This is a genomic window from Streptomyces sp. NPDC044719 (genome assembly GCF_056433405.1).
This window is the reverse complement of record NZ_JBWKHE010000009.1, coordinates 453,301-510,771: the sequence shown is the minus strand read 5'-3', so window position 1 is coordinate 510,771 and position 57,471 is coordinate 453,301. Positions and strand designations below refer to the sequence as shown.

48 protein-coding genes and 6 pseudogenes (1 of these 54 only partly in view) are annotated in these 57,471 nt (G+C 69.4%); 40 read left to right on the top strand and 14 right to left on the bottom strand.

Annotated features, from left to right (window positions below):
• On the top strand, positions 1 to 236 hold a 236-nt coding region (locus AC07DF_RS34275), incomplete at its 5' end, for an adenosylhomocysteinase (RefSeq protein WP_478980175.1).
• A gap of 18 nt (positions 237 to 254) precedes the next feature.
• Positions 255 to 935, top strand: coding sequence for a maleylpyruvate isomerase family mycothiol-dependent enzyme (locus AC07DF_RS34270; RefSeq protein WP_478980222.1), 681 nt, complete (start codon positions 255 to 257; stop codon positions 933 to 935).
• A gap of 11 nt (positions 936 to 946) precedes the next feature.
• Here the strand turns inward: AC07DF_RS34270 and AC07DF_RS34265 are convergent, their stop codons facing one another.
• Entirely contained in the window at positions 947 to 1,687 is a 741-nt protein-coding gene (locus tag AC07DF_RS34265; RefSeq protein ID WP_478980173.1) for a PIG-L deacetylase family protein, read from the bottom strand.
• Between the two features lie 136 nt (positions 1,688 to 1,823).
• Here AC07DF_RS34265 and asnB point away from each other — a divergent pair, with 136 nt between their 5' ends.
• The 6 genes from asnB to AC07DF_RS34235 all read left to right on the top strand — a co-directional run bounded on the left by asnB (position 1,824) and on the right by AC07DF_RS34235 (position 8,976).
• The gene (gene asnB / locus AC07DF_RS34260; RefSeq protein ID WP_478980171.1) at positions 1,824 to 3,599 is read left to right on the top strand and encodes an asparagine synthase (glutamine-hydrolyzing); all 1,776 of its coding nucleotides are present in this window, start codon (positions 1,824 to 1,826) and stop codon (positions 3,597 to 3,599) included.
• Positions 3,596 to 4,555, top strand: coding sequence for a PrpF domain-containing protein (locus AC07DF_RS34255; protein WP_478980169.1), 960 nt, complete (start codon positions 3,596 to 3,598; stop codon positions 4,553 to 4,555). The genes asnB and AC07DF_RS34255 overlap by 4 nt, the downstream gene beginning before the upstream one ends.
• A gap of 140 nt (positions 4,556 to 4,695) precedes the next feature.
• Positions 4,696 to 5,433, top strand: coding sequence for an SDR family oxidoreductase (locus AC07DF_RS34250; protein WP_478980167.1), 738 nt, complete (start codon positions 4,696 to 4,698; stop codon positions 5,431 to 5,433).
• Positions 5,434 to 5,481: 48 nt separating this feature from the next.
• Entirely contained in the window at positions 5,482 to 7,062 is a 1,581-nt protein-coding gene (locus tag AC07DF_RS34245; RefSeq protein ID WP_478980165.1) for a class I tRNA ligase family protein, read from the top strand.
• A gap of 109 nt (positions 7,063 to 7,171) precedes the next feature.
• Complete coding sequence (gene mshA, locus AC07DF_RS34240; RefSeq protein WP_478980220.1) at positions 7,172 to 8,473, top strand: D-inositol-3-phosphate glycosyltransferase; 1,302 nt, start codon at positions 7,172 to 7,174, stop codon at positions 8,471 to 8,473.
• A gap of 281 nt (positions 8,474 to 8,754) precedes the next feature.
• Complete coding sequence (locus AC07DF_RS34235; protein WP_478980163.1) at positions 8,755 to 8,976, top strand: hypothetical protein; 222 nt, start codon at positions 8,755 to 8,757, stop codon at positions 8,974 to 8,976.
• A gap of 90 nt (positions 8,977 to 9,066) precedes the next feature.
• On the opposite strand, the gene AC07DF_RS34230 is transcribed toward AC07DF_RS34235, so the two are convergent.
• The 9 genes from AC07DF_RS34230 to AC07DF_RS34190 all read right to left on the bottom strand — a co-directional run bounded on the left by AC07DF_RS34230 (position 9,067) and on the right by AC07DF_RS34190 (position 17,050).
• Entirely contained in the window at positions 9,067 to 9,495 is a 429-nt protein-coding gene (locus AC07DF_RS34230; protein ID WP_478980161.1) for a Fur family transcriptional regulator, read from the bottom strand.
• Positions 9,496 to 9,602: 107 nt separating this feature from the next.
• Positions 9,603 to 10,550: a helix-turn-helix transcriptional regulator gene (locus AC07DF_RS34225; RefSeq protein ID WP_478980159.1), complete on the bottom strand. Its 948-nt coding sequence runs from the start codon at positions 10,548 to 10,550 to the stop codon at positions 9,603 to 9,605.
• Positions 10,551 to 10,759: 209 nt separating this feature from the next.
• Entirely contained in the window at positions 10,760 to 11,620 is an 861-nt protein-coding gene (locus AC07DF_RS34220; protein WP_478980157.1) for a class I SAM-dependent methyltransferase, read from the bottom strand.
• A gap of 190 nt (positions 11,621 to 11,810) precedes the next feature.
• Complete coding sequence (locus tag AC07DF_RS34215; RefSeq protein ID WP_478980155.1) at positions 11,811 to 12,287, bottom strand: GNAT family N-acetyltransferase; 477 nt, start codon at positions 12,285 to 12,287, stop codon at positions 11,811 to 11,813.
• Positions 12,288 to 12,386: 99 nt separating this feature from the next.
• On the bottom strand, positions 12,387 to 13,295 hold the full coding sequence (locus AC07DF_RS34210) for a M56 family metallopeptidase (RefSeq protein ID WP_478980153.1): 909 nt from the start codon (positions 13,293 to 13,295) through the stop codon (positions 12,387 to 12,389).
• 74 nt (positions 13,296 to 13,369) lie between these two features.
• Positions 13,370 to 13,762 (bottom strand): BlaI/MecI/CopY family transcriptional regulator, encoded by a 393-nt coding sequence (locus AC07DF_RS34205; RefSeq protein WP_478980151.1) that lies wholly within the window; start codon positions 13,760 to 13,762, stop codon positions 13,370 to 13,372.
• Between the two features lie 338 nt (positions 13,763 to 14,100).
• Entirely contained in the window at positions 14,101 to 14,382 is a 282-nt protein-coding gene (locus AC07DF_RS34200; RefSeq protein ID WP_020275595.1) for a metal-sensitive transcriptional regulator, read from the bottom strand.
• 31 nt (positions 14,383 to 14,413) lie between these two features.
• Positions 14,414 to 16,684 carry a heavy metal translocating P-type ATPase gene (locus AC07DF_RS34195; protein WP_478980148.1) on the bottom strand — a complete coding sequence of 757 codons (2,271 nt, stop codon included), beginning with the start codon at positions 16,682 to 16,684 and terminating at the stop codon, positions 14,414 to 14,416.
• A gap of 93 nt (positions 16,685 to 16,777) precedes the next feature.
• Entirely contained in the window at positions 16,778 to 17,050 is a 273-nt protein-coding gene (locus AC07DF_RS34190; RefSeq protein ID WP_478980145.1) for a heavy-metal-associated domain-containing protein, read from the bottom strand.
• A gap of 173 nt (positions 17,051 to 17,223) precedes the next feature.
• Between AC07DF_RS34190 and AC07DF_RS34185 the strand changes: the two genes are divergently transcribed.
• The 4 genes from AC07DF_RS34185 to AC07DF_RS34170 all read left to right on the top strand — a co-directional run bounded on the left by AC07DF_RS34185 (position 17,224) and on the right by AC07DF_RS34170 (position 20,812).
• On the top strand, positions 17,224 to 18,213 hold the full coding sequence (locus AC07DF_RS34185) for a hypothetical protein (RefSeq protein WP_478980143.1): 990 nt from the start codon (positions 17,224 to 17,226) through the stop codon (positions 18,211 to 18,213).
• Positions 18,214 to 18,574: 361 nt separating this feature from the next.
• Positions 18,575 to 19,042, top strand: a complete 468-nt coding sequence (locus AC07DF_RS34180) for a DUF6153 family protein (protein WP_478980141.1) — start codon at positions 18,575 to 18,577, stop codon at positions 19,040 to 19,042.
• A gap of 86 nt (positions 19,043 to 19,128) precedes the next feature.
• Entirely contained in the window at positions 19,129 to 19,815 is a 687-nt protein-coding gene (locus AC07DF_RS34175) for a DUF305 domain-containing protein (RefSeq protein WP_478980139.1), read from the top strand.
• A gap of 130 nt (positions 19,816 to 19,945) precedes the next feature.
• Positions 19,946 to 20,812, top strand: coding sequence for a F510_1955 family glycosylhydrolase (locus AC07DF_RS34170; protein ID WP_478980137.1), 867 nt, complete (start codon positions 19,946 to 19,948; stop codon positions 20,810 to 20,812).
• Between the two features lie 14 nt (positions 20,813 to 20,826).
• Here the strand turns inward: AC07DF_RS34170 and AC07DF_RS34165 are convergent, their stop codons facing one another.
• The gene (locus tag AC07DF_RS34165; RefSeq protein WP_478980135.1) at positions 20,827 to 21,723 is read right to left on the bottom strand and encodes a DUF5134 domain-containing protein; all 897 of its coding nucleotides are present in this window, start codon (positions 21,721 to 21,723) and stop codon (positions 20,827 to 20,829) included.
• 437 nt (positions 21,724 to 22,160) lie between these two features.
• On the opposite strand from AC07DF_RS34165, the gene AC07DF_RS34160 reads away from it, so the two are divergent.
• The 19 genes and pseudogenes from AC07DF_RS34160 to AC07DF_RS34070 all read left to right on the top strand — a co-directional run bounded on the left by AC07DF_RS34160 (position 22,161) and on the right by AC07DF_RS34070 (position 43,416).
• Positions 22,161 to 23,342 carry an ROK family transcriptional regulator gene (locus tag AC07DF_RS34160; protein WP_478980133.1) on the top strand — a complete coding sequence of 394 codons (1,182 nt, stop codon included), beginning with the start codon at positions 22,161 to 22,163 and terminating at the stop codon, positions 23,340 to 23,342.
• Between the two features lie 372 nt (positions 23,343 to 23,714).
• Positions 23,715 to 25,238: a sugar ABC transporter ATP-binding protein gene (locus tag AC07DF_RS34155; protein ID WP_478980131.1), complete on the top strand. Its 1,524-nt coding sequence runs from the start codon at positions 23,715 to 23,717 to the stop codon at positions 25,236 to 25,238.
• Positions 25,235 to 26,266 (top strand): ABC transporter permease, encoded by a 1,032-nt coding sequence (locus AC07DF_RS34150; RefSeq protein ID WP_478980128.1) that lies wholly within the window; start codon positions 25,235 to 25,237, stop codon positions 26,264 to 26,266. Before AC07DF_RS34155 ends, AC07DF_RS34150 begins: the two co-directional genes overlap by 4 nt.
• 99 nt (positions 26,267 to 26,365) lie before the next feature.
• The gene (locus tag AC07DF_RS34145; RefSeq protein WP_478980126.1) at positions 26,366 to 27,415 is read left to right on the top strand and encodes a substrate-binding domain-containing protein; all 1,050 of its coding nucleotides are present in this window, start codon (positions 26,366 to 26,368) and stop codon (positions 27,413 to 27,415) included.
• A 69-nt stretch (positions 27,416 to 27,484) separates the two neighbouring features.
• On the top strand, positions 27,485 to 28,699 hold the full coding sequence (locus AC07DF_RS34140; protein WP_478980124.1) for a Gfo/Idh/MocA family protein: 1,215 nt from the start codon (positions 27,485 to 27,487) through the stop codon (positions 28,697 to 28,699).
• Positions 28,700 to 28,749: 50 nt separating this feature from the next.
• Positions 28,750 to 29,756, top strand: a pseudogene (locus AC07DF_RS34135) (sugar phosphate isomerase/epimerase family protein).
• A gap of 458 nt (positions 29,757 to 30,214) precedes the next feature.
• Complete coding sequence (locus AC07DF_RS34130) at positions 30,215 to 31,384, top strand: inositol-3-phosphate synthase (protein WP_478980122.1); 1,170 nt, start codon at positions 30,215 to 30,217, stop codon at positions 31,382 to 31,384.
• A 186-nt stretch (positions 31,385 to 31,570) separates the two neighbouring features.
• A pseudogene (locus AC07DF_RS34125) lies at positions 31,571 to 31,855 on the top strand (TatD family hydrolase); the annotation flags it as partial.
• A gap of 3 nt (positions 31,856 to 31,858) precedes the next feature.
• Positions 31,859 to 32,110, top strand: a pseudogene (locus tag AC07DF_RS34120) (metabolite traffic protein EboE); the annotation flags it as partial.
• 160 nt (positions 32,111 to 32,270) lie between these two features.
• A pseudogene (locus AC07DF_RS34115) lies at positions 32,271 to 32,474 on the top strand (alkaline phosphatase family protein); the annotation flags it as partial.
• A gap of 52 nt (positions 32,475 to 32,526) precedes the next feature.
• Positions 32,527 to 33,690, top strand: coding sequence for a sugar phosphate isomerase/epimerase family protein (locus AC07DF_RS34110; protein WP_478980120.1), 1,164 nt, complete (start codon positions 32,527 to 32,529; stop codon positions 33,688 to 33,690).
• 201 nt (positions 33,691 to 33,891) lie between these two features.
• Positions 33,892 to 36,012, top strand: coding sequence for a PQQ-dependent sugar dehydrogenase (locus AC07DF_RS34105; protein ID WP_478980118.1), 2,121 nt, complete (start codon positions 33,892 to 33,894; stop codon positions 36,010 to 36,012).
• Between the two features lie 413 nt (positions 36,013 to 36,425).
• Entirely contained in the window at positions 36,426 to 37,217 is a 792-nt protein-coding gene (locus tag AC07DF_RS34100) for a GNAT family N-acetyltransferase (RefSeq protein WP_478980116.1), read from the top strand.
• Positions 37,214 to 37,438 carry a translation initiation factor IF-1 gene (gene infA / locus AC07DF_RS34095; RefSeq protein WP_093909198.1) on the top strand — a complete coding sequence of 75 codons (225 nt, stop codon included), beginning with the start codon at positions 37,214 to 37,216 and terminating at the stop codon, positions 37,436 to 37,438. The genes AC07DF_RS34100 and infA overlap by 4 nt, the downstream gene beginning before the upstream one ends.
• 259 nt (positions 37,439 to 37,697) lie before the next feature.
• The gene (locus AC07DF_RS34090; RefSeq protein WP_478980114.1) at positions 37,698 to 39,335 is read left to right on the top strand and encodes a BCCT family transporter; all 1,638 of its coding nucleotides are present in this window, start codon (positions 37,698 to 37,700) and stop codon (positions 39,333 to 39,335) included.
• A 158-nt stretch (positions 39,336 to 39,493) separates the two neighbouring features.
• On the top strand, positions 39,494 to 40,579 hold the full coding sequence (locus tag AC07DF_RS34085) for an S-(hydroxymethyl)mycothiol dehydrogenase (protein ID WP_478980112.1): 1,086 nt from the start codon (positions 39,494 to 39,496) through the stop codon (positions 40,577 to 40,579).
• A complete protein-coding gene (locus AC07DF_RS34080; RefSeq protein WP_478980110.1) occupies positions 40,579 to 41,214 on the top strand; it encodes an MBL fold metallo-hydrolase in 636 nt (211 codons plus the stop codon). Before AC07DF_RS34085 ends, AC07DF_RS34080 begins: the two co-directional genes overlap by 1 nt.
• 679 nt (positions 41,215 to 41,893) lie before the next feature.
• Positions 41,894 to 42,256, top strand: a complete 363-nt coding sequence (locus tag AC07DF_RS34075; protein WP_382488334.1) for a bifunctional 3-phenylpropionate/cinnamic acid dioxygenase ferredoxin subunit — start codon at positions 41,894 to 41,896, stop codon at positions 42,254 to 42,256.
• Positions 42,253 to 43,416, top strand: coding sequence for an NAD(P)/FAD-dependent oxidoreductase (locus AC07DF_RS34070; protein WP_478980107.1), 1,164 nt, complete (start codon positions 42,253 to 42,255; stop codon positions 43,414 to 43,416). The genes AC07DF_RS34075 and AC07DF_RS34070 overlap by 4 nt, the downstream gene beginning before the upstream one ends.
• 408 nt (positions 43,417 to 43,824) lie before the next feature.
• Here AC07DF_RS34070 and AC07DF_RS34065 read toward each other — a convergent pair whose 3' ends face one another.
• Entirely contained in the window at positions 43,825 to 44,571 is a 747-nt protein-coding gene (locus AC07DF_RS34065) for an IclR family transcriptional regulator (RefSeq protein ID WP_478980218.1), read from the bottom strand.
• 207 nt (positions 44,572 to 44,778) lie between these two features.
• Between AC07DF_RS34065 and betA the strand changes: the two genes are divergently transcribed.
• The 9 genes and pseudogenes from betA to AC07DF_RS34020 form a co-directional block, all read left to right on the top strand.
• Positions 44,779 to 46,440: a choline dehydrogenase gene (gene betA / locus AC07DF_RS34060; RefSeq protein WP_478980105.1), complete on the top strand. Its 1,662-nt coding sequence runs from the start codon at positions 44,779 to 44,781 to the stop codon at positions 46,438 to 46,440.
• Positions 46,441 to 46,637: 197 nt separating this feature from the next.
• Positions 46,638 to 48,107: an aldehyde dehydrogenase family protein gene (locus AC07DF_RS34055; protein WP_478980103.1), complete on the top strand. Its 1,470-nt coding sequence runs from the start codon at positions 46,638 to 46,640 to the stop codon at positions 48,105 to 48,107.
• 20 nt (positions 48,108 to 48,127) lie between these two features.
• On the top strand, positions 48,128 to 49,216 hold the full coding sequence (locus tag AC07DF_RS34050) for a quaternary amine ABC transporter ATP-binding protein (protein WP_478980101.1): 1,089 nt from the start codon (positions 48,128 to 48,130) through the stop codon (positions 49,214 to 49,216).
• Positions 49,216 to 51,216, top strand: a complete 2,001-nt coding sequence (locus AC07DF_RS34045; RefSeq protein WP_478980099.1) for an ABC transporter permease subunit — start codon at positions 49,216 to 49,218, stop codon at positions 51,214 to 51,216. Before AC07DF_RS34050 ends, AC07DF_RS34045 begins: the two co-directional genes overlap by 1 nt.
• A 13-nt stretch (positions 51,217 to 51,229) precedes the next feature.
• Positions 51,230 to 52,192, top strand: coding sequence for an ABC transporter substrate-binding protein (locus tag AC07DF_RS34040; RefSeq protein ID WP_478980097.1), 963 nt, complete (start codon positions 51,230 to 51,232; stop codon positions 52,190 to 52,192).
• 226 nt (positions 52,193 to 52,418) lie between these two features.
• Positions 52,419 to 54,857: a GcvT family protein gene (locus AC07DF_RS34035; protein ID WP_478980095.1), complete on the top strand. Its 2,439-nt coding sequence runs from the start codon at positions 52,419 to 52,421 to the stop codon at positions 54,855 to 54,857.
• A 93-nt stretch (positions 54,858 to 54,950) separates the two neighbouring features.
• Positions 54,951 to 55,811: a bifunctional methylenetetrahydrofolate dehydrogenase/methenyltetrahydrofolate cyclohydrolase gene (locus tag AC07DF_RS34030; RefSeq protein WP_478980093.1), complete on the top strand. Its 861-nt coding sequence runs from the start codon at positions 54,951 to 54,953 to the stop codon at positions 55,809 to 55,811.
• Between the two features lie 20 nt (positions 55,812 to 55,831).
• Positions 55,832 to 55,981 (top strand): annotated as a pseudogene (locus tag AC07DF_RS34025) (serine hydroxymethyltransferase); the annotation flags it as partial.
• Between the two features lie 30 nt (positions 55,982 to 56,011).
• Positions 56,012 to 56,278 (top strand): annotated as a pseudogene (locus tag AC07DF_RS34020) (hypothetical protein); the annotation flags it as partial.
• On the opposite strand, the gene AC07DF_RS34015 reads toward AC07DF_RS34020, so the two are convergent.
• Both AC07DF_RS34015 and purU read right to left on the bottom strand, forming a co-directional pair.
• Positions 56,250 to 57,041, bottom strand: a complete 792-nt coding sequence (locus tag AC07DF_RS34015; protein ID WP_478980091.1) for an IclR family transcriptional regulator — start codon at positions 57,039 to 57,041, stop codon at positions 56,250 to 56,252. The pseudogene AC07DF_RS34020 and the gene AC07DF_RS34015 sit on opposite strands and share 29 nt — an antisense overlap.
• Before the next feature lie 55 nt (positions 57,042 to 57,096).
• Positions 57,097 to 57,471: the 3' portion of a formyltetrahydrofolate deformylase gene (gene purU / locus AC07DF_RS34010; protein ID WP_478980089.1), read on the bottom strand. The gene runs 498 nt beyond the window's last position; 375 of the gene's 873 nt are visible here — the last part of the coding sequence; its start codon lies off the right edge, out of view; the stop codon is at positions 57,097 to 57,099.

Here is a 57,471-nt window from a genome sequence, read left to right as displayed (position 1 = left end):
CGTTCGTGATGTCCAACTCCTTCGCGGACCAGACCCTGGCCCAGATCGAGCTGTTCACCAAGCCCGACGAGTACCCGACCGGCGTCTATGTGCTGTCCAAGCACCTCGACGAGAAGGTCGCCCGCCTGCACCTCGACGCGCTCGGCGTGAAGCTGACCAGGCTCCGTCCCGAGCAGGCCGAGTACATCGGCGTGCAGGTCGAGGGCCCGTTCAAGCCGGACCACTACCGCTACTGAGCAGGCGGAGAAGACATGATGTCCGAGTACTCCGCATACGAGGAGTCCGAGCGGGACCCGGAGCTGCCCGGTCGGCTGCTCCGCACCGAGCGCGACGCCCTCATGCCCCTGCTCCGCGCCTCTGACAAGGAGCGGTTCGAACTGCGCACGGCCTGCCCCGGCTGGACCGTGCGACAGCTCCTCGCGCACTGCGGTGCCGCACTGGTCCGTATCGTCGAGGGCCGCCTCGAAGAAGGCGTGTTCCTGCCGGAGTCGAACGCCGCCGATGTCGCGGAGCGCGAGGACTGGCCGCTGAACCGCGTCCTCGACGAGCTGGAGCGGGGCTTCACCGAGGCGGGGGACGTCATCGCCGGTCACAAGGACGGTCTGCTGGACGCGGTCGCGCTGGGGGAGTGGGTGCACGCCGGCGACGTACGTGAGGCGTTCGGCGAGCCGGGAGCGTACGGCGGCGAGAGCACCGAGCACGCGCTGCCGCTCCTCGAAGTGACCAGTCGCAGACGGAAGACCCCGCGCCTGCACGCCTTCCTGAGCTGCAGCACGCCGCCGCTGGTCCTCGGTGACGAGACCGAGGGTCGCCCGGTCGCGCAGTTCTGGGGCGACGTGGCGACACTGATCCGCATCTACACGGGCCGCCCGCTCGTCGGGACGCGCTACGACCTGTACGGGGCGACGGAGTCCGAGTTGTGCATCTACCGGTGAAGCCGGTCAGCTCATTCCGTTTTCACGATCTGGAAGGCCTCGGCGAGGCGGCCTGGCGGCAGGCCGCCCGCCCTGGCGTGTTCGGTGAGCCAGTCGCGCAACAGGCTGGCCAGGTCGTCGAAGTGGGCGGTCTGTGAGGTGTGGATCCGCAGGGCGTCGACCTTCCGGTCGAAGACGGCCGTGACGTCGACGTACTGATTGGGCCTCGGCCCGGTCATGAGCCACAGTTCGGGGACGATCCAGGGTTCCAGGCCCTCGTCCTTGAGAAGTGCGGGGTGCGCGAACGGGTTGCGCGCTTCGGGGTAGACCGCTCGCAGAGCGGCGTCACCGACGGCACGGTGGTCGGGGTGCAGGTCCGCGACCCGCGCCCAGTTGATCTCCGGGCTGGGGATGATCGTGCGCGTGGGCCGCACCTGGCGGATCACGCGGCACAGGTCGCGGCGCAGTTCGACGCCCGGCTCGACGAAGCTGTCGGGGTAGCCGAGGAAGCGGACATCGTGCACTCCGCTGAGCTTGGCCGAGTGGACCTGTTCCGCGCGGCGCAGATCCGCCATCGCCTGGCGCGGGAGCCGCTCGTCATACCCTCCCGCGTCGCCGTCCGTGACGATGCAGTACGTCGCGCGGGTTCCGCGCGCGATCCACTGCATCACTGTGCCGCTCACGCAGAACTCGATGTCGTCCGGGTGCGCGGCCACCACGAGCAGGGTCTCGGGTGCGCTGCGGTCGGGGGAGTCGGCCTTGAACTCGTCCATGAGGCAAGCCTGTTCACCGGGTGGCGGGGCGACAAGGCGTTGCCCGTGGCGTGTCTGCGACATGGCACTTACGTGCCAGCCAAAGAATTGGTAGATTCAAAACATTGGTGGATACAAGACCCCGGAGGCGACCGGCATGTGCAGGATCTTCGGCTCCTTCGCCGTGGCGGCCACAGGCCCCGAGCTGGCCACGGTGTCGGCCCGGCAGCGCCACGGCGGCCCCGACGAGCGCGGTGTACGCGCCGGACGCGGCTGGTCGCTCGGTTGCGACCGGCTCGCCGTCACCGACCCGACGGGCGGCTCCCAGCCCTTCCGGCTGCCGACCGCACCAGGTATCACCGCCGTGCTCAACGGCGAGATCTACAACCACCATGAGCTTCGCCGGCACCTCACCGGGCGCGGCCACCGCTTCCCCGACGCCTGCGACGGCAGCCTCCTGCCCGCGCTGTACGCCGAATACGGCCCGGCCTTCGCGGACCACCTGGACGGCATGTTCGCGATCGCCGTCCTCGACCTGCGGGCGCAGCTGCCCCAACTCTTCCTCGCGGTCGACGAGATGGGCATGAAGCCCCTGCACTACCACCAGGGGCCCGATGGCGCGGTGCGGTTCGCCTCCGAGATCCCGGCGCTGCTCGCCTTCGACGGGGTGCCGGCCGATCCGCGCGAGGAGACCCTCGACACCGTACTGGCCACCAAGACCCCCTTCGGCACCGAAACCGCCCTGCGCGGTATCCGTGCCCTGCCACCCGGCGCCACCGCCGTGGCCCGCGGCACCGAAGGCCTGCGCGTCCTGCGCCGTCAGCCACGAGAGGCCAGACCGGCACCGGGCACCGGAGTGCTGGACACGCTGCGTCATGAGGTGCACCGGCTGGCCGACGCCGACGCCCCGATCTGCGCCATCACGAGCGGCGGCCTCGACTCCGGGCTCGTGACCGCGCTCGCCGCGGAGCACGTCGCGCCGCTGCACACTTTCCATCTCGGCTACCGCGGCCGCTGGCCGGACGCCGAACACACCCACGCCAAGGCCGTCGCCAGGCGTGCCCGCACCGTCCACCACCAGGTGGACGTCGACCCCGCCGAATTCGCCTCCCTGCTCACGCGGACCATCCGGCACCTGGGCCAGCCCAACGCCGACCCCATCACACTGAGCACCTACGCGCTCTTCCGGGCCGTGCGCGGAGCGGGCTTCACCGTGGCCCTCACCGGAGACGGCGCCGACGAACTCTTCGGCGGATACGACCGCGTGCGCGCCGCCGTGACCGCGCCCGAGGGCACCGACTGGACCGCAGCGTACGTCGACGCACTCGGCGCCGCTCCGCGCCTGATGCGCGAGTGGCTGTACACCCCCGACTACCGGGCCTTCATCGCCGGGCACGGCTCGGTCGCAGACCGCATCACGACCGAGCTGCGTGCCACTCGCGCCGACCGCGTCAGCACCCTCACCGGCTTCGAGACGCGCTGGCGGCTGCCGGCCTACCATCTGCGCCGCGTCGACCACCTCAGCATGGCCTGGGCGGTGGAAGCCAGGATGCCGTTCTGTCAACCGGCCGTCACGGCGGTGGCCCGTGGACTGCCCGCCGAACAGCGGCACGGCAAACGCGCGCTGTACGAGGCAGGGCGTGGGCTGTTGCCGCAGGCCGTGCTGAACAGGCCCAAGCAGCCCTTCACCCTGCCCCTCGCCGCCATGCTCGTGCCCGGAGGCCCCCTGTTCGAGCCAGTGCGTGAACTGCTCACGCCGTCCAGGCTGCTGCGGAGCGGGCAGCTGCGGCCGGAGCGAGTGCAGGCGTTGCTGGCCCGGCACGCGGAACGCCCGTCGCACCAGGACGCCCTCACCCTGTGGGCGCTGGCCGTGCACGAGCTGTGGACCGAAGTCGTCCAGGGACTGCGGGTCTCGGTCGGCTGCGCGGCGTGACCGGCGACGTCGTCCGGGCCGACGGCGCGCCCGGGCCGACACTCGTGCTGCACAAGGACCGGCTCCCGGCCGGCGCCCTGGCATCGTGCGCGGAACTCACCGTCGTACGGCGGTGGCTGGAGCGTACGGGGCGCGGCCACATCCGCAAGCTGGCCCTGATCGGGACATCCGCCGATCCGTCGTACGACCTGGACTACCGCTTCGTGCAGTGCCTGCCGGACGGCTTCGACTTCCGGACCGGGTGCGGCCACTCGCTGCTCGCGGCCGTCGTCGGCACCGGACGGCTCGGGGCGGTGCGGGTGCGGGCGGTGACCACCGGGGACACGGTGGTGTGCGTGCCGGAGCCGCACGGGACGTACACGGTACGGCTGGAGCGAGTAGCCGCGGCCGCGGACCTGCTGCCCACCGGCCGCCCCGCCGACCGGTTCCGCGGGCTCAGCGTGTCGATCGTCAGGTACGGCAACCCCTACGTCTTCGTCGACGCCCGCGACCTCGGGCTGGACTCGGATCACGCGCTCTTCACCGCGGGGCCCGCCGTGCTCGGGCGGCTGATGGCTGTGCGGGCGGCGGCTGCCCGGCTCCTGGGAATGCCGCCACAGGGCGCACTCCCCAAGGTCGCGGCGGTGGGCTCGTACCGCCCTGGGCGGTTGTCGGTACGTGCGGTGACGGTCTCCGGCTGGCACCCGGCCCTGGCGCTGACAGGGAGCGTGTGTCTGGCGGCGGGGACAACCGTTCCGGGGACGCTGCCCTCGCGTCTGGCCCACGACAGCGACCCGGCGTACCAGGAGTGCTCCCGAGCGGCTCGCTCCTTGCGTCTCGACACCCCCTCCGGCCCGGTCCACGTCTCCACCGAGGCGACGGCAAAGCGGCTTCAGCATGTCGCCATCCACCACAAGCGTGCCCGGGTGCTCGAACGCGCCGTGCCCCTTCCCTGGCGTATCCGCGTCACGGCGTGAACGCGCACCTGCTCAGGGGCTGGATACGGGGCGTCCCTCTGCCACCCTGGTGATCGGTCAGCAATTCCCGCCAGGCATTCCCGCCAGGTCAAGGGGAATTCTTCTCTGCTGTGTCCCGACCGGGGGGAGCGATCTCCAGGATGAAATTCGAGAATCTGCGCGTCGTGGTGACCGGGGCGTCCCGGTATTTCGGGCGTGCGATCGCCATTGGGTTCGCGCACCTGGGTGCCGAGGTCTTCGTCTCGGCCCGCACGGTCGAGGCCGCGGAACACACCCGTACAGAAGTGCTGGGTGAGGCGAAAAACCGTATTCATGCGTTCGGCTGCGATCTGAGCCGGCCCGCCGAGATCAGGGATTTCGCCCGGCAGGTCGGTGAGCACACGGACCGAGTGGATTTGCTCGTCAACAACGGCGCCCGCTGGCTGGACGGCTTCGAACTGGAGGGCGCCTCGGACGACTCCATCGTCGAGACCATCGAGTCCACGGCAGGCGGCACGGTGCTCATGGTCAAGCACTTCCTGCCGCTGCTGCGGGCCTCCAAGCGCCCCGACATCGTCAACATGGTCGCTGTCTGCAGCCTCGGTGGAGCGGCCGATTCCCCAGCGCACGAAGCTTTTTACGCCGCCAAGGGTGCCCAGGCCGGATTCGCCGACATTCTCGCGCGCCGACTGCATCCTTCCGGTGTACGCGTCTTCTCCCTCTATCCGCCCGACTTCTCCACCTCTGATCCGCGCTCCGCAGAATGGGAGGGCATCGGCAGGGATGCTCAGTATCCAGACGAGAAGCTCACGACCCAGGCCCTCTTCGAATGCATCGTCTACGCCGTCGAGCAGCCACGTGACTGCTTCATCCGCTCGTTCCATTTCGAGCCCCGGTGAGTGCCCGCCGTACAGCAGCGCTCACCTGACCGCCAAGGAGCCTCGTCCATGAGCACCCCACTCTGGATCACCGCAACCCCGCCCGACAGCGACGGCGAGCTGCACATCGGGCACCTCGCCGGCCCCTACGTCGCCGCGGACGTGCTCAGCCGGCATCTGCGTGCCGACGGGCAGTCCGTGCTGTTCACCACCGGCACCGCCGATCACGCCGACTCGGTCGAGTTACGGGCGCTGCGCGGTGGACGCAAGCCGGAGGAGGTCGCGGAGGGCTTCCGTACCGCGATCACCGCCGACTGGCTGCGCTCCGGCGTCGAGTTCGACCACATCGTCCAGCCACGCCGTGACCGTGGCTACCAGAGCTGGCTCCAGGACCTGTTCCGGGACCTGTACGCGCAGGACGTCATCGCACCCCGCACCCGGTTGCTGCCGTACTGCGAACCCTGTGACCGCTGGCTGTACGGCGCCCATGTCACCGGTGTCTGCCCGCACTGCGGCACGCGCGGGGACGGCGGCCTGTGCCACACGTGTGCCAGGCCGAAGGACGGCGACCTCATCGACCCGGTGTGCTCCCTGTGCGGCTCGCCGGGGCGGCCGCGCCGCTGCCGTCGCCTCTACCTTCCCCTGGAGCCGCTGCGCGAACTGCTCGCCGACTACTGGAGCTCCGCCGGGCTGCCGCCGCGCCTGGCCGTGCTGTGCGAGAGCCTCATCGAGGACGGCCTGCCGGACGTGGCCGTCGGGCATCCGGGGGACTGGGGTGTTCCGATCCCCGTCGACGGCTTCACCGGGCACCGCATCGACGCCTGTTTCGAAGCCGCCGCGATGCACCTGTTCGGCTACGGCTACGACAAGAAGCCCCTGCCCGAACGCACCATCCACTTCTGCGGATTCGGGCACTCCTTCTGCCACGTCGTCCTTCTGCCCGCGATCCTCGTGGCCCGCGGCGTCAAACTGCCGCAGGAGATCTACGTCAACGAGACGTACCGCATCGACGTCGAGGACGCGAGGGGGCCCGACGGCAAGCCCATGGTGTGGGCCCTCGACCTGCTCACCGAATTCGGCTCGGACACACTGCGCCGGCACGTCCTTCAGGCCAGGCCGCTGGGCCGCCGCACCGACTTCCGCCGCGACGAGCTCGACCGCACCCGGCAGCTCCTGGACGACACCTGGAACAACTGGCTCAACCGGTTGTTCGCCGCGGTACGCGAGGAATGCGCGGGGCGGGTGCCCGACGCGGAGCCGGGGGGCGACGGATGGGAGGCGCTGCGGCGTCGGCTGCACCGGGCAGCGGAGGACGTACGCGAAGCGTACGGACCCGAGGCCTTCGATCCTCGCCGCGCGGTCGCGATCCTGGACGAAGTGGTGTGCTGTGCCACGGACTTCGGCTACGTCAACGTGTTCGAACGGCGCCGTCCGAGTGGAACCGGACGTCATCTGGCTCCGCTCATGGCCCAGTTGGCGGTGGCTGCGGCACTGACATCCTGGGCTTGGCCCGTCATGCCCGAAGGTGCGAGGCGGCTGGCGCAGGCCCTCCGGCTGTCACCCGGAGGGCCGGTGGTGCCGGAAGCGCTTGTCCCACCGGCTCCGGGTACGCGGCTGGCTCCGCCGTCCGGACCCGTCTTCGGCTTCTGAACCCGGTAAGCCCTTGTGCCCACCAGCTCCGCCCGACGGAGTGGGTGGGCACAACGGCTTACCGGGCATCCCAGCTGAAGGAGCTCCCCTCGTGTCTCTGCGCGTCGCCATGCTCAGCGTCCACACCTCGCCGCTCCACCAGCCCGGCACGGGCGATGCGGGCGGTATGAACGTCTACATGGTCGAACTCTCCCGGTCCCTGGCCGAACAGGGCATCCGGGTCGACCTGTTCACCCGCTGCCGAGGTGAGGGGCACCCACCCCGCGTCGAGATCGGTCCGGGCATCCAGGTACGCCATCTGCACGCGGGTCCGTGCTGTGCCCTTCCCAAGGAAGCCATGCCCGGGCTGGTGCTGGAGTTCGCCCTCGCCCTGCTGAAGGCAGGTGCCCGCACCCCGTACGACCTGGTGCACTCGCATTACTGGCTGTCGGGCCAGGCGGGCAGCCTTGCCGCCGACCGGTGGCAGGTCCCGCTGGTTCACACGATGCATACGATGGCGCGCGTCAAGAACGCCTCCCTCGCGCCCGGCGACAAGCCCGAGCCGGAACTGCGCGTCCATGGAGAGAACAGGCTCGTCGCCACCGCTGACCGGCTCATCGCCAACACACCCGAGGAAGCGATCGCGCTGCGGAACCTCTACGGAGCAGCGCCGCACCGCACCGATGTCGTGATGCCCGGAGTCGACACCCGGACGTTCCACCCCGCCGACGGCAGGAGAGCGGCGCGCGCCCGGCTGGGCCTGCCGCAGGAGGCGTTCGTACCCCTCTTCGCCGGCCGTATACAACCGCTCAAAGGCCCTGACGTCCTGGTCCGAGCAGTAGCGGAACTGCTCCAGGAGGCACCGGATCTGCGCCGAAGGCTGTTCGTGCCCGTGGTCGGCGGACTCAGCGGCTCGGGCACGCGGGTGCCCGGCGAACTGCATGAGCTGTGCGGGCGGCTCGGCCTGCTGGACGTGTTTCGTTTTGAACGGGCAGTGCCGCAAGGGGAGTTGGCGGACTGGTACCGGGCGGCCGATGTCCTGGTGATGCCCTCGCGCAGCGAATCCTTCGGCCTGGTTGCCCTGGAAGCGCAGGCCTGTGGCACGCCGGTGCTGGCCGCGGCCGTTGGCGGACTGCCGACGGCGGTGCGGGACGGAGAATCGGGACTGCTGGTGGGCGGACACGAGCCGGGCGACTACGCGCGCAGGCTGATGTGGTTCGCACGGCATGCGGCGGCGGCAGAGGCCATGGGGGTGGCGGCCGAACGGCACGCTCAGGCAATGAGCTGGTGCGCCGCGGCTCAACGGACACTTCAGGTGTACGAGCGTGCGCTGGAGAGCCGAGGCGGAAGGATGGGGCAGAGGCGGCGGCACGCCCCTGCCCCGGCGGTCACTCCCTCCTGGAGGAATAGAAGGACCGCAGTGTCAGTCTAACATTCTCTTTGGTGCGACCAAAAGTATGGTTCGTTCCAAATAAGGTTCTGCGACCGGATTCTGGCCGGATTCCTTCCGATTGGCCGAAGCGAATCCGTGTGGATGCTTCAATTCGCTACTACCTCCCCGCAGGAGATGTCCTATCTGCGCCATGACATCTCCACGACTTGTGGAATCGTAGATTCCCGCTCATGGGCGGGCGATGATGGAAATGTCTTCGACGGAAACCCGGCGGCACGGGCCGCGAAGGCGGAGTTTCCATTCATATCCTGGAGGAAAAAGTGTCTGCAGCTGTGCGCGCCACCGGATCCCGTATTGCTCGCCAGTTCGCCCTCGCTGTGACTCTCTGCGCGGCCGTCGCGGGAGGCGCTGCCGCGACCGCCATGCCGGTCGACACTTCGCTCTCGCGGCAGGTGGTGGCCGGCAGCACGGACAACAACTGGCCGGCTGTCCCGACGACCCCGCAGGACAACAACTGGCCGAGCAGTTCCTCTGCCCTGTAGCGGAGTTCACAGCAAAGGGCCCCGGAGGAGCCGCGTGCAGCGGCTCACCGGGGCCCTTTCCTTCGGCCACCCGTGCTGTCCGACGGCCTCTCAGGCGGCTCGGCAGTCGGGGCACAGGCCCTTGAAGACGACATCGGCGTCATTCACCTGCCAGTCTTTCAGGCCTTTGCTAGGAGGGGGTGGCGCCTCGTGAACGACATTCTCCACGCGTCCACATGTGACGCACAGGGCATGCTGGTGTGGTGGGCCGGAGAGTTCGAAGACGGCCGGCCATCCGGGGCGCTCGAATTTCGTCACCAGGCCGGTGTCCAGGAAATGCCGAAGCATCTCGTAAACGGCCTGAGAGGTCAGCGTTCCGAGACGCTCTCGGGCCGCGGCGGTCAATTCCTCCACCTCGAGATGGCCGCCGGCCGTCAGCACCTGGAGCACCTCCAGGCGGGGGCTGGTCACGCGCAGACCGACGTCGCGGAGCTGCTGGATCGCCACTTCGCGCTCGTTCGCCACTGCCTCGCGTGTCATCTCTCCGCCGCCTGGTGAGACCAAAAGTTTGAATGAATCGTACCTCTTGTTCCCACCGGACTGCAGAGAGCCGACAGCCTGCACCGGGCCGGCCGCTTGAAGGGCAGTCAGTCGAGCCAGCCCAGCCGGGTGGCGCGCACTCCTGCTTCAAAACGGCTGGACGCGCCCAGGTCCTGCATCAGCTCGGAGATCATCCTGCTGACGGTACGCAGGGATACGCCGAGGCTGCGGGCGACCTTCTCGTCCTTCATGCCCGAGGCGAGCATGCGCAGGGCCGCGCGCTGCTGTTCTGTGAGTCCGTCGCCCCCTCGTGCGGGCTGGACCTGCTCGCCGTACGGGGTCGCGGTGTGCCAGCAGTGCTCGAACAGAGTCAGGTAGGACCGTACAAGGGCAGGGCCGCGGGCCAGGATGGCCCCCGCAGAGCCGTCCTCGGGATCGACCGGGAGGAGGGCGAACTGCTCATCGGCGATGATCATGTTCATGGGTACGACAGGGGAGAGGCGGACCTCCACCCCCAACTTGGCTTTCATCCTCAGGTGGTCGGCGTCTTCGGGAACCGATGTGAGGCGCTGATTGAAGATCGAACGAACCTGAACGCCGTTCTCGATCTGACGCCGGTCGCGGTCGAGCGCTCGCTCGGGGATCTCCCTGCCGCGCGCGATGGGATGCATCGAGGCGAGGCGGTGCTGCACGGTGTCCGTGATGTCCTCGAGCACCTGCTGGATGCGGCGGTAGTCGCTGATGATCTCGATCTCTACGCCGGCTGCCTGAGCCAGTGTCTCGGTGCGCAGGAAGTTGCCGGCCAGGGTCTGCAGAGTGTGATGGGCCTGGTCCGCCTGATCGAGGTGGTTGCGCAGCCGGGTGCGCTCCCGCTCCAGCAGTCTGATCAGAGCGATCTCGGGTGCTATGACGGTGACCGAGTCGCTTTCCGCCTCCGGCGCCTTGCCCGCGTCCAGCTCCAGGCGGTTGTCGTGGAGTCGCCCCGTCGGGACGGCCAGGCCCAGGCCGAGCAGCTCGTTGCGACATCGATCACGTTCGTCGTCCGATAAGTCCATCTCGGACGCGACTTCTCGGAAGCTGGACGCCCCTCGTGCCCGCAGTCTCCGGTAGAAGGCGAGAGCCAGGTCGGTGGATTGAGCCCCTGTTCTGCCGCTGCCGTAGACCATGGCGAAGCGCCCCCTCGTGATTCTCCGAAATGCCCCGATCACACCTTGTCACACAAGGCGCTCAGCATCTCCGAGTCATCTTAGTAATGTGGCGGGCGTCACTCGGTGGGGCGGCATACCAGGAGGACGCTGTGAGTCCGCTCGTCGAGCCACTGCTGCCGCTGGTCTGCGACGCGCAGGCCGGCAGTCCGCAGTTCCCGCAGTAGGTCTCCCTGATTCACGATCCACTTGTCGGTGGTGGTGACCGACCGGCGGACCCGGGTCTTCTCCGAGCGCTCGATGAAGTAGGTGATCTGCTCGCTCATGGTGGCGAGGTCGAAGACCTGACGGGCCACGACCCACTCGGTGACCCCGTCGAACCGCGGCACCTGGAACGCCCAGGTGCGGTGGGGGTGTTCGGCGAGACCCGCCGCGTCATGGGCCGTGTAGTCCAAGGCGAGTGCGCCGTCCCCGCCCAGGTGGGCGGCGATCTCTCGAAGTACCCCGGGGCGGGCGTACGGGGGGATCGCCGCGATCATCGCACCGGCCAGCAGGGTGAGTTGGTAGCGCCGGCGCAGGCGCAGGTGGGCGAGATCGGCGTGGGTGGTGGTGATCCGGCCGCGTACCCGCGGGCCGATGCGATCGGCCCAGGCGCGCAGTCTCGCCAAGCTCGGGCCGTCCCGGTCCACCGCCTCGACGGTGAAGCCATGGCGGGCGAAGGGGACGGTGAGCCGTCCTGCGCCCGAGCCCAGGTCGAGCACGGGACCGCCGGCGGCCCGGGCCAACGTCAGATACTCCACGATGTCGCCGCTGAAAGGCCCCAGCAGTGCGTCGTGCAGCCACAGCTCGTCCTCGGTGTGGGGTGCGAGGGACTCAAGACCGGGGAGCCCGGCGCACAGGGCGGGGGAGGCGGTGGTGATTCGGGACGGCGGGACCGGGCCGAGCGCAGGCGCTACCGGTGTGCCGGTCTGTGTGTACATCGCTCCTCCAGGTGGCTCGACCGGTCCTGCCGTCCGGGCGGGCCCCGTGCCGCCGGGACCGCGCCGCGGCACCATCGTGTCCGGAACCCTTTGCGCTGGGCCAGCGTCGACGGATGCGCGTTCACGCCAACGCGCGTCTACGCCAAGGGGGTCGGACTCGTGAGCGATGTACAGGTCGAATACGCGACTCTCACATTGCCCGGCTCAATCGCCGTCCCGCGCCTTTGAAGCCATGGGCCGTGTAGAAAGAGAGCGAGGGGTCGGCCTCCGACGGCAGGCTGACCGACTGACTCCGGGCGTCATGTCTTCGCATGCGCTCGGTGAGAACGGACAACAGCGCACTGCCGATCCCGTCACGTCGGCGGTGCGGTGCGGTGCACAGCGCGTACAACTCCCCCTCACCCGGCGCGGGTACGCCTCCTGCGGCTGCGCCGACGATCTGCCCGTCGGCCTCGGTGGCCACCAGCCAACCCAACCAGCTCGGCGCGCCACCAGGAATCCCTATTTCCGCGCTGATGCGGGGGAGTGAACAATTCGCGCTCACCAGGCGTTCGACGGCGTGCTTTTCGAGAGTTCCGGCATAGCTCTCGCGTATCACAGCGGCGAGCAGCTGGGATACGGCCGCCGCCTCGGCGGGGGCGGCGGATCGCAGTTCGACCGCGTGCATCAGGTCTGCACCTTCCCCGGGGTTGTCCCTCGCGCCCAGCGCCCAACGATAGCGGTGAATCAAGTGGGCGAGCCGGGGGAAGCGTATCTACGTATTCGATTAGTTAATCGTGATACCCGGAACGGAACAGCAAGCCAGGATAAGCGGAGTCAGGGCTGCCGCTGCGGTAAGTGCCACAAACATCGTCCGCAGTGTCGGAGAGCATGCGGCGTGCGGTGTGAGGATCCGGCGCATGCGCAACACCGCTGATGGTCCGCCCGCCGCGAAGGCCATGTCGGGTGTCTGACCGGATGCCACGGCGTACAAGGCGGTGGCGAGTGCGTCCCGCGAACACCGGCGTAGCGCCCGGTCGTCGGCTGCCATCTCGAGCAACAGCGGTACTTCGGTGCGAGCGAGCCGGGCCGATGGCAGTCCACGGAAAACGGCAGCGAAGGCCCCGGCTGCGGCGACCAGCAGATGGTGGCGGCCGGCGATGTGCGCCCGCTCGTGTTCCAGCACCGCTGTCACTTGCTGTCCGGTCAGGACCTGAAGCGCTCCCGAACTGACCACGACTTGAGGTGCACGACCCGGCAGGCAGTACACGGCCGGGGTGTCATGCTCCAGCACCGTGGCCCCCAACTCGGGGCGCCTGCTGCCGACGAGGCGCAGTAGGTCGGCGTGCCGTACCCGTCGGCGCCTCGCGCTCAGGAGTTCACGTACGAGGGCGACAGCGAAAACCGCGGGCACGGCGGCCGCCGCCGAAAGGGCCGCCCACACGCGGGCGTCCACGCCCGCCAGGCCGTTCGCGAGGAGAGGCCCGCACTGTGCGCCGCCGGAAACGATGCAGCCCTCGGTGAAGCGGGACAGGTGGTGGCTGCCTGCTGCCGGAAGCAGGAGTTGCAGGGCCGCCAGGGACACGGAGACGATGAGGGTCAGCCCGAGCAGGGTCCACACCATGAGAGCCAGCCGGGGTGCACGGTGGACCCAGTGGCCGCGGGCAAGCGCCCTCGGCAGCAGCACCCCGACCATCAGGGCGACGGTCAGCGGCGGCAGTACGTGATGGCCGGGGACGAGCAATCCGCCGGAGTTACCAAGGAGTTCGGTCACGAGGGTGCTCCGGGCTCACCAGCGCTGCCGGGAACGCGGCCCATCGTGCTCAGTGCGGCAGCCAGCGCGGACACGTCCTCCGGCGACATGTGCTCCACGAATCGCTGCAGCGCGGCCTGGCGATCCTCGGTGTTGCCGAGCGCGTCCTGCATGAGGGCGGCGGTGTATTCCTCACGGCTGCGCTCCGGTTCATAAAGCCAGGCCCGCCCGGCCTTCTCGCGGCGCAGCAGGCCCTTGCGGTGGAGAATGTCCGCGACCGTCATCACCGTCGTGTAGGCGACGGGACGCGTGTGATTGATGTCGTTGACTATCTCCCGGACCGTGGCAGGCCGGCCCCAGCGCCAGAGCCTGTCCATGATTTCGGCTTCCAGGTCACCCAGCCGTCGCACCCTTCCCCCTCTTCTTCCCCGTCACCGAGGCGCTTCACATCGTATGGCACCCACCGTCTCCGCAGGAGGGGGCACACAGGCGTCGTGTATACGGGTAGGGGGTATGTTGCATTCATGTTCTCACTCAGCAGGGAAATCACCCTCGGAGCCCCGAAGAGCCCGTGCGCAAAGGTCTGCGGAAGCGACCTGGGCGGAGCCGATCTGGTGCTGTTGCGCCAGGTACTCGGCCTGTGTCTGCGCCTCAGCCTCAGGTTGAGCGCCGGCTGCCCCGCGGGCAAAGGAGTCTGAACAGCTCCGGGCCCGGGCGGTTGTACCGCCCGGGCCCGGAATCCTGGAGATCACGCCCGTACGAGCCGGGCGATGGCCTTGGACGCCTCGTTGACCTTGGTTCTGGCCTGCTCGCCGCCCTCCACGATGGCCTCCGTGACGCAGCAGTTGAGGTGCTCGTCCAGCAGGGCCAGTGCGCAGGACTGGAGCGCGGCGTTGGTGGCGGCGACCTGGGTCAGGACATCGATGCAGTAGGTCTCTTCCTCGACCATGCGCTGCAAGCCCCTCACCTGGCCCTCGATCCGGCGGAGCCGTCGGAGAATGACGTCCCGGTGGGTCTGCTCTCCGGCCACGGCGGCCTCCTTCCCGTCCTGGTCGGCCGCTTCACCGGTCGGCGGGCTGGAAGCCGCGCAGCCGCAGGCTGTTGCCGACCACGAAGACCGAGGAGAAGGCCATGGCCGCTCCGGCGATCATCGGGTTGAGCAGGCCGGCGGCGGCGAGTGGCAGGGCGGCGACGTTGTAGGCGAAGGCCCAGAAGAGGTTGGACTTGATGGTGCCCAGCGTCTTGCGGGACAGGCGGATGGCGTCCGCCGCGACCCTCAGGTCGCCCCGCACGAGCGTCAGGTCGCCCGCCTCGATCGCGGCGTCCGTACCCGTACCCATCGCCAGGCCCAGGTCGGCCTGGGCCAGTGCGGCGGCGTCGTTGACGCCGTCGCCGACCATGGCGACCGAACGGCCCGCGTCCTGCAGGCGCTTGACGGCGTCGACCTTGTCCTGAGGCATGACCTCGGCGATCACGTGCTCGGGGGCGATGCCCACCTCCGCGGCGACCGCTTCGGCGACCGCCTTGTTGTCACCGGTCAGCAGGATGGGCGTCAGGCCCAGGGCGCGCAGGCGCTCGATGGCCTGCGGGCTGGTCTCCTTGATGGCGTCGGCGACCTCCAGGACGGCGCGTGCCTCGCCGTCCCAGGCGACCGCGATGGCGGTACGCCCGGCCGCCTCGGCGTCGGCCTTGGAGCGTTGCAGCTCCTCCGGCAGCGACATGGCCCATTCGGCGAGCAGCTTCTCGCGTCCGACCAGGACCGCGTGGCCTTCGACCATGCCCTGGACGCCGAGGCCGGCGATGTTGGCGAAGTCCTCCGGGGTGGGGAGCGTGCCGACGCGGGCGGCGGCACCGGCGGCGACGGCCTGGGCGATGGGGTGCTCGGAGGAGTGCTCCAAGGCGCCGGCGAGGCGCAGGACGTCGTCCTCGTCGGTGCCGTCGGCGGTGTGCACGGCGAGCAGGGTCATCCTGCCGGTGGTGACGGTGCCGGTCTTGTCCAGGACGATGGTGTCGACCTTGCGCGTCGTCTCCAGGACCTCTGGGCCCTTGATGAGGATGCCGAGCTGGGCGCCGCGACCCGTGCCGACCATGAGGGCGGTCGGCGTGGCGAGGCCCAGGGCGCACGGGCAGGCGATGATCAGGACGGCGACCGCGGCGGTGAAGGCGGCGGTCAGTCCGGCGCCGTTGCCGAGCCAGAAGCCCAGAGTGCCGAGCGCCAGGGCGATCACGACCGGGACGAAGACAGCGGAGATCTTGTCGGCGAGCCGCTGTGCGGCGGCCTTGCCGTTCTGCGCGTCCTCCACCAGCTTGGCCATGCGGGCGAGCTGGGTGTCGGCGCCGACGCGGGTGGCCTCGACGACCAGGCGGCCGCCGGCGTTGAGCGTGGCGCCGGTGACGGCGTCCCCGGTGCCGACCTCCACGGGTACGGACTCGCCGGTGAGCATGGAGGCGTCAATGGCGGACGATCCCTCGACGACCACACCGTCGGTGGCGATCTTCTCACCGGGCCGCACCAGGAACCGGTCGCCGACCTTCAGATCGCCGACCGCGATGAGCTCTTCCCGGCCGCCACGCAGGACCGTGACTTCCTTGGCGCCGAGCTCCAGCAGGGCCTTCAGCGCCGCCCCCGCCTTCCGCTTGGAGCGCGCCTCGAAGTAGCGCCCGGCCAGGATGAAGGCGGTGACGCCGGCCGCGGCCTCCAGATAGATGTTCCCGGCGCCGTCGGTGCGGGCGATGGAGAGCTCGAAGGGGTGGGTCATGCCGGGGGTGCCGGCCGTGCCGAAGAACAGCGCCCACAGGGACCACAGGAACGCCGCCGTGGTGCCGACGGAGATCAGCGTGTCCATCGTGGCGGCACCGTGCTTGGCGTTCGTCCAGGCGGCCTTGTGGAAGGGCCAGGCGGCGTACGTCACCACGGGCGCCGCCAGCGTGAGCGAGAGCCACTGCCAGTACTCGAACTGCAGCGCCGGGACCATGGCCATGGCGATCACCGGGACGGCGAGCGCCACGGCGGCGGTCAGCCGCTGGCGCAGCGGCCGCAGCTCGTCGCTCTCCTCCTGCGCGGAGCCACCGGACGTGGGGTCGCCGGAGCGGGCGGTCTCGGGCTGGGGCTCCCGAGCGGTGTAGCCGGTGGCCTCGACCGTCGCGATCAGGTCCGAGACGGTCACGTCCTCGCGGAAGGTGACCTTCGCCTTCTCGGTGGCGTAGTTGACGGTGGCCTCGACCCCGTCCAGGCGGTTCAGCTTCTTCTCGATCCGGGCGGCGCACGAGGCGCAGGTCATGCCGCCGATGGCGAGTTCGACCTCGGCGGCGCCGGGCGTGGTGGTGGTCATGTCTGCTCCTCGGAGCTCACGAACGCGAAGTGCGAAAGAAGACAGGGAGGACGGGGGCCGCCAAGATGTTGCGGCCCCCGCACGGTTCGCCGGTCAGGCGGCCACGCGGCCGGCGAAGTCGTAGCCGGCCTCGTCGACGGTCTTGGCGATCAGCGCGTCGAGCGCCTCGTCGGGCTCGGCCGCGGTCGTCACCGTGACCAGGCCGGTGCCGATCTCGACCTCGACCGCGGCGACCTCGTCCAGACCGCCTACCGCCTTGGCGACGACACCCTGGCAGTGTGCGCTGCCGACGCCGTCGACCTTGTAAGTGGTCTTGGACTCCGCCGGGGTGTGGCAGCTTCCGTCGGTGGTGCAGCAGTTCGACACGGGTCCTCCGCAACTAGTGGTTCATACCCCTAGGGGGTATCTGCAACGGCTCCATGTATACCCCCCACCCGTATTTGATGGCAAGCCTCGATCCAACTTGACTTGGTACCCCCCGGGGGTATTTTGAAGGTGTCGGCCGCACGCACGAGCGGCCGGGAGATGAGGAGTTGTCGATGAACACCGGACTGCGGGTCACCGTCTTCGCCGCCGCACTCGCCGCGACCTTCGGCGCCGCCTTCGGCGTGGGCGGCGCGGTCGGCCCGATCTCGCCCGAGCCGGAGAGCGGCACGCACAGTGGCTCCGAAGGCCACGCGGTCGCCGGGCACAAGGAGAAAGCGGCCGGGCATCACGAGGCGAAGGACGGCGGTCACGAAGCGGAACCGCCAGGCGGCCTCGAGATCTCCAGGAGCGGCTACACGCTCGACCTGAAGACCCCGCGCATCGAGGCCGGCGAGAAGACCGAGCTGCGCTTCGCCGTCGTTCAGGACGGCACCGGACGCAAGGTCACCGCGTACCAGCGTGAGCACGGCAAGGATCTGCACCTGATCGTCGCCTCACGTGACCTGACCGTCTACCGCCACCTGCACCCCGCCCGGGCCGCGGACGGCACCTGGTCGACGCCCGTGAACCTGCCGAGGGCCGGCGGTTATCGCGTCTTCGCCGACTTCAAGCCGAAGGGCGGTGAAGCGCTCACCCTCGGTGCCGACCTCGCCGCGTCCGGCCGGTACGAGCCCGGTGAGCTGCCCGAGCACAACACCGCAGCGAAGGTCGACGGCTACGAGGTGAAGCTGCGCGGCGCGTTGACCCCCGGCAAGGCCGGCGAACTCACGCTGACGGTGGCAAAGGACGGTAAGCCGGTCCGGAACCTCCAGCCCTACCTGGGCGCGTACGGCCACCTGGTTGCCCTGCGCTCCGGCGACCTCGCGTATCTGCACGTCCACCCGAACGGCGAGCCCGGCGACGGCAAGACCAAGCCCGGCCCGGAGGTCTCCTTCACGGCGACCGCACCCAGCGCCGGCGCGTACCGCCTGTTCCTGGACTTCCAGCACGAGGGCAAGGTCCGTACGGCGGCCTTCACGGTGCATGCCGGCGGTGCGGTGGACGAGGCCGCGAAGCCCTCGCAGGCCGGCCCTGAAGAGGGAGACACCGGACACGCACACTGAGTCGCGCGGCCCGCACAGGCCTGCGGGGTGCGGGCCACGGCCGATTCGAGATCCTGCGCCGCTGGGAACTGTTCAATGACGCCCGCACGCTCACCGCCGTCGCCGCCTTCGTGATCCTTGCCGTCCTCGCCCTCGGGCCGACCGCCTCCGGGCGACGACGGGTCTGAGAACTGGCCTCCGGGGCCGGGCCGGCCAAGGCATGTCCGGCCTTTCAGGTACGCAACCAGATCGGTGAGGGGTGCGGCGATGGCGGTGCCGAGGTGGGCGCGGCCGCGTGTCGTACTGGGCAGCCGGTGCCCGGTGCCCGTCCAGTCCCAAGTGACTTAGTAGTATCCCGGTAGGTCGAGTACGGAGGGCAGGCTTGAGCATGAGCGGGCGGCTGCGCGCAGGTGGGGCCTTCGGGTACCTCCTGCTTGTCGTCATGCTCACCTTGGGCGTGTTCGCCATGCACACGATGGGCCACCCCGAAGATTCCTCCGGGCACGGTATGAGCGGCGCGATCCCTGCTGCCGCAGGTGTGCACCAGGACGGTATGGCCCAGAAGGCCGCAGCCTCCGAGCACGCGTACGAGCCGGAGGTGACGGCCGGGCACGGGACCGTGGCGTCGCCCACCGAGTCGCCGGTTCACGAGCTCCCGAGTGGCATGGATCCGATGTCCGTGTGCTTGGCGGTTCTCACCGTGTGGCTGCTCGGGCTGTTCCTGCATGCGCTGGTGCTCCGCCGACATGAGCGGCTGACCGCCCTCCTCGCCCGATCGATGGCCTTGGCGCGCCCCGGCACTACACCGCCAAGACCGCTCCTCTCCCAGTTGTCAGTTCTGCGGATATAGGCCGAACCGCCGCGCGGCCGTCCAGTGCTGCCCGCGCAGACGCCTAGTCCGCACAGAGAGAACTGACGACAAGAGGTACCTCGCACATGACTGCCTACAAGCACGCCCTCAACCGCCGCCTGAGCCGCCGTCTCGCGTTGGTGGGAGCCGTCACGGCGGGCGGGCTGCTGCTCGCCGCCTGCGGCGGGAACGACATGGAGGGCATGGACCACGGGAGCGGCAGCTCTGCTTCCGCCTCCGCCTCGCCGACCCAGGCGACGGGGGAGAACCCGGCGCCCGGCGCGTTCAACGACACGGACGTCACGTTCGCGCAGATGATGATCCCGCACCACGAGCAGGCCCTGGAGATGTCCAAGCTCGCGGACGGCCGGGCCTCCGACGCGGAGATCAAGACCCTGGCCGGGGAGATCGAGAAGGCCCAGGACCCGGAGATCCAGACCATGAAGTCCTGGCTGAAGGCCTGGGGCAAGCCGGAGTCTGCCGAGGAGAGCATGCCCGGCATGGACCACGGATCCGGCGGCATGGACCACGGGTCCGGGATGTCCGGGATGATGTCCGACGAGGACATGAAGAAGCTCGGGGCTGTCAAGGGCACCGAGTTCGACCGGATGTTCGCGGAGTTGATGATCGAGCACCACAAGGGCGCGATCACCATGGCGGAGGACGAGCAGAAGAAGGGCCGTAACGCCACGGCCAAGAAGCTCGCCGCCGACGTCGTGAAGACCCAGTCCGCCGAGGTCGAGAAGTTCGAGAAGATCCTCGATCGGCTCTGATCCGCATCACCCACTGACCGCCCAGGGCTCCGAGGCGCGCACCCGAGGAGCCCGGGCGGTCACCTTTCCATGCCGGCATGACCGCGATCGCGGTCGCCGCTCCCGTGCACCAGTACGCCCCCGAGGAATCATGGACAAGCGCCCTGCCGCCGTGACAGCCACCGCCCTGGCTCTCACCCTCACCCTGGCCGCATGCTCCGGCAACGGAGACAGCGCAGAATCGAACGGCTCGTCCGCCGCTTCAGGGACGACCGTGAGCCACATCCACGGTCTCGGTCTCGACCCCGCCGACCAGCGCCTCTACGTCGCCACCCACGAAGGCGTCTACACCCCCGACGCCAAGGGAGAACCTGAGCTGGTGGGCGACAGCAAGGACGACTTCATGGGCTTCACCGTGGCCGGCGCCAAGACGTTCTACGCCAGCGGCCACCCCACTTCCGGCGGCAACAAGGGGCTCATCAAGAGCACCGACGCGGGCGAGACCTGGAAGTCGCTGTCTCTGGCAGGCGAGTTCGACTTCCACGCCCTGGAATCCGCCCACAGCACCGTCTACGGCTACGACTCCACCGACGGCCTGGTGCGCACGACCAAGGACGGCGTCTCCTGGCAGGACGGGGCCCGGCTGGAAGCTCTGGACATAGCAGTCAGCCCTGGCGACCCCGGCATCGTCCTGGCCACCACCGCCGAGGGCGTCGCCCGCAGCAGCGACGGCGGACAGACCTTCGCCCCGGGGAAGGGGCCGGTGACGGCCCTCCTCTCCTGGGCCGCGAAGGACGGCCTCTACGGCATCGCCACCTCCGGCGGCCTGAATCGCAGCACGGACGGCGGCACCACATGGAAGAAGGTCTCCACCGTGCCGGGCGGCCGGCCACAGGCGCTCACCGCCGTCAGCGCCGAGCATGTCCTCGCCGCCACTCAGACCGGGGTGTTCGAGTCGAAGGACGGCGGCAGGACGTTCAAGAAGCGCCTGGCGGTTACGTCGAGCGGCGGTCACTGATCCGCTACGGGCGGTCAGGCAGCCATCATGACGAGCATGGCGCACATCGTGCCGCCCATGCCGATGTGGGCCGTCAGCGCCGCTCCCGGTGACGTGCCCGGTGGGCGACGGCGGCTGCGGCTGCCCGCTGCCGCGTGGGCCCGGCGCCTGTCGCCCCCCGGTCGGGTTCTGTCCCAGACGGAGATGGCCAGGGACGCGGCGAACACCACGATCGCGTCGGGCAGGGCGAGGAGCCGCCGCGCCCAGCGGCCCTTGCCCGCGGCGCGGCCCGCACCCGCTCGTCGGTCGGTGCCGCGGAGCCGCGCCCACACGGCCGAGACGATCGAGAGCAGGAAGTACACGGCAAGGGTGAGCAGGACGGCCCGCCACACAGAGGTGGAGTCTCCCGATGCGGAGCTGTGGGCGGCACCGGCCGTCATGTCGTGGGCGGTCATCCCCGCGGAGTGGTCCATACCCTCCATCCCGGTCATGCCCGCCATCCCCACGGTGTCGGATCCGTGCCCATGCCCGTGCTCCATGCCGGCCATCGAGTGTCCGCCCAACGCGAGGACCGGCGCGGAGTCGGTACCCGGCATGGCGAGCGTCATGAGCACCATGGCGGCACTGCCGATGATGTGATGCGCCCAGCGGCGGCCGTGTCGCCAGCCGTGCAGCCGACCCTGGCGTACGGACAAGGCCACGCCGCCCAGGCCGACAGTGGTGAACGCCGCCACCCACCACCGACCGTGGTCCCCGAAGCCGGCCGCCGTCGCGGGCAGGAACATCGCGGCCATGCCGCCGGCCATGACGAGATCGCCTCCAGCCGCGAAACGGGCCTCTCTGCCGTCGGAGGCTGCCAGCCGGGCCGCGCTCACGACGGCCACGAATGCGGCGACCGCCGCCAGCGTCCAGTTCAGGGCCGGACTTCCCATCGCTGCCCTCCACCTCGACCATCGTCGTCGGCGCCCTGTTTCCGGCCCGTCGACTTCCGTCGTCCTCTGTCTGTTATCTACGGATGTCCTTAGTACGTAGTGGTGCCAAGAGGTGTTCAGCGGAAGAGAGTTCGTTCCCCGGCGACGTCAGTCCTGTGGAGGGCGCACGCCCGCCAGGGTGACCGTGACCAGGCGCCGCACGGCGGCCCCGGACGGCAGGGTTCGGTGAGCCAGGTGGTTCCCGGCCCTGAGCTCTCGGAGGTCACTCGCCTCACTTTGTCCTGCGTGTGGAAAAAGTAGTCCGCAATCATGCGTAAGTACTTCCCAGTCTGGAAAATCGTTGTTACGTTCCTCTCCGACAGCCTGACGACGTAGTCGACGGAGACAGGCATCGGGCCCCAGCCGTGGGCGAGAGGAGGGGAGGAATCGTGAGGCGGATGACTGCTCGACCTGAGAACGCGCATCAGGCGCGGCTGCTTCGTCTGCTGCGCGACAACGGCTCCAACTCTCGTGCCCAGCTGGGTGATCTGGTGGACCTGTCCCGTTCGAAGCTGGCAGTCGAAGTGGACCGGCTGCTGGAGACGGGGCTGGTTGTCGCGGACGGGCTGGCTCCGTCCCGGGGTGGCCGGCGGTCGCACAACATCCGGCTCTCACCGACCCTGCGTTTCCTCGGTGTCGATATCGGTGCCACATCGGTCGATGTCGCCGTGACGAACGCGGAGTTGGAGGTCCTGGGCCATCTGAATCAGCCCATGGATGTCCGGGAGGGCCCGGTGGCGGTCTTCGAGCAGGCGCTGTCCATGGCCGACAAGCTCAAGGCCTCCGGTGTCGCGGAGGGGTTCGACGGCGCCGGTATCGGCGTCCCGGGCCCGGTCCGCTTCCCCGAGGGCGTACCGGTCGCGCCGCCGATCATGCCCGGCTGGGACGGCTTTCCCGTGCGGGAGGCGCTCAGCCAGGAACTCGGCTGCCCGGTCATGGTCGACAACGACGTGAACCTGATGGCGATGGGGGAGCAGCACGCGGGCGTCGCCCGCTCCGTGGGCGACTTCCTGTGCGTCAAGATCGGCACCGGCATCGGCTGCGGCATCGTCGTCGGCGGTGAGGTCCACCGGGGGACGACGGGCAGTGCTGGCGACATCGGTCATATTCAGGTGGAACCGGGAGGCCGCGCGTGTGCGTGCGGCAACCGGGGCTGCCTGGAGGCCCACTTCAGCGGTGCCGCGTTGGCCGGTGACGCGGAGCAGGCCGCACGTGAGGGCAAGTCGGTACAGCTCGCTGCCCGGTTGGAGACGGCGGGGCGGCTGACGGCCGAGGACGTGTCGGCTGCCGCGGCGGCAGGGGATGTGGTGGCTCTGGAGCTGATCCGGGAGGGCGGGAGGCGTCTGGGCCAGGTCATCGCCGGTCTTGTCAGTTTCTTCAATCCGGGAATGGTGGTGATCGGTGGTGGTGTGACCGGGCTCGGGCACACGTTGCTGGCCAGCGTCCGGACCCAGGTGTACCGGCAGTCGTTGCCGCTGGCCACGGGCAACCTGCCGATTGTGCTGGGTGAGTTGGGACCGGTCGCCGGAGCCATCGGCGCGGCCCGGCTCATCAGCGACCACGTCTTCTCACCCGCCTGACCGCTGCCGCCTTCGTCGGCGACGGACCGCCACTCGGGCTACTGCAACCCTGTGGCGCCGTACAACCAGGCGCCACTACAACCGAGCGTCAGTGCAACGGCATTGGCGATCCGGCACCCATGACGCCTCGGCAACCCCATGGCGCCCTTGCAACACCGGTAGAGCCCTCGCAACACCCACGTCATCGCCGTTACCACCGCATGAAGCGTCGGCGGCCGCCACCACCGCACGGTTGTCGGGCCGTCAGCCCCGCCCTGCCCTTCTCAGGGCCTACGCCCCAGCGCACACGACGCCAGGGGCTCCCCAGAGCCGCCTCTCTGAACCACCCCAGCCCTGCCCGCTCACGGCCCGCATCCGCCGAGGGGATTCCTCATGGCACCACAACCACCCCTGCTCACCATGTCCGGTATCACCAAGTCGTTCCCGGGTGTTCGCGCCCTGGACGGCGTGGATCTCGAGGTCCAGGCCGGCGAGGTCCATTGCCTGCTCGGCCAGAACGGGGCCGGCAAGTCCACTCTGATCAAAGTGCTCGCCGGGGCTCACCAGCCGGACAGCGGCGAGATCACCTGGCGCGGTGAGCGCGTGACCCTGGGGTCGCCGGTCGCCGCCATGCGTCTCGGCATCGCCACCATCTACCAGGAACTCGACCTGATCGAGGGGCTGTCCGTCGCGGAGAACGTCTTCCTCGGGCACGAACCCACCTCCGCAGGATTCGTCGTGCGCGGCTCTGCCGCCCGCACGGCGACCGCGGAGCTGCTGAAACGGCTGGGGCACTCGGAGATCGATCCGACGACGCTCGTAGGCGACCTGTCCGCGGCGCAGCAGCAGATCGTCTCGATGGCCCGCGCGCTGTCCCACGAGGTTCGGTTGATCGTGATGGACGAGCCGTCGGCGGCGCTCGACCCCGAAGAGGTGGACAACCTCTTCAGGATCGTGGGTGATCTGACGGCGGATGGCGTCGCCGTCATCTACATCTCCCACCGCCTTGAGGAGATCCGGCGCATCGGCGACCGGGTCACGGTCCTGAAGGAGGGCCGGTCGGTCGCGGGCGGTCTGCCTGCCGAGTCGACGCCGACCGATGAGGTCGTGGCCCTGATGACCGGGCGGACTGTGGAGTACGTCTTCCCCGAGCGCCCCAAGGCCGGGTTCGCCGCCGACAGAGAGCCAGTGCTGAAGGTCGAAGGGCTGACCAGGCGAGGGGAGTTCACGCCCGTCGATCTGGAACTGCGGCCCGGTGAGATCGTCGGTCTGGCCGGACTCGTCGGGTCCGGGCGCAGCGAGATCCTGGAGACCATCTACGGGGCTCGCAAGCCCGACGACGGCCGTGTCCTCGTCGAGGGCACACCGCTGCGCCCCGGAAGTGTCCGCGCCGCCGTCCGCGCCGGCATCGGCCTCGCGCCCGAGGAACGCAAGGCGCAGGGCCTGCTGATGCTGGAGTCCGTCAGCAGCAACGTCTCGGTCTCCACCCTGTCCCGGTTCGCTCGCGCGGGCTGGATCGACCGGCGTGCCGAGCGAGCAGCGGCGCACCAGGCGGTTCGGGAACTGTCCCTCCGGCCGGACAATCCCGATGCCGCGATCAGGACCCTGTCCGGTGGCAACCAGCAGAAGGCGGTGCTCGCACGTTGGCTGTTGCGAGGCTGCAAGGTGCTGTTGCTGGACGAGCCGACCAGGGGTGTCGACATCGGCGCCCGGGCGGAGCTTTACGCAGTGATTCGCCGGCTGGCCGACGAGGGCCTGGCCGTACTTCTCGTGTCCAGTGAGGTGCCCGAAGTCCTGGGGCTCGCCGACCGGGTGCTGGTGCTCCGTGAAGGCAGCGTCGTGCACACGGCGGACGCCCGGGAGCTCGACGAGCACCGTGTACTTGATCTTGTGATGGAAGGGAGCCTGACGCCATGACGCAGCCGGCCGCTGCGGCGCAGCAGGAAGCGCCGACGTCCGCCGCCAAGTCCGCGGAGAACCAGGAGAGTTCGCGCCGACCCGGTCTGCGGTGGGACGTGCGCAGTCTGTCCTTGCTCGGAGTCCTCGCCGTCCTTGTCGCGGTCGGCGGGATCACCGCACCGGACCAGTTCCTGGCGACGAGCAATCTGCAGCTCGTCCTCACTCAGGCGTCCGTGATCGGCGTCGTCACCGTCGGCATGACGTTCGTCATCACCAGCGGCGGGATAGACCTGTCGGTCGGCGCGATGGTGGCGCTCGCCTCGGTGTGGGCGACGACCGTGGCCACGCAGGAGTTCGGCTTCGCGGGCATCCTCTTCACCGCGGTGATCGTCGGTGTGGGCTGTGGTCTCGTCAACGGTCTGCTGATCGCCTACGGCAGGATGGTGCCGTTCATCGCGACGCTGGCCATGCTCGCCTCCGCCCGTGGCCTGGCGTTGCAGATCACGGACGGCAGCACCCAGGTCGTGACCGTCGGATCGGTGCTCGATCTCGGTGCCAGGGACGCCTACATCCTCGGCATCCCGCCCCTCGTTCTGATCTTCGCCGCTGTCACCGTCATCGGCTGGCTGCTGCTCAACCGCACCACGTTCGGCCGGCGCACCGTCGCGGTCGGCGGCAACGCGGAAGCGGCACGCCTCGCCGGCATCGACGTCCGGCGCCAGCGTCTGTACCTGTACCTGCTGTCCGGACTGTGCTGCGGTATCGCCGCGTTCATGCTGATCGTCCTCTCCGGTTCGGGTCAGAACACCAACGGCAACCTCTACGAGCTGGACGCCATCGCCGCGGCGATCATCGGCGGCACCCTGCTCAGCGGCGGTCGCGGCACCATCATCGGCTCCGTCCTCGGTGTCCTGGTCTTCACCACGATCACCAACATCTTCGCCCTGAACAACCTCGAGACCGCTGTCCAGCAGATCGCGAAGGGCGCCATCATCGTCGCCGCCGTCCTGGTCCAGCGCCGCTCGATGCGCGGCGGCGACGCCTGACGCCGTGCATCGCCGCCGGACGGCGGCCCCTGACACCGCCGTCCGGCCCCCCACATCCACCATCTGCCGCACCCCGCCCAGTCGAAGGGTCCATCCGCCATGGCACGAACCCCCGCCACCAGCCGCAGATCACTCCTGTTCGGCACCGCAGCCGTTTCCGCCGGCGCGCTGCTGACGGCCTGCACCAGCAATGAGCCCACGAACCAGGAGGGGGCCGCGGACAATGCCGCCCCGGTCGCGGACGACAAGCCGGGCAAGCCTGTCACCATCGGCTTCGCCGGCCCCCAGGCCGACCACGGCTGGCTCAACGCCATCAACGACAACGCCAAGTCGCGAGCGAAGAAATACTCCGACGTCAAGCTGGAGATCACCGAGGGGTCCAACGACACCGCCCAGCAGATCGGCCAGATCCAGACGCTGATCAACAAGAAGGTCGACGTCCTGGTGGTCCTGCCGGCCGACGGCAAGGCGCTCACCCAGGTCGGTCTGCAGGCCATGAGGGCGGGTATCCCCGTCGTCAACCTGGATCGTGTGTTCGCCTCCCCGCAGGCGTACCGCTGCTGGATCGGCGGCGACAACTACGGCATGGGACTCAACGCCGGCCACTACATCGGGGAACAGCTCAAGGGCAAGAAGAACGCCAAGGTCGTCGAACTGGCCGGCCTCGACAACCTCGAGCTGACCCAGCAGCGCACCAAGGGCTTCAACGACGCTTTGAAGAACTACCCGAACATCAAGAAAGTGGCCCGCCAGGCGGCCGACTTCACCGTCGAGTCCGGCCAGGCCAAGATGGCGCAACTGCTGCAGGCCCAGTCGAGCTTCGACGCGCTGTGGAACCACGACGACGACCAGGGCGTGGGCGCGCTGCGCGCCATCGACCAGGCCGGGCGCGACGACTTCCTGATGGTCGGCGGCGCGGGTGCCAAGTCCGCGATGGACGCCATCAAGGCAGGCAACAGCGTGCTCAAGGCGACCGTCCTGTACCCGCCGACGATGGCCGCCTCCGCCATCGACCTCGCCCGGGCGCTCGGACAGGGCAAGGGCGTCGGCGGCCTCGCCGAGTTCGAGATCCCGTCCTCGCTGACCCTCTACTCCGCCGTGGTCACCAAGGACAACGTCGACCAGTACCTGCCGACCGGCTTCATCTGACCGGTCCGGGCCGTGTGCCCCGCGAACACAGCGATGAGTCAGTTGACACTCCGACGAGGAGGAATCCGTATGGAACAGAGGGACAGTCGGACCGCACCGCCGGCACTCGGCGTGGGCATGGTCGGCTACGCGTTCATGGGCGCCGCGCACTCACAAGGGTGGCGCACCGTAGGGCACGTGTTCGACCTGCCGCTGCGGCCGGCCCTGGCCGCGATCGCCGGCCGCGACGCGCACGCCGTGCGGGCGGCGGCCGACAAGCACGGCTGGGCCGCGGCGGAGACCGACTGGCGCGCCCTCATAGTTCGCGACGACGTGCAACTCGTCGACATCTGCACACCGGGCGACAGCCATGCGGAGATCGCCATCGCGGCGCTGGAGGCGGGCAAGCACGTGCTGTGCGAGAAGCCCCTGGCCAATTCGGTCGCCGAGGCGGAGGCCATGGTCACGGCCGCCGAAGCGGCCCGCTCGCGCGGCCAGCTGGCCATGGTGGGCTTCAACTACCGGCGCGTGCCCGCCCTCACCTACGCTCGCCGGCTCATCGCCGACGGCAGGCTCGGCACGCTGCGCCACGTACGCGTCAGCTACCTCCAGGACTGGCTGGTCGACCCCGACTTCCCGCTGACGTGGCGGCTGCAGCGGGAACACGCGGGGTCGGGAGCGCTCGGCGACCTCGGCGCGCACATCGTCGACCTCGCCCAGTACCTGGCGGGGGAGGCGCTGGTCGGGGTCTCCGCCCAGATGGAGACCTTCGTCAAGGAACGCCCCCGCCTCGACGGTGCCTCCTCCGGCCTGACCGCCTCCGGCGGCACCCGGCGTGAGCCGGTGACGGTCGACGACGCGGCCGTCTTCACCGGCCGGCTTGCCTCGGGGGCGCTCGCCACGTTCGAGGCGACGCGGACGGCGTCGGGGCGCAAGAACGCCCTGAGGCTGGAGGTGAACGGCGAGTTCGGTTCGCTCGCGTTCGACCTGGAGCGGCTCAACGAGCTGTCCTTCCACGACCATCGGGAGCCCGCCGCCACAGCGGGGTTCCGCAGGATCGACGTCACCGAGGCCGAGCACCCGTATCTGGAGGGCTGGTGGCCGCCGGGCCACGCGCTCGGCTACGAGCACACCTTCGCCCACCAGGCCCGCGACCTGGTCGAGGCCATCGCGTCCGGCACCGACCCGAGGCCGTCGTTCGCCGACGGCCTGCAGGTGCAGCGGGTGCTCGCCGCGGTGGAGGAGAGCGCGCAGAAGAACTCCGTCTACACCCCTGTCCAGGCCGTCGAGGCCGAAGTCCGGTAGAGACCCGGCGTCCGGTAGAGACCCGGCAAGGAACCCCGCTCGGAGGCACCATGCCACGCCCGTTCACCCTGTTCACCGGTCAGTGGGCCGATCTGCCGCTGGAGGAGGTCTGCCGGCTGGCCGCCGACTTCGGCTACGACGGCCTCGAACTCGCCTGCTGGGGCGACCACTTCGAGGTCGACAAAGCCCTGACCGATCCGGCCTACCTGGTCGGTCGGCACGCCCTGCTGGAGAAGTACGGCCTGAAGTGCTGGGCGATCTCCAACCACCTTGTCGGCCAAGCCGTCTGTGACAACCCCATCGACGAACGGCACCAGGGCATCCTGCCCGCCCGGCTCTGGGGCGACGGGGAGCCGGAGGTGTACGCAGGCGTGCCGCGGCCGAGATCACGAACACGGCGCGGGCCGCGGCCGCCTTCGGCGTCGACACGGTCGTCGGATTCACCGGTTCGTCGATCTGGCATCTGGTGGCGATGTTCCCGCCGGTGCCGGAGCGGATGATCGAGCGCGGTTACGAGGACTTCGCGGAGCGCTGGAACCCGATCCTGGACGTGTTCGACGCCGAGGGCGTCCGCTTCGCCCATGAGGTCCATCCGAGCGAGATCGCCTACGACTACTGGACCACCAAACAGGCCCTGGAGGCGGTGGACAACCGGCCGGCCTTCGGACTCAACTTCGACCCCAGCCACTTCGTCTGGCAGGACCTGGACCCGGTCGGTTTTCTCTACGACTTCCGGGACCGTATCTACCACGTCGACTGCAAGGAGGCCCGTAAGCGGCTGGACGGGCGCAACGGGCGGCTCGGCTCCCATCTGCCCTGGGGTGACCCGCGGCGCGGTTGGGACTTCGTCTCCGCCGGACACGGTGACGTTCCCTGGGAGGACGTGTTCCGGATGCTGCGTTCGATCCGCTACGACGGACCGATCTCCGTGGAGTGGGAGGACGCCGGCATGGACCGCCTCGTAGGTGCGCCGGAAGCACTCGCCCATCTGAAGCGATTCGACTTCGACCCGCCTTCGGCGTCCTTCGACGCCGCCTTCGGAGGCGGCGACAACTAGGAGCTGCGCCGTAAGGGGGCCTTGCCCGGGGGCGGAGAGCCGCCGGGCTGGTCCGGGCTGCCCTGAAACGGCTTTGTCCTGACCCGGGAAGAAGTTCGCCGTCCTCGTGCGCAAGGGGTTCCGGCCAAGGACGAACGGGGCTACGGTCCCTTCGTGCACAGGCACCACACAGTGGTTCGAGATTGACGGCGTGTTCAGGTCGCACGGCGCGCCGCTCGCTTGACCGGCCTACGGAGGAAGGCCCTCCGCAGCGCAGGGCCAAGTCCCCTCAGGTAGCCCGCATTTCTCACCGGCGGTCTTTTGCCGCCCCTCGCACGCCGTAACCGCGCCCACCACGGAGCAGCTCTCCTGGTCGCGGCCAAAGCCGCCCACATGCCGACGGAGGGCGGGAGGCACTCGCGCCCCCGCCCACCGTCCTCCAACCACATCGGAACATCGACATGGCAGGGAGGCAGCCCGTGAACAACGACGGGAACGCATCGGAGCCCCAGACGGCACCGGAGCCCCAGATCGGCGGGCGGACCGCACGCACAGGTGTCTGGTTCGTCGGAGCCCGCGGATCGGTTGCCGCCACCGCCGTCGCCGGATGCGCGGCGATCACCGCCGGATTGCAGCCGCCGACCGGCATGGTCACCGAGACTCCGCCGTTCGACGGCACAGGCCTGCCGCCCCTGCCCTCACTCGTCTTCGGTGGCCACGACACCGCCCACTGCCCGCTGCCCAAGCGGGCCGAACAGCTCACCGAGGCGGGCGTCCTGCCGCACGGGCTCGCCTCCGCCGTGCGGGCCGAACTTCAAGCCGCGGACGAGGAGATACGGCTCGGCGGCCCGGTCCCGGGCGACACTCGCAGCGACGAGGAACTCATCGCGGACTTCGCCGCCGACCTCACCGCGTTCCGCGTGCGGGGCGCACTGGCACGGGTGGTCGTCGTCAACGTCTCCTCCACGGAGCCGCTGCCCACACCCGACGCCGTACGGCTGCCGCCCAGCTCCCTCTACGCGGCCGCCGCCCTGCGAGCCGGCTGCCCCTACGTCAACTTCACGCCGTCCACCGGGCTGCGCACCCCGGCTCTCACGGACGCCGCCGCGGCCGGCGGACTTCCCCACGCGGGTCGTGACGGCAAGACCGGCCAGACGCTGCTGCGGGCCGTGCTCGCCCCGATGTTCGTCCAGCGCGCCATGGAGGTAAGGGCCTGGTCCGGCACCAATCTGCTGGGTGGAGGCGACGGGGCGGCACTGGCCGACCCGGGCGCGGCCGCGGCGAAGAACGCCGGCAAGGAGCGTGTCCTGACCGACACCCTCGGGCACACGCCGCAGGGCGAGGTGCACATCGACGACGTACCGGTGCTCGGCGACTGGAAGACCGCCTGGGACCACATCGCCTTCGAAGGCTTCCTCGGCTCGCGCATGATCCTCCAGACCATCTGGCAGGGCTGCGACTCGGCCCTGGCCGCACCGCTCGTCCTGGACCTGGCCCGTCTGGTCGCCCGCGCCCACGAGGCGGGCCTGTCCGGCCCGCTCGCGGAACTGGGCTTCTACTTCAAGGACCCCGACGCGGGCCCGTCGGGTCTCTCGGACCAGTTCACCGCGCTGCTGTCCTTCGCCGACCGCCTGCGGGAGGCGCAGTGATCCGCTCCCTTCTGACCCGCCTCGCCCCTTCCCCGGTGCGTGTCCCGCAGCCCGCCCGACCAGGGAACGGCAAGGCCCCCTTGGGCGCCGGACCAGGACCAGGGCGCGGGCGACGGGCGCGGCTGCGGGACTGGGCCGAACTGCTCCGTGTCTCCGCGCTGTTCACCGTGCCCGGTGACGCCCTCGCCGGACACCAAGATGGACGAGGACCGCATGGTCGAGATCCTGAGGACGTACGGAACGGAGAAGGTCCTCGTCAACTCGGCCGCCGACTGGGGCAAGAGCGACCCGCTGAAGACCCGCGAGGTCGCCGACGCCATGCTCGCGGCCGGCTTCGGCGAGGACGACGTCGACCAGGTGCTGTGGCGCAACCCGGCCGCCTTCTACGGACTCAGCGGCCGTCTGCGGCTCGACGTCCCGGAGGCGGAGGGCCTGCACGAGGGCAACTCCATCCTGCGCGGGGGCGAGTAGGGCATGCGCTTCCGCCACCCCGACGGCTCCACCGTCCATCTCGCCTACTGCACCAACGTCCACCCCGCCGAAACCCTCGACGGCATCCTCGCCCAGCTCCGCGACCACTGCGAGCCGGTCCGCAAAAGCCTGGGACGCGACCGCCTGGGCATCGGCCTGTGGCTCGCCAAGGACGCCGCACGCGCACCGCCCCGAGCTGCGCCCCCGCACCAGGACCCAGCTCGTCGAGGGCATCGCCGCCTAACTGACCCTCGCCCGTGACCTGTTGACGGGTCTCGGCCTGAAGGAGCTGCCATGAGCCCCCGCCCCACGCCGCTCCTGGTCCTCGACGTGGTCGGCCTCACCCCCCGTCTCCTGGACCACATGCCCCGCCTCAAGGCGTTGGCGGCCTCCGGCTGGCAGGCGAACCTGTCCAGTGGCCCGCAAGAAGCTCGGCATGCGCTATCGGCTCGCCGTCGTACCCCTGGACGCCTCACCCGTACGCGGCAGCCACGGCCGCCTTCCCATGAGCGACGAAGAAGGTCCGCTCGTCCTGGTCTCCACCCCCCGCGCCGTATCCGGCCGTGTAGCGGCCACCGAAGTGAAGTCCCAGCTTCTGCGGCTCGCCGGCCTCTCCTGAGGCGGTAGCCGTCGGGCACCCGCAGCACCGCGACAACGAAAGAGAGTTCACTGTGACCGCGTTCAACGACGAAGCCGTCACCGGCGACGCACTGCGCCGCGCACTCGGCGTCAGCCGCCGCCGTTTCCTCAGCACCTGCACGGCCGCCACCGCCGCGGCTGTGGCCGCCCCGGTCTTCGGCGCCGCGCCCGCCCTGGCGCAGGACACAGCGGAAGCCGCCGGCCATGACGGTGGGCGTTCCGCTCTGGTCCCGCCGCACAAGCGCGGCATCATCCTCTACACCGTGCGTGACGCGGTCGGCCGCGACCCGTTGGCCTCCGATCTGCCCTCCGGTTTCCGCGAGGTGTTCAAGCAGCTGGCGCGCTTCGGCTACCGCCAGGTGGAGTTCGCCGGCTACGGCCAGCACGCAGGCGCGCCGGGAGGCGCCGATCTGGGCACCGTCCAGGGCGCGAAGCTGCTGCGCTCCTGGCTCGACGCGTACGGCCTGCGGGCGCAGGGCAGCCACGGCTTCATCCCCCCGTCCTGGCCGCTGACTCCGTCCGACCGTGACGCCTTCAAGCGGTACCTGGAGATCGCCAACATCCTTGGCATGGAGCACATGGGGACCGGCGGCGACCCCACCGGCACCCCCTACCGGGCCGACTGGGACGTCGCCGCGCAGAAGTGGAACACGCTGGGCGCCATCGCCCGCCGTGAAGGCATCAAGCTCTACACCCATAACCACGACAGCGCCTACGACTTCCTGCTCGACGGCGGCCCGCTCGACGCCCAGGGCCGGCCGACCCGCAGCTCCGGTATCCGGAAGCTGGAGTACTTCCTGAAGGTGACGGACCCCAAGAGCGTCTATCTGGAGCTGGACGTCTTCTGGGCGCACGTGGCCCAGTACAAGTTCCACACGTACACCGCCCACGACGGCTCGCAGCGTGAGCGCGTTTTTGACCCGGCCGGACTCGTGGTCCGCAACACCAACCGCTTCCCGCTCTTCCACGCGAAGGACGGCGTGGTCAACCCGCAGAGCGGCCTGGGCTACGACATGGTGCCGTTCGGCACGGGCGACATCGACTACCGGAAGTTCTTCACCCGGGTGGGTGCGAAGAACTACCACAACCCGATGGTCGAGCAGGACACCGCGCCGAGCGCGAGCGTTCCCGGTCAGTCCCTGGAGTTCGCCCGGGTCGGCTACGACAACCTCGCGGCCCTGCGCGCCCGTAACTGACAGAGCGTCATGTGTAGCGCCCGCCCGGCGTCCTGGCGCGGGGCGGGCCTCTCAGGGGTGCCCGAAAAGGCACCACAGGCAAGGGCGAACTTTCCTTGAGGAGATTGGAACTTTGTCCTTGACGAGTTGAAAGTGGGCGCCCTAGCGTCCAACTCACGCATTTCGCCTGGCATTCCGCTGGCCGGACCAAAGGAGTTCTGAGTGCGCAACAGACGGATCGTCACCCTCGTGGGGGCGGCTGCGTTGGCCGGAGCCGTAGGGCTCCTGCCTCTCCCCGCAGCCCAAGCCGCCAAGTCAGATCCCATGCCGCCGGCTTCGTCGGACTTCCAGAAGGTCACCCTCAACGACCGCCCGGGCGAGCCCATGGCCCTGGCCGTCCTGCCCGACCGGCGGGTGCTGCACACGGCGCGCACCGGAGAGGTCCGCATCCACGACCCCAAGAGCGGCGTGAACTTCCTTGCCGCCGACATGAAGAAGAGCCCCGCCGGGCTCTACCAGCACGACGAAGAGGGCGTGCAGGGCATCGCCGTCGATCCCGGCTTCGCCAAGAACCACTGGGTCTACCTCTACTACTCGCCGCGCCTCGACACCCCCATGGACGACCCGGCCACCCCGGGTGTCAACGAAGGGGACGCACCGCAGTCCGGCAAGGCCGAGGACTTCGCCAAGTACAAGGGCGTCACACGGCTGTCGCGGTTCAAGCTCGAGGGCAACAAGCTCGACTACGCCACCGAGCAGAAGATCCTCGACGTGCCGGCCGACCGTGGCCTTTGCTGCCATGTCGGCGGAAAGATCGACTTCGACCACAAGGGCAACCTGTTCCTGTCGACCGGCGACGACTCCAACCCGTTCTCCTCCGACGGCTACGCCCCCCTCGACGACCGACCCGACCGCAACCCGGCCTACGACGCGAGGCGCACCTCGGGCAACACCAACGACCTGCGCGGCAAGGTCCTGCGCGTCAAGGTCAAGCGCGACGGCGGCTACGCGATACCGGACGGCAACCTCTTCGCGCCGGGCACCCCGAAGACCCGCCCGGAGATCTACGCCATGGGTCTGCGCAACCCGTTCCGCTTCGGGGTGGACGACAAGACGGGCGAGGTCTACGTCGGCGACTACTCACCCGACGCCAACACCGCCAAACCCGACCGCGGGCCCGCCGGCCAGGGGCGCTGGATGGTCATCGACCGCCCCGCCAACTACGGCTGGCCGTTCTGCGTGACTCAGGACCAGCCGTACCAGGACTACGACTTCGCCACCAAGACCTCCAGCGGCGCGTTCAACTGCGCCAAGCCGGTCAACGACTCGCGCCACAACACCGGCCGCAGCACGCTGCCACCGGTCACGGACGCGGAGATCGTCTACGGATACGGGGCCACCCCGGAGTTCCCCGAACTCGGCACGGGCGGCATCGGCCCCATGGGCGGCCCGGCGTACCGCTACGACCAGCGGAACAAGGCCCAGAACCGCTGGCCCCAGTACTTCGACGGCAAGCCGCTCTTCTACGAGTGGACCCGCGACCAGATGAAGGCCATCACCCTCGGAAAGAAGAACGAGGTCCAGAAGATCGAGGACGCGATCCCCTCGATCAAGACGGATGGCCCGATCGACGCCGAATTCGGCCCGGACGGCGCGCTGTACGTCCTCGAGTACGGCACCGGGTACTTCGCGGAACTGCCCGAGGCCCAGCTCTCCCGCATCGACTTCACCCGGGGCAACCGCACCCCGGAGCCCAAGGTCGCCGCGGACGTGGTCAACGGCACCAGCCCGCTGACGGTCCAGCTCTCCAGCGCAGGCACTAAGGACGCCGACGGTGACGCCCTCCGCTACGCCTGGGACTTCGACGCCGACGGCACCGTGGACTCCAGGGAGCCGAACCCGAGGCACACGTTCACCAAGAACGGCGTCTACGACGCCACGCTGAAGGTCACCGACAGCACCGGGCGCTCGGCCTCCGCGTCCGTTCCCGTCGTCGTCGGCAACAAGGCGCCGGTCGTCTCACTCACCACCGACCCGGCTCCGCACGGCGGCACGCCGTTCCACTGGGGTGACACGGTCACCTGGCAGGTCGCCGTCACCGATGACCAGCCGGTGGACTGCTCGAAGGTCAGCGTCTCGTTCATCCTCGGCCACGACTCGCACGGCCACCCGCTGTCGACGAGCAACGGCTGCTCCGGATCGTTCAAGACGTTCGTGGACGGCGGTCACTCCGGTTCGGACAACCTCAAGGCGGTCTTCAACGCCACCTACACGGACACGCCCCCGGACGGCCTGCCGTCCCTCTCGGGCAGCGCCGAGGTCGCACTGACCCCGGCCGACTGACCGGCATCGACACCGCGGCGGGGCGCCCACCTGGGCAGCCCCGCTGCCGTGGCACTGCGACCCGGGGTCCCCAGACATCCCTGCGGTTCTCGGCGGCGGCGAATCGCACAGGGCAGTGGAACAGTTCGGTGAACAAGGAAGGGTCAGCGTGACTGGAGAGGGCTGCCTTGGCTCGGCGCATCCACAGCAGGCACGTGTCCCACATGAGCCGCACTGTCAGCGCACGGGAAATGATTGGAGCGAGTCGGCACCCCGCTGCTAATTTCGTGGTGGACCGTGAAGTCGTCGTATGGAGGTGAGCCCCGTGAACACAGTTACCCGTGGGTGCTCCCTCAACCCGTCACGGTCCGGCGGCTGACGTTCGGTGTCGCCAGGAGCGCCTGAGATCGAGGCTCTCCTGGAAGGGGACTCCGATGAACACAAAGCCTTTCACATCCGGCCTGGGCGAGAACGCGGTGGTGATCACGCGTGTCGCGGACAGGCAATGGCATGCACTGGATGACGACCTGGTGGTCGGCCGCGGGCATGCGGTACACCGGCCCGACGGCCGCTTGTTCGTCAGCATCGACGCCTGGCGCGACGCCACCTTCGCCCGGCTCGCCGAGGCGATGCTGGCGGAACTGCCGACACCGCTGTACACGGTGGTCGACGAAGCCGACGCCGAGCTGACGGCCGGCTGGCGGCGGGCCGGGTTCACGGTCCGGCGCCGTGAGTGGGAGTACGTCGTGCCGACCGATCCGGGGGTCACAGGGCTCGAAGCGGTCCTTCCGCCTTCGGGCGTGACGATCGTGCCGGAAGGCCGGGCGGACGAGAGTCTGCTGCGGGCGGTGGACCGCGCGATCCGTGACGAAGTCGAGGCGACCGTCGGGTGGCAGTCGATGCCCGCCGAGGTGATTGCCCGCACCGAAGACGACACCATCGTCGACCCGTCCCAGTACGCGGTGGCCGCGGCGCCGGACCGTTACCTGGGTTTGATCCGGGTGGTGTCGGTGAAGCGGCCGCGCATCGGGCTGGTCGCGGTCCGGGCCGGCGAGCAGCGCCGTGGCATCGCGCGGGCGCTGCTGGCCCACGCGCTGGGGACGCTGCACCGCTCTGGGTCGGCCGCGGCCTGGACCGAAGTCGACGAGTCCAACCAAGCTGCCTCGGCGCTGTTCGAGGGCATCGGGGCCCGGCCGATGAGCAGCAACCTGGAGCTGGTGCGATGACGAAGAACAAGAACGTCATCGAAGTCGAGGGCAAGGTCGTCGAGTGCCTGCGCAGCGCCATGTTCACCGTGGAGCTCGAGAACGGCCACCAGGTGCTCGCGCACATCAGCGGGAAGATCCGCAAGAACTACATCAAGATCGTGCTGGAGGACCGTGTGCTGGTGGAGCTCCCGCCGTACGACCTGACGCGCGGCCGGATCGTGTTCCGCTACCGGAACTAGCGGCGGGCCGGCGGCTTCCGCGATAGCTGATCCCGGGGCCCCGGTCACGGTGTTTCCGTGGCCGGGGTCGTAGCCGCTGGTCCGACGTGGACACCCGGCGAGAACGGTCGGTGTATGGGGGGGGTTGACGCACCGGTGCGCGGCGGGAACTGTGTTGCACATCGAGCGCCCGGTTGCGTGGTGTGCACCGCCGGGCGTGTGCCGTCGCAGGGATGCTGACGCAGACCCGCCGCCCCCGTTCCCCGTCGGAATGCTTCGGATGAGTACCGCGACGACGAAGAAAACGACATCCGCCCTCGCACGGGTTGATCCGGCTGTCCTCTATGTGTCCGTCACGCTGTCCGCCCTCTTCGTGGCCTGGGGAGTGTTCTTCACCGACAATCTCACCTCCGTCGCCGAGACGACGCTGAACCTGATCATCGACAGCTTCGGCTGGCTCTTCATCCTGACGAGTTCCGGCTTCGTGCTGCTGGCGGCGGTCCTCGCGTTCAGCCGGTTCGGCTCCATCCGGCTCGGACGGGACGGCGAGCGACCGGAGTTCAGCACCGCCTCATGGGTGGCGATGATGTTCAGCGCCGGTATGGGCATCGGCCTGATGTTCTACGGGGCGAGCGAACCGATCATGCATATGTCCAGCCCGCCGCCGGGTTCAGCGAAGGCGGGCAGCCAGGACGCGGCCCGTCTGGCGCTGGAGTACTCGTACTTCCACTGGGCCATCCACCCCTGGGCGATGTACGCGGTGGCCGGCCTCGCGCTCGCCTACTTCGGATTCCGCAAGAGCGGCAACAGCCTGATCAGCTCCGCCTTCCGCCCGCTGCTCGGTGATCTGGTGGACGGGCCGCTGGGCAAGTCCATCGACATTCTGGCGATCTTCGCCACCCTCTTCGGTTCCGCCGTCTCCCTCGGGCTGGGTGCCCTGCAGGTCAACAGGGGGCTGAAGGAACTCTGGGGCGTGCCCGACTCCACGGCACTGGCCGTCTCGATCATCGCGATCCTCACTGTCCTTTTCGTGCTCTCCGCCCTCTCCGGAGTGCACCGCGGCATCCAGTGGCTGGGCAACGGCAACATGATCCTTGCCGCGGCACTCCTGCTGTTCGTCTTCGTCGTGGGCCCCACGGTGTTCATCCTGGAGAGCCAGACCGAGGCGCTGGGCGGCTATCTGGCCTCGCTTCCGAAGATGAGCTTCACGACGGGTGCCTTCGGCGGCGGCGAGTGGCTCTCCGGCTGGACGGTCTTCTACTGGGCGTGGTGGATCTCCTGGACGCCGTTCGTCGGGACTTTCATCGCGCGCATCTCCCGCGGCCGGACCATCCGGGAGTTCATCGTCGGTGTGATCATCGCGCCGAGCCTGGTGAGTGTCGTATGGTTCGCCATCCTCGGCGGTACCGCGCTGAACCAGCAGATGCACGGCGCCGATCTGGCCTCGGCGGTCGCCCAGGGCGAGGAAGCGGGTCTGTTCGCCACCCTGCGGCACCTTCCCTGGTTCTCCATCACCTCGGTCCTGGTCATCGTGCTGGTCGGTCTGTTCTTCGTCAGCGGCGCCGACGCCGCCTCCGTGGTGCTGGGCATGCTCTCCTGCCGGGGCAGTATGAGCCCCGGACGCCCCGTCGTGATCCTCTGGGGCGCGCTGACCGGTCTGGTCGCGGCTGTGCTGCTGATGGCGGGCGGTCTGGAGGCGGTCAAACAGGTGGCGATCATCGCCGCGTTCCCGTTCCTCTTCGTGATGATCGGTCTGTGCGTCTCCCTGGTGAAGGCGCTGCGTGCCGAGCCGGCTGAAGAGCCGAAGCCGGTGCGTGAACAGGAGAGCGCCGCCGACGCCGACGGCGAGCCGGAGCCGCGGCCGGGTCCCGGTGTGCGGCAGGCCGAGGTCGTGTCGGACTCGCAGCCCGCGGGCTGAGCCGGCCGGACCAGCGAATCGCCCAGAGCGCGTCGGTCCGGTTCCCGCCGACCCCTTGACCCTCGGTGTTCTCCTCCCCGATGCTCGGTTGCGTATAGCGGTGCGTGTATCGAATGAGGCAACACACGCGCGCGTGTTTCCCGTCTGAGGAGCAGCTCATGGCTCACGAGGTTCGTGCCGTCGTCGCCCGGAAGAAGGGCGCACCGGTTTCCGTCGAGACGATCGTCGTGCCCGACCCCGGTCCGGGTGAGGCCCTGGTCAAGGTCGAGGCGTGCGGTGTCTGCCATACCGACCTCCACTACCGCGAGGGGGGGATCAACGACGAATTCCCCTTCCTGCTGGGGCACGAGGCGGCCGGTCGGGTCGAGGCGGTGGGGGAGGGAGTCACCGGCGTCGAGCCCGGTGACTTCGTCATCCTCAACTGGCGGGCGGTGTGCGGCCAGTGCCGGGCGTGCAGCAAGGGCAAGCCCTGGTACTGCTTCGCCACCCACAACGCGACGCAGCCGATGACGCTGCTCGACGGCACCCCGCTCTCGCCCGCCCTCGGCATCGGCGCCTTCGCGGAGAAGACACTGGTCGCGGCCGGACAGTGCACCAAGGTGGACCCGGCGGCCACGGCGGCGGCAGCCGGTCTGCTCGGATGCGGCGTCATGGCGGGCTTCGGTGCCGCCGTGAACACCGGTGCCGTCGGACGAGGGGACTCCGTCGCCGTCATCGGCTGCGGCGGTGTCGGAATGGCCGCCGTCGCGGGAGCACGGCTCGCCGGCGCGAGCAAGGTCATAGCCGTCGACATCGACCAGCGCAAACTGGACCGCGCCATGGCCATGGGGGCCACCCACACCGTCGACGGCTCGAAGGGCGACGTCGTGGCGGCGGTGCGCGAACTCACCGGAGGGTTCGGCGCGGACGTCGTCGTCGAGGCGGTCGGCCGCCCCGAGACCTACCAGCAGGCCTTCTACGCCCGGGACTTGGCCGGTACGGTCGTGCTGGTCGGGGTGCCCACCCCCGAGATGAAGGTGGAACTGCCGCTGCTCGACGTCTTCGGGCGCGGCGGCTCACTGAAGTCCAGCTGGTACGGCGACTGCCTGCCCTCGCGCGACTTCCCGGCCCTCATCGACCTGTATCTGGGAGGCCGGTTCGACCTGGACGCGTTCGTCTCCGAGACCATCGGACTCGGTGACGTGGAGGAGGCCTTCGAGAAGATGCACGGCGGCGATGTGCTGCGCTCCGTGGTGGTGCTGTGATGGCCGGCGCACCGCGCATCGAACACCTCGTCACGAGCGGCACCTTCAGCCTCGACGGCGGCACCTGGGACGTCGACAACAACGTCTGGATCATCGGTGACGACGACGAGGTGGTCGTCATCGACGCGGCACACGACTCCGACGCCGTCCTCGAGGCCGTCGGTGACCGGCGCCTGTCGGCCGTCGTGTGCACGCACGCCCACGACGACCATGTGCGCGCGGCGCCGGACGTCGCTCTCGCCACGGGCGCACCCGTCCTGCTGCACCCAGACGACCAGGTGCTGTGGAAGATGGCGCACCCGAACCGGCGGCCCGACCGCCCGCTCTCCGGCGGCGACGAGATCGTCGTGGCGGGGATCGGACTGCGCGTCCTCCACACGCCCGGACACGCACCCGGGGCCGTGTGCCTGTACGCGCCCGACCTGGGGGCGCTGTTCAGCGGCGACACCCTGTTCGCGGGCGGGCCCGGCGCGACCGGGCGCTCGTACAGCGACTTCGGCACGATCATCACGTCGATCGGTGACCGGCTGCTGACGCTCCCGGGCGCGACGGTCGTCCACACCGGACACGGCGACACGACCACCATCGAGGCGGAAGCCCCGCACCTGGAGGAGTGGGCCGCCCGCGGCTGGTGAACAAGCGCCGTCCTACCCGGCCGGGGTGGCCGAACGCGCTCGGTTCCTCGTGTCGAGCGAGGGCCGAACGCGCCCCGTGGGCACGACCCACCCCGGCCGTCGGCCCTCCCCTGGACGAACCGCCGTGCCCGCGGCGGCCGACGTCTACCAGGCCGACCTCTGCCGGGTGCTCCACGCACCCTGCCCAACCCGGCCGCCGCCGACATCGACGCGTTGACCGCGCTGCTCGCCCGGGCAACCCGGCACCCTACGGCGGTACTGTCCGGCTCCCCGCCCACGCGTCGAAGTCGCCACGGCTCGCCCGAACTCTTCCTGCGGGAATGCGCCGTGCTCGGCCGGCCGGTCCTCGTGGGTGCGGCACGGAAGTCCTTTCTCGGTCACTGACTGCCGCGCAGGGCGCCTGGTGCGCGTGCGTCCACGACGTCGCCTCGACGGCCGACGCGGTGCACGTGACCGTCCGCTGGGGTCTCGAATCCGCGGCGACGCTGCTGCCGGAGGCCCGGTTCTGACGGGTTCCCCGCCCTGACCTGCGTTTCCTATAACGCAGGGCGTTTCATATGACGCAACGAAAAATATGGCCACCGACCGTCCTCTGAACTCCTTGACAAGGGTTTGCGGACGCCTCCAAACTGGCGTTGCGTTCACCGCAATCCGTTTCGCTATACGCACCCGAGGTGTCATGATGATTCCCGCGTGCCGTCTCGTGGATCTCCCCCGAGGCGAGGCCCACCGGCTCGACATCGACCCGCCGGTCTCGGTGTTCCACACCGACGACGGCGAGCTCTTCGCCATCGACGACACATGCACCCACCAGGACGCCTCGCTCGCCGACGGCTGGCTGGAGGGATGCGAGGTCGAATGCCCGCTGCACGCCTCGAAGTTCAACCTCAAGACCGGAGCCGTCGACGCCCCGCCGGCCAAGCTCCCGGTGCGCACGCACGAGGTCTTCATCGAGGACGGCATGATCTACGTACGGCTGTCCACGGCAGCCCCGAACCTGCCTCCCTGCATCGCCGCCCGGCTCGCCGGGGGCGTCGCGTGAGGACGGTGGCCGTGGTGGGCGCGTCGCTGGCCGGTCTGTCGGCGGCGCGCTCGTTGCGCAAGCGGGGGTACGACGGACGGCTCGTCGTGATCGGCGACGAACCCCACCGCCCGTACGACAGGCCGCCCCTGTCCAAGGAGTTCCTGGCCGGTGGAGTCGGCGAAGCCGATCTCGCGCTGGAGCCGGACGACGAGGACCTGCAAGCGGAGTGGCTGCTCGGAGCCCGCGCCGCCGCACTCGACACCACGCCCCGCGCCGTGCGGCTCACCGACGGCCGGGAGGTGAGGGCCGACGGCATCGTCATCGCCACCGGCGCCACCGCCCGGACCCTGCCCGGCATGGACGGACTGGCCGGTGTGCACACCCTGCGCACACTGGACGACGCCCGCGCCCTGCGGGACGAACTGGCCCGGGGCGGACGCCTGGTCGTGATCGGCGGCGGCTTCATCGGCGCCGAGGTCGCCTCCACCGCCTACGCCCTCGGCCTCGACGTGACCATCGTCGAGGCGGCGCCGGCACCACTGGCCGCACCACTCGGCGCGACCATGGGAAGCATCGTCTCCGCCCTCCACGCGGACCACGGCGTGCGCCTGTTGTGCGGCGTGGGCGTCAAGGGGCTGAGCGGCGAGAGCCGTGTCGACGCCGTCCTGCTGGAGGACGGCCGGAGCATCCCCGCCGACATCGTCGTCGTGGGTGTCGGGGCCCGTCCCTGCGTCGAGTGGCTGGAAGGATCCGGCGTCGCACTCGACGACGGGGTCAAGTGCGGTGCGGACGGCCGTACCAGCCTCGCCGGAGTGGTCGCGGTCGGGGACTGCGCTTCCTGGTACGACCCGCGCTCGGGCACCCACCGCCGCGTGGAGCACTGGACCGGCGCCCGGGAACGCCCCGACGCTGCCGTGGCCGCGCTGCTGTCCTGGGGCGAGTCCGAACCGGGCGTACCCCGGCCGCCGTACTTCTGGTCCGACCAGTACGGCGTGAAGATCCAGTTCGCCGGCAACGCGACCCGCGCCGACAGCGTGACCATCGAGGAAGGCGCCGCCGAGGACCGCAACGTCCTGGCCGTCTACCGGCGTGCCGGGCACCCGGTCGCCGTGCTCGGGATGAACCAGCCGCGGCTGTTCATGCGCTGGCGCAAGCACCTCGCGGCCACGCCGTCCTGACCATGTCGTAGACCGCGCTCTCCCAGCCGCTGTCGCGCGCTGCGGTGGCGCTGCTCCCTTACCCGACGAGGCCCGGTATGGCTCGTCCCGGCGCGTGCATGCCCGATCCACGACGTTTCCCGAGGAGTGCGGTGTGACCTCGACCGGTCTGCCGGAAGCGCCTGGACGCTCGACCTGACGGGCAAACTCGTGGCGGCAGTACTGCGTGGGACACGGCGCGGAGTTCGGCTCCGAGGTCTATCTCAAGCACGTCGTCGAGAGCGGAAAGGACGTCAGCGGGTCAGTGTGTGGTGCTCACTCGGTACGAGAACTCCGCCCTCGGCTTACAGTCGGGAGTTCATCGCGGGCTGACAGCGCTCGCACGCGTCGAAGTCCTGCCGATTGACGCGGTCGAACAGCTTCGCGGGCTCAGCCCAGGTAACCCATCCGATGGCTGATCTCGTCCGCGCCCTTGACCAGCACCGGAGCGAGGTCGTACATACGGTCCTCGGTGAGGCGGTACGCGGGACCGGAGGCGCTGAGCGCCGCGATGACCTCTCCGTCCCGGTTGCGGACCGGCGCGGCCATGGCGTGCAGACCTACCTCGAACTCCTCCAGGGTCCAGGAGTAGCCCCGCTCAAGAGCCTCGGCGAGGTTCTTCTCCAGCTTGGTCTTCGCGGTCAGGGTGCGGGGCGTCATCTTCTTCAGGCCGGCCTCCGACAGCAGCGTGGCGCGCTCCTTCGCGGGCATGTGGGCCAGCAGGATCTTGCCGCTGGAGGTGGCGTGCAGCGGAGTCAGCTGGCCGACCCAGTTGAACGCCGTGATGGCACCCGGACCGCGCACCTGGTACAGGTTGATCGCGTAGTGCTCCTGCTTCACGGCGAGATTCACGGTCTCGCCGATCTCCTGGGCGAGGCGCTCGCAGACCGGGCGGCTCTGCTGAGTGATGTCGATGCGCCCGGTGACCGCGCCGGCCAGACGAACGAGGCCGAAACCAAGGCGGTACTTGCCGCGCTCGCCCGCCTGCTCCACCAGACCCCGCGCCTCCAGGGCGCCGAGCAGCCGGAACGCCGTGGACTTGTGGACATCGATCTCGGCGGCCACCTCGCTGACGCCGGCCTCGCCGCGCCGGGCCAGGATCTCCAGCACGGTGATGGCGCGGTCCACGGACTGCACCCCACCGGTCGGCGCACTTGTCGTTTCGGTATCTGGATGGTAGTTGCTCACAACGCAACTATACGGGCGATAAACTTAGCCGCCACTGTGCAGGTCACGGGCTTGGTGCAGAACTTCGCAAGTTGCGCTGTTCGCAACCTGGTGCGCATAGAGATACCGGCGCTAGCATGCCGCGCATTCTCTACGGCACGAGCGAGACGAGGCCTCATGGCTCACTTGCAGTACGACTTCGTCATCGTCGGTGGTGGATCGGCCGGCAGCGCACTGGCCAACCGGCTCTCCGCGGACCCCGGCAACCGGGTGCTGGTCCTGGAGGCGGGCAGGCCCGACTATCCCTGGGACGTCTTCATCCACATGCCCGCGGCACTGACCTACCCGATCGGCAGCCGCTTCTACGACTGGAAGTACGAGTCCGAACCCGAGCCCCACATGGGCGGCCGGCGCGTCTACCACGCCCGAGGCAAGGTGCTGGGCGGTTCCAGCAGCATCAACGGCATGATCTTCCAGCGCGGCAACCCCATGGACTACGAGCGCTGGGCGGCCGACCCCGGCATGGAGACCTGGGACTACGCGCACTGCCTGCCGTACTTCCGGCGGATGGAGAACTGTCTTGCCGCCGACCCGGACGACGAGTTCCGCGGTCACGACGGGCCCCTCGTCCTCGAACGCGGCCCCGGGACGAGCCCGCTCTTCGAGGGCTTCCTCAAAGCCACCGAGGAGGCGGGTCACGCTCCCACCAGCGACGTGAACGGCTACCGGCAGGAAGGTTTCGCCAGGTTCGATCGCAATGTCCACCGCGGACGCCGTCTGTCGGCCGCGAAGGCGTACCTCAAGCCCGTGCGGAAGCGGCCCAACCTCACCGTCACCACGCGCGCCCTGGTCACCCGCGTCCTCTTCGAGGGCAAGCGGGCCGTCGGTGTCGAGTACCGGCGCGGCCGCGGCAGGCCCCGGCAGGTGCGTGCCGGCGAGGTCATCCTCTGCGGAGGCGCGATCAACTCCCCACAGCTTCTGCAACTCTCCGGCGTCGGCAACGCCGAGGAACTGCGCGCCCTCGGCGTCGACGTCGTACACGATCTGCCGGGTGTCGGCGAGAACCTCCAGGACCACCTGGAGGTGTACATCCAGTACGCCTGCAAGCAGCCCGTCTCCATGCAGCCGCACCTCGCGAAGTGGCGCGCCCCCTTCATCGGCCTCCAGTGGCTCTTCCGTACGGGCCCCGCCGCGACCAACCACTTCGAAGCGGGCGGCTTCGTCCGCGGCAACGAGGACGTGGACTATCCCAATCTGATGTTCCACTTCCTGCCCGTCGCGGTCCGCTACGACGGCTCCGTGCCCGCGGGCGGACACGGCTACCAGGTGCACGTCGGACCCATGTACTCCGACGCCATCGGCTCGGTGAAGATCAAGAGCAAGGACCCGGCCGAGCACCCGGCGCTGCGCTTCAACTACCTGTCCACCGAGCAGGACCGCCGCGAGTGGGTCGAGGCCGTCAGAGTCGCCCGCAAGCTGCTCAACCAGCCCGCCATGGCCCCGTACAACGCCGGGGAGATCTCGCCCGGTCCGTCCGTCGAGACCGACGAGGAGATCCTCGCCTGGGTCGCCAAGGACGGCGAGACCGCGCTGCATCCGTCATGCACCTGCAAGATGGGCACCGACGAGATGGCGGTCGTCGATCCCGCCAGCATGCGCGTGCACGGTGTGGAGGGTCTGCGGGTCGTCGACGCGTCGGTGATGCCCTACATCACCAACGGCAACATCTACGCGCCGGTGATGATGATCGCGGAGAAGGCGGCCGACCTCATCCTCGGCAAGGAGCCGCTGCCGCCGTCTGCCGCCACGTACTACCGCTACCGCGACGCAGGCGCGTAACCTGCAGTTTTCATAGAGCCGATCGGCCCGGAAACAAGGTGTTCCGGGCCTGCGGGCGTCGTGTTCTTTGGGCTGCCTCCTTGGCAAAACCGTCATCGGCCGACCCCTTGACGTGGGTTCCCGCCTTCCGCAGAGTGTTCCACCACAAGCAAAACGGTGCGTGATGCGCAACGCGATTCCCTCGAAGGGCTCCCGACGTGGCAGACCTGTACGTGGACGGAAAATGGCGTGATCCCGTGGCCGGAGGCCACCGGGACATCCGCTGTCCCGCCGATGGCACCCTCTCCGTGACGGTGTCCGAAGGCACGCGTCCCGACGCCGAGGCGGCCATCGCCGCAGCCCGCCGGGCCTTCGACGAGGGGCCCTGGCCGCGCACCCCCGAGCGCGAGCGCGGCGCGCTCCTCCTGCGCACCGCCGACATCCTCGAACGCGACGCCCACGCGTTCGCCCGCGCCGAGTCGCTGGACACCGGCAAGCGGCTGGTGGAGAGCGAGTACGACATCGCCGACGTCGTCTCCTGCCTCCGCTACTACGGAGGGCTCGGCGGAACCGACGCCGGCCGTGTCATCGACACCGGCCGCGACGACGCGGTCAGCCGCGTCGTGTACGAACCGATCGGTGTCTGCGGACTGATCACACCCTGGAACTACCCTCTACTCCAGGCGAGTTGGAAGGTCGCGCCGGCCCTCCTCGCGGGCAACACGATCGTCCTCAAGCCCAGCGAACTCACTCCCTCCACCTCGATCCTGCTCATGAGGACACTCGAGGAGGCCGGGCTTCCGGACGGAGCCGCCAACCTCGTCCTGGGGACCGGCCCCGAGGTGGGCGCACCGCTCGCCGAGCACCCCGCCGTCGACATGGTCTCCTTCACCGGCGGCCTGGACACCGGTAGACGCATCATGGCCACCGCCGCCGCGACCGTGAAGAAGGTCGCCCTGGAGCTCGGCGGCAAGAACCCCAATGTCGTCTTCGCCGACGCCGACTTCGAGACGGCCGTGGACTTCGCTCTCACGGCCGTCTTTCTGCATTCCGGGCAGGTCTGCTCGGCCGGTGCCCGGCTGATCGTCGAGGACACGCTGCACGACCGGTTCGTCGACGAGGTGGTCCGCCGTGCCCTGCGGATCCGCCTGGGCGGCCCCTTCGATCCGCAGGCCGACACCGGCCCGCTGATCTCCGCACAGCACCTGACGAAGGTCGAGGAGTATGTCGCGGCCGGACTCGCCGAAGGCGCCGTCCTGCGCTGCGGCGGCGTACGCCCCGAAGACCCGGCCCTGGCCGACGGCCACTACTACCCGCCCACCGTGCTCGACGAGTGCGGTCAGGACATGCGCGTCGTGCACGAGGAGTCCTTCGGGCCCGTGCTCACCGTGGAGCGCTTCACCGACGAGGACGACGCGGTACGCATCGCCAACGACACCGAGTACGGACTCGCCGGCGCCGTCTGGACGCAGGACGCCGGGAAGGCCCAGCGGGTCGCCCGCCGGCTCCGCCACGGCACGGTGTGGATCAACGACTACCACCCCTATGTACCCCAGGCGGAATGGGGTGGGTTCGGGCACTCCGGCGTGGGCCGGGAGCTGGGACCGGCCGGCCTCGACGAGTACCGGGAGCCCAAACACATCTGGCAGAACATCCAACCCCGGCCGCAGCACTGGTTCCGCGGCTGAACGCCGAAAAGAGGTCGAACATGACCCCAGCAACGACCGAGGCGCCGCGGCGGCGCGATACCCCCCAGGACCCGGCTCCCACGCCGGTCATCTCCGTGCGCGAGCTGTGGAAGGTGTTCGGGCCCAAGGCGGGCCAGGTACCGGGCTCCGAGGAACTGCGCGGACTCACCCGCCGCGAACTGATGGACCGCACCGGATGCACCGCGGCCGTGCGCGACGTGCACTTCGAGGTCGCCCCCGGCGAGGTCTTCGTCGTCATGGGCCTGTCCGGCTCCGGCAAGTCCACCCTGGTGCGCTGTCTGACCCGGCTCATCGAACCCACCGCCGGCGAGATCCTCTTCGAGGGCGAGAACATCCGCGACGCGGACACGAGCCGTCTGCGCGAGTTGCGGCGCAGCAAGTTCTCCATGGTCTTCCAGCACTTCGGGCTGCTGCCGCACCGCCGGGTCGTCGACAACGTGGCGTTCGGTCTCGAGATCCGCGGCATGAGCAGAGCCGAACGCACCAAGCGTGCTCTGGAGGTCGTCGAACTCGTCGGCCTCTCCGGATACGAGAACTCCTACCCCGACCAGCTCTCCGGCGGAATGCAGCAGCGCGTCGGTCTCGCCCGCGCCCTGGCCGGCGACCCGGACGTGCTCCTCTTCGACGAGCCGTTCTCGGCGCTCGACCCGCTGATCCGCCGGGACATGCAGAACGAGGTCGTCCGTCTGCACCACGAAGTCGGCAAGACAATGGTGTTCATCACCCATGACCTCTCCGAGGCGCTGCGGCTGGGTGACCGCATTCTCATCATGCGCGACGGCAGGATGGTCCAGTGCGGCACCGGGGACGAACTGGTCGGCGCCCCCGCCGACGACTACGTACGTGACTTCGTCAGGGACGTGCCCCGCGGTGACGTACTGACCCTGCGGTGGATCATGCGCCCGGCGGAGCCCGACGACCCCCTGGACGGTCCCGAGCTGGGCCCGGACGTCGTGGTGAAGGAGGCCACGCGGGCGGTGCTCGCGGCCGAGAAGCCGGTCAAGGTCGTCGAGAACGGCAAGCTGCTCGGCATCGTCGGCGACGAGGAGATCCTCGCGGTCGTCGCCGGGCAGGAAGGCGACGCGTGATGACCGTCGCGATGGAGAAACCGGAGCAGACCGGGACCGCGGAGCCACCCCCTGCGGTCCGGCGCGTGCGCAGGATCAACCGCTCCGTGGTCGTGGCCGCGATCCTGCTCGTCTGGTTCGTGCTCTTCGCCGTGCTGCGCGGCAGGCAGACTCTCTCCCTCGCCGCGGCCGACCTGACCGATCTGCACCGGTGGTTCAACGACGTCAACGACTCCATCGGCGCCAACCGCAACTCCAACCCGCTCTTCCTCTACTTCTTCAACGAGATCCGCCTGGTCATCGACTCACTGGTGACCTTCGTCCAAGAGCTGATCTCACAGCCGGCCCCGGGCCGCCCGGTTCCGCAGATCGGCTGGCTCGGTGTCGTCGGCATCGCCGGCTACGTCTCCTGGGCCGCGGGCAACTGGCGGGTCGCGCTGCTCACGGTGGCCGGCTTCACGTTCCTGGGCCTCCAGGGCCTGTGGCAGGAGAGCATGGACACCCTGGCGCTCACCGTCTCCGCTGTGTGCGTGGCGCTGCTGTTCGCGATCCCGCTGGGGGTGTGGGCCGGACTGTCGGACCGGTTCAACCGGGTCGTGACGCCGTTCCTGGACTTCATGCAGACGATGCCGACCTTCGTCTACCTGGCACCCCTGACCCTGTTCTTCCTCATCGGTCCGGCATCCGCCACGATCGCCACCGCGATCTACGCGGCACCACCGGCGATCCGCATCACCGCGCACGCCATCCGCTCCGTACCGCAGACCACGGTCGAGGCGGCGGACTCGATGGGCGCGACACGGCGGCAGGCTCTCCTCAAGGTGCTGCTGCCGATGTCCAAGCGGACGGTGGTGATGGGCGTCAACCAGACCATCATGGCCGCGCTGGCGATGGTGACCATCGCGGCCCTGATCGACGCGCCCGGCCTCGGCAAGACCGTCGTCCAAGCCCTGCAGTCGCTGGACGTCGGCACCGCCTTCAACGCCGGTCTGGCCATCGTCGTCATGGCCATCGTGCTGGACCGGGTCACCACCGCGGCGAGCGGACGAGCCGAGACGGCCAGGGGCTCGGACAGTCCTTTCCTCAAGTGGCGGCGGCACCTGCTCGCGGCCGGTGCGGTGATCGCGGCGGTGCTGGTGTACCTGTCGCACACGTACCTGTGGGCGGCCGAGTTCCCCGGTGAGGGCGGCATCGGCAGCAGCATCGCCAAGACGGCGGCCGATGTGACCACCTGGGCCCAGGACAACCTGTCGGGCCTGACCAACGCGTTTCGCGACGCCCTCACCAACGGCCTGCTCAATCCGTTCCAGACGCTGCTGACCGACTCCCCGTGGTGGCTCGTCGGCGCCGCCCTCGTCGCGCTCGGCGCGGTGCTCGGCGGATGGGGTGCCGGGGCCACCGCCGCCGTCTGTGTGGGCCTGCTGGTGGCGACCGGCGTGTGGTCGGACGCCATGACGACGCTGGCGTCCACCGCCGTGGCGACGGTGCTGGTGATGCTGCTCGGCGTGGTCCTCGGCGTGTGGATGGGACGCAGCTCGCTCGTCGACCGGCTGCTCAGGCCCTCGCTGGACGCGGCGCAGGTCATGCCACCGTTCGTCTACCTCGTGCCGTTCCTCGCGTTGTTCGGCGCGACACGGTTCACGGCCATCGTCGCGGCGATCGTCTACGCTGCGCCGGTCGCCATCAAGATCATCGCTGACGGGATACGGGCCGTACCCGAGACCACCGTCGAAGCGGCGATGTCCACCGGGTGCAACACCTGGCAGATCATCACCAAGGTCCAGCTGCCGATGTCACGCGGCGCCCTGACCCTCGCGACCAACCAGGGCCTGATCTACGTGCTGTCGATGGTCGTCGTGGGCGGGCTGGTGGGAGCGGGGGCCCTCGGCTACGACGTCGTGGCCGGGTTCTCGCAGGGCCAGCTGTACGGCAAGGGACTCGCGGCAGGGCTCGCCATCGTCCTGCTCGGCGTCATGTTCGACCGGATCACTCAGGCAGCGGCTCGCCGCGCCGGAGCATAAGGAGCATCACACCATGGCACGACACTGGAGAGCCGGCGCGGCCGGCCTGGCCGTCCTCGGCCTCACCCTCACGGCCTGCGGCGGCGCGAAGGTCGGTGACGACAGTGCGGGCGGCTCGGGCGGCTCGGACAAGTGCGGCACCTTCAATCTCGCGATCAACCCGTGGGTGGGCTACGAGGCGAACGCGGCGGTCCTCGCCTACGTCGCCGAGCACGACCTCGGCTGCAAGGTCGAGCAGAAGAACCTGAAGGAGGAGATCGCCTGGCAGGGCTTCGGGACGGGCGAGGTCGACGCCGTCGTCGAGAACTGGGGCCACGACGACCTGAAGAAGAAGTACATCACCCAGCAGAAGACCGCCGTCGAGGCGGGCCCGACCGGCAACAAGGGCCTGATCGGCTGGTACGTGCCGCCGTGGCTGGCGAAGGCGCACCCGGACATCCTCGACTGGAAGAACCTCAACAAGTACGCGTCCGAGTTCAAGACCTCGGAGTCGGGTGGCAAGGGCCAGCTCCTCGACGGAGACCCGTCGTTCGTCACCAACGACGAGGCGCTGGTGAAGAACCTGAAGCTGGACTACAAGGTGGTGTACGCGGGCAGCGAGACCGCGCTCATCCAGGCGTACCGCAACGCCGAGAAGAACAAGGAATGGGTGATCGGCTACTTCTACGAGCCGCAGTGGTTCATGTCCGAGGTGCCCTTGAAGAAGGTCAGCCTGCCCGAGTACAAGACGGGCTGTGACGCCGACACAGAGAAGGTCGCCTGCGACTACCCCGTGTACAACCTCGACAAGATAGTCAGCGCCAAGTTCGCCAAGTCGGGCAGCCCGGCCTATGACCTGGTGAAGAAGTTCACCTGGACGAACGAGGACCAGAACACCGTGGCCAAGTACATCGCGGTGGACAAGATGGCGCCCGAGGCCGCGGCGAAGAAGTGGGTCGAGGCCAACCGCGACAAGGTCGACGCCTGGATCAAGTAGGGCGCACGACTGCCCCTGTGAACCCCGCCGGCGAGGCCCGGCAGGCTGTGTCGTCAGCCTGCCGGGCCTCGCCGTTTTCTGGTGATTCCTCCCTGTCGCCGCCGGGTGCCTTTCCGGCGTCGCGGACCCCTTGACACGCCTCTGCGCGGCGGGCACATTGAGTTGCGCAACCTGAACCTTGTTGCGTAGACAGCAACTGAACGCTTTCAACGTCGGAGGTGCGGCGATGGCGGGACCCCGGGTGGTCATCATCGGAGCGGGCGTCGTGGGGGCGGCGCTCGCCGACGAGATCTCCGCACGAGGCTGGACCGAAGTGACCGTGGTCGACCAGGGCCCACTGCCCGCCACCGGGGGATCGTCGTCGCACGCCCCGGGCCTGGTCTTCCAGACCAACCCCTCCAAGACCATGACCGAGATGGCCCGTTACACCGTCGAGAAGTTCTGCTCGCTCGACGTCGACGGGCAGCCCTGCTTCCTCCAGGTCGGCGGCCTGGAGGTGGCGACCAGCCCGGAGCGCGTCACCGAACTGCAGCGGCGCCACGGCTGGCTCGCCTCCTGGGGCATCGAGGCCCGGCTGCTGACCACCGAGGAGTGCGTCGAGCAGCACCCGCTCGTCAACCCGGACAAGGTCCTCGCCGGCCTCCACGTGCCGACGGACGGCCTCGCCAAGGCGGTCCTCGCCGTCGAGGCGCAGATCCGCCGGGCCACCGATCGCGGCGTGCGCTTCCTCGCCCGTCACGAAGTCCTCGACGTCACCAGGGCCGAGGGCGAGGTGACCGGTGTACTCACCGACCAGGGCGAGATCCCCGCCGACATCGTCGTGTGCTGCGCCGGCATCTGGGGCCCGAAGATCGCCCGCATGGTCGGCATGAACCTCCCGCTCACGCCGCTCGCCCACCAGCTCGCCTGGACGGGCCCGGTACCGGCCCTGGCGGGCCAGACGCAGGAGGCGGTCCGCCCGATCCTGCGTCACCAGGACGCCGACCTCTACTACCGCGACCGCTTCGACAGCCTGGGCATCGGCTACTACGGGCACCGCCCGATGCCGATCTCCGCCGACGACATCCTCGCCGTGGACGAGGCCGAGGAGATGCCCTCCGTCCTGAAGTTCACCGAAGAGGACTTCGAAGAGGCATGGAGCGAGACCCAGTCACTGCTCCCTGCGACGAAGGACGCCAAGGTCGAGGAGGGCATCAACGGCCTGTTCTCCTTCACCACCGACGGCCTGCCCCTGCTCGGCGAGTCACCGGACGTCAAGGGCTTCTGGGTCGCCGAGGCCGTCTGGGTCACGCACTCCGCCGGCGTCGGGCGGGCCATGGCCGAATGGCTGGTCGACGGCTACTGCTCCTCCTACGACCTGCACGAGTGCGACGTCAACCGCTTTGAACCGCACCAGCTCTCCCCGGAGTACGTACTGGCCCGCGACTGCCAGAACTTCGTCGAGGTCTACGACATCCTCCACCCCCTCCAGCCGTCGGGAGACCCGCGCCCGATCCGCACCAGCCCGTTCCACACCCGCCAGCAGGAGCTGGGCGCCTTCTTCCTGGAGGCGAACGGCTGGGAGCGGCCCCAGTGGTACGAGGCCAACGCGGGCCTGGTCGAAGGCCGTTCCATCGTCACCCCGAACGACTGGGCCGCGCAGTACTGGTCGCCCATCGTCGGCGCCGAGGCCCAGACCACCCGCGAGACCGTCGCGATGTACGACATGACGGCCCTCAAGCGACTGGAGGTCAGCGGGCGCGGTGCGGGCGAGTTCCTGGAGCGGCTGTGCACCGGCAAGGTCGCCAAGTCCGTCGGCTCGGTGACGTACACGCTGCTCCTCGACCACGACGGCGGCATCCGCAGCGACATCACCGTCGCCCGGCTGGCCCCCGACCTCTTCCAGGTCGGCGCCAACGGCAACCTGGACCTCGACTGGTTCACCCGGCACCTCCCCGCCGACGGTACGGTCCAGGTCCGCGACATCACCCCCGGCACGTGCTGCGTCGGCCTGTGGGGACCGCGCGCCCGCGACGTCCTCCAGCCGCTCACCGACGCCGACTTCTCGGCGACCGGCCTGAAGTACTTCCGCGCCAAGCGCGCCCACATCGGCTCCGTGCCGGTGACGGCGATGCGGCTGTCGTACGTCGGGGAGCTGGGCTGGGAGCTGTACACCACCGCGGACCTCGGCCAGAAGCTGTGGGACACGCTGTGGCGGGCGGCCGAGCCGCTGGGCGGCATCGTGGCCGGGCGGGGAGCGTTCAACAGCCTCCGGCTGGAGAAGGGCTACCGCTCCTTCGGCACGGACATGACCTATGAGCACGACCCGTACGAGGCCGGGGTCGGCTTCGCCGTGAAGCTCGACAAGGACGACTTCATCGGCAAGGCGGCGTTGGAGCGGCGCAAGGCCGATGTCCGGCGGAAGCTGACCTGTCTCACGATCGACGACCCCGAGGCCGTCGTCATGGGCAAGGAGCCGGTGTACGACGGGGATTGTGCGGTGGGGTACGTCACCAGTGCGGCTTTTGGCTACACGATCGGCAAGGGCATTGCCTATGCGTGGTTGCCGGTGGAGCTGGCCGCTCCGGGGACGGTCGTGCACATCGGGTACTTCGACCAGTCGATCGAGGCGGTTGTGGCTGAGGAACCGTTGTTCGATCCGGCCATGTCCCGGCTTCGTGGGTGAGTTCTCGTCTGCGAGTGCGTCGTGGCTTGTCGCGCAGTTCCCCGCGCCCCTTGGGGGCGTTCAAGCGCAGGCTCGTGGGAAGGAACACTCCAGGTGACCGCACAACTCCTTGACGGCAAGGGCACTGCCGCCGCCATCCGCAGCGAACTCGCCGAGCGTGTAGCCAAGTTGACCGCGACGATGGGCTGCGCGCCGGGCCTGGGCACCGTCCTCGTCGGCGACGATCCGGGCAGTCGCGCCTACGTCGGCGGCAAGCACCGGGACTGCGCCCAGGTGGGCATCGCCTCCCTTCGGCGGGAACTGCCCGCCGACGCCTCGCAGCAGCAGGTCGAGGAGACGATCGACGAGCTCAACGCCGATCCTGCCTGCACCGGCTACATCGTCCAGCTGCCGCTACCGCGCCACCTCGACGCCAACGCCGTACTGGAGCGCATGGACCCGGCCAAGGACGCCGACGGACTGCACCCCGTCAACCTCGGCCGGCTCGTCCTCGGCGTCGAGGCGCCGCTGCCGTGCACCCCGCGCGGCATCGTCGAACTGCTGCGCCGCCACGACGTGCCGCTCGCCGGAGCGCGGGTGTGCGTGATCGGCCGGGGCATCACCGTCGGACGGCCCATCGGACTCCTCCTCACCCGCAGGTCGGAGAACGCCACCGTCACCCTCTGCCACACCGGAACCAGGGGCCTTGCCTGGCACGTACGGGAGGCGGACGTCGTCGTCGCGGCCGCCGGTTCGCCCGGGCTGATCACCAAGGACATGCTGCGCCCGGGCGCAGCCGTCCTGGACGTCGGCATCACCCGCACCGACCAGGGGCTGGTGGGTGACATCCACCCGGGCGCCTCCGAGGTCGCCGGGTGGCTCGCGCCGATGCCCGGGGGAGTGGGCCCCATGACCCGGGCCATGCTGCTCGCGAATGTCGTCGAGGCCGCCGAGAGGAACGCGAACGCCGTATGAACGTGCTCGACACCTCCTCCGCCGTGATGGAGGCACAGGGCTCGGTCGCGACCAACCAATACGCCGAGGGCTACCCGGGCCGGCGCTCCTACGGCGGCTGCGAACACGTCGACGTCACCGAGCGGCCGGCCATCGAGCGGATCAAGACCCAGCGCGGCGCCTTCCACAGCATTTGAAAACAGATAGATCGAGGCACCTTTCCTCGAGCCGATGCTCCCCGCGACCTGCCGGCCCACGGCTGCTCGCTGGATCTGCACGCGCCCGCCTTCGGCCCCGGCCGCCGCGCCCAGACGGTTCTGGGCCGCACCCAGGTCGTCCTGGTCGCCCGCGACGGACCCGGAGGCGGGTTCTGGGTTCTGGTCCGTTCGTCCTTCGCCGGCTACCTGACGGACTGGCTGCTGGACGCGGCTGGGAGTGGACGAGCTGACGCCGGCACCCTCAGCCCGCGTAGCCGAGACGGCGGCTGAGCTCGTCGGCTCCGGCGACGATCACCGGTGCGAGTTCGCGTATGCGCTCCTCGGTCAGCCGGAAGGCCGGCCCCGACGCGCTGAGGGCGGCGATGACCTCGCCGTCCTCCGAACGCACCGGCGCGGACAGGGCGTTGAGGCCCTCTTCGTATTCCTCCCGCGTGACGGCGTAGCCCTGCTCACGGGCTTCGGACAGGTCCGCCTCCAGTTTCTTCCTGGAGGTCACCGTGCGCGGTGTCATACGGGGCAGGCCCGCCTGGGCGAGGAGCTCGTCGCGGCTCCCGCTGTCGAGGTGGGCCAGGAGGACCTTGCCGCTCGACGTGCAGTGCAGCGGGGTCTGCCGTCCCACCCAGTTCTGTGCGGCGATGGCCGACGTACTGCGCACCTGGTAGAGGTTGATCGCGTGGTGGGACTCGAGCACGGCGATGTTCATCGTCTCGCCCACGTCGTCGACGAGACGCTCGCAGATTCCCCGCCCGTGCCGGGTGACGGCGATGCGGCCCGTCACGGCGCCTGCCAGGCGCACGACTCCGAAGCCGAGACGGTACTTGCCGCGTTCGCTCTCCTGCTCGACCATCCCGTGCGCCTCCAGCGCGCCGAGCAGACGGAAAGCGGTGGACTTGTGGACATCGATCGCCGCGGCCACTTCACTCACGCCCGCCTCGCCGTGCTGGGCGAGGATCTCCAGCACGGCGACAGCACGGTCGACGGACTGCACTCCGCCAGGGGGAGCGCTTGCGGGCTCGGCGCCGAGGTTGCTCATGGCGAGACTCTAGGCGAATTGGTCAACAGGCGTGAGGGGGTGGAGGTCATTTTCGTCAGCGGAAGACGACCGTCCGATTGCCGTTGACCATGACGCGGCTCTGGCTGTGCCATTCCACCGCCCGCGCCAGCACCTGCGCCTCCACGTCGCGCCCCAGGGCGACCATGCTGTCGGGACCCTGCGAGTGGTTCACACGGATGACGTCCTGCTCGATGATGGGCCCCTCGTCGAGGTCCGGGGTGACGTAGTGGGCCGTCGCCCCGACGAGCTTGACGCCGCGCTCGTGCGCCTGGAGATAGGGGCGGGCGCCCTTGAAGCTCGGCAGGAACGAGTGGTGGATGTTGATCGCCCGGCCCTCGAGCTGCTTGCACAGGTCGTTCGACAGGATCTGCATGTAGCGGGCGAGGACCACGAGGTCGATGTCCAGCTC

Bases quoted from the DNA above. Each gene is read 5' to 3' on its own strand.
- AC07DF_RS34270 (WP_478980222.1), top strand. From the start codon at position 255: ATGTCCGAGTACTCCGCATACGAGGAGTCCGAGCGGGACCCGGAGCTG.
- AC07DF_RS34265 (WP_478980173.1), bottom strand. From the start codon at position 1,687: ATGGACGAGTTCAAGGCCGACTCCCCCGACCGCAGCGCACCCGAGACC.
- asnB (WP_478980171.1), top strand. From the start codon at position 1,824: ATGTGCAGGATCTTCGGCTCCTTCGCCGTGGCGGCCACAGGCCCCGAG.
- AC07DF_RS34250 (WP_478980167.1), top strand. From the start codon at position 4,696: ATGAAATTCGAGAATCTGCGCGTCGTGGTGACCGGGGCGTCCCGGTAT.
- AC07DF_RS34245 (WP_478980165.1), top strand. From the start codon at position 5,482: ATGAGCACCCCACTCTGGATCACCGCAACCCCGCCCGACAGCGACGGC.
- mshA (WP_478980220.1), top strand. From the start codon at position 7,172: ATGCTCAGCGTCCACACCTCGCCGCTCCACCAGCCCGGCACGGGCGAT.
- AC07DF_RS34230 (WP_478980161.1), bottom strand. From the start codon at position 9,495: ATGACACGCGAGGCAGTGGCGAACGAGCGCGAAGTGGCGATCCAGCAG.
- AC07DF_RS34225 (WP_478980159.1), bottom strand. From the start codon at position 10,550: ATGGACTTATCGGACGACGAACGTGATCGATGTCGCAACGAGCTGCTC.
- AC07DF_RS34220 (WP_478980157.1), bottom strand. From the start codon at position 11,620: ATGTACACACAGACCGGCACACCGGTAGCGCCTGCGCTCGGCCCGGTC.
- AC07DF_RS34215 (WP_478980155.1), bottom strand. From the start codon at position 12,287: ATGCACGCGGTCGAACTGCGATCCGCCGCCCCCGCCGAGGCGGCGGCC.
- AC07DF_RS34210 (WP_478980153.1), bottom strand. From the start codon at position 13,295: ATGGTCGGGGTGCTGCTGCCGAGGGCGCTTGCCCGCGGCCACTGGGTC.
- AC07DF_RS34195 (WP_478980148.1), bottom strand. From the start codon at position 16,684: ATGACCACCACCACGCCCGGCGCCGCCGAGGTCGAACTCGCCATCGGC.
- AC07DF_RS34185 (WP_478980143.1), top strand. From the start codon at position 17,224: ATGAACACCGGACTGCGGGTCACCGTCTTCGCCGCCGCACTCGCCGCG.
- AC07DF_RS34175 (WP_478980139.1), top strand. From the start codon at position 19,129: ATGACTGCCTACAAGCACGCCCTCAACCGCCGCCTGAGCCGCCGTCTC.
- AC07DF_RS34170 (WP_478980137.1), top strand. From the start codon at position 19,946: ATGGACAAGCGCCCTGCCGCCGTGACAGCCACCGCCCTGGCTCTCACC.
- AC07DF_RS34165 (WP_478980135.1), bottom strand. From the start codon at position 21,723: ATGGGAAGTCCGGCCCTGAACTGGACGCTGGCGGCGGTCGCCGCATTC.
- AC07DF_RS34160 (WP_478980133.1), top strand. From the start codon at position 22,161: ATGACTGCTCGACCTGAGAACGCGCATCAGGCGCGGCTGCTTCGTCTG.
- AC07DF_RS34155 (WP_478980131.1), top strand. From the start codon at position 23,715: ATGGCACCACAACCACCCCTGCTCACCATGTCCGGTATCACCAAGTCG.
- AC07DF_RS34150 (WP_478980128.1), top strand. From the start codon at position 25,235: ATGACGCAGCCGGCCGCTGCGGCGCAGCAGGAAGCGCCGACGTCCGCC.
- AC07DF_RS34145 (WP_478980126.1), top strand. From the start codon at position 26,366: ATGGCACGAACCCCCGCCACCAGCCGCAGATCACTCCTGTTCGGCACC.
- AC07DF_RS34140 (WP_478980124.1), top strand. From the start codon at position 27,485: ATGGAACAGAGGGACAGTCGGACCGCACCGCCGGCACTCGGCGTGGGC.
- AC07DF_RS34100 (WP_478980116.1), top strand. From the start codon at position 36,426: ATGAACACAAAGCCTTTCACATCCGGCCTGGGCGAGAACGCGGTGGTG.
- infA (WP_093909198.1), top strand. From the start codon at position 37,214: ATGACGAAGAACAAGAACGTCATCGAAGTCGAGGGCAAGGTCGTCGAG.
- AC07DF_RS34090 (WP_478980114.1), top strand. From the start codon at position 37,698: ATGAGTACCGCGACGACGAAGAAAACGACATCCGCCCTCGCACGGGTT.
- AC07DF_RS34085 (WP_478980112.1), top strand. From the start codon at position 39,494: ATGGCTCACGAGGTTCGTGCCGTCGTCGCCCGGAAGAAGGGCGCACCG.
- AC07DF_RS34080 (WP_478980110.1), top strand. From the start codon at position 40,579: ATGGCCGGCGCACCGCGCATCGAACACCTCGTCACGAGCGGCACCTTC.
- AC07DF_RS34075 (WP_382488334.1), top strand. From the start codon at position 41,894: ATGATGATTCCCGCGTGCCGTCTCGTGGATCTCCCCCGAGGCGAGGCC.
- betA (WP_478980105.1), top strand. From the start codon at position 44,779: ATGGCTCACTTGCAGTACGACTTCGTCATCGTCGGTGGTGGATCGGCC.
- AC07DF_RS34050 (WP_478980101.1), top strand. From the start codon at position 48,128: ATGACCCCAGCAACGACCGAGGCGCCGCGGCGGCGCGATACCCCCCAG.
- AC07DF_RS34045 (WP_478980099.1), top strand. From the start codon at position 49,216: ATGACCGTCGCGATGGAGAAACCGGAGCAGACCGGGACCGCGGAGCCA.
- AC07DF_RS34040 (WP_478980097.1), top strand. From the start codon at position 51,230: ATGGCACGACACTGGAGAGCCGGCGCGGCCGGCCTGGCCGTCCTCGGC.
- AC07DF_RS34035 (WP_478980095.1), top strand. From the start codon at position 52,419: ATGGCGGGACCCCGGGTGGTCATCATCGGAGCGGGCGTCGTGGGGGCG.
- AC07DF_RS34015 (WP_478980091.1), bottom strand. From the start codon at position 57,041: ATGAGCAACCTCGGCGCCGAGCCCGCAAGCGCTCCCCCTGGCGGAGTG.